This window comes from Solibacillus sp. GQ1 (assembly GCF_059758555.1).
The window spans coordinates 1725461-1783003 of the sequence record NZ_JCAXEX010000001.1; the positions used below are offsets into that span (position 1 = coordinate 1725461).

Annotated in this window: 67 protein-coding genes and 1 pseudogene (1 of these 68 running past the window's edge); 13 read left to right on the top strand and 55 right to left on the bottom strand. The window is 35.3% G+C overall.

Annotation, left to right across the window (positions count from 1 at the left end):
* From AC6CH1_RS08730 to AC6CH1_RS08765, 8 genes are all read right to left on the bottom strand, one after another.
* On the bottom strand, positions 1-124 hold the start of the coding sequence (locus tag AC6CH1_RS08730) for an ABC transporter substrate-binding protein (RefSeq protein WP_498317144.1). It extends 1499 nt beyond the left edge of the window; 124 of the gene's 1623 nt are visible here — the first part of the coding sequence; it begins with the start codon at positions 122-124; the stop codon falls past the left edge of the window.
* Between the two features lie 37 nt (positions 125-161).
* Positions 162-1001 carry an ABC transporter permease gene (locus tag AC6CH1_RS08735; protein WP_082990822.1) on the bottom strand — a complete coding sequence of 280 codons (840 nt, stop codon included), beginning with the start codon at positions 999-1001 and terminating at the stop codon, positions 162-164.
* 110 nt (positions 1002-1111) lie between these two features.
* Positions 1112-2059, bottom strand: coding sequence for an ABC transporter permease (locus AC6CH1_RS08740; RefSeq protein ID WP_340718564.1), 948 nt, complete (start codon positions 2057-2059; stop codon positions 1112-1114).
* Positions 2056-4095: an ABC transporter ATP-binding protein gene (locus AC6CH1_RS08745; RefSeq protein ID WP_340718565.1), complete on the bottom strand. Its 2040-nt coding sequence runs from the start codon at positions 4093-4095 to the stop codon at positions 2056-2058. Before AC6CH1_RS08745 ends, AC6CH1_RS08740 begins: the two co-directional genes overlap by 4 nt.
* A 32-nt stretch (positions 4096-4127) precedes the next feature.
* Complete coding sequence (locus AC6CH1_RS08750; RefSeq protein ID WP_340718566.1) at positions 4128-5675, bottom strand: class I adenylate-forming enzyme family protein; 1548 nt, start codon at positions 5673-5675, stop codon at positions 4128-4130.
* Between the two features lie 81 nt (positions 5676-5756).
* Positions 5757-6971 (bottom strand): MFS transporter, encoded by a 1215-nt coding sequence (locus tag AC6CH1_RS08755; RefSeq protein WP_340718567.1) that lies wholly within the window; start codon positions 6969-6971, stop codon positions 5757-5759.
* A 321-nt stretch (positions 6972-7292) separates the two neighbouring features.
* Positions 7293-8459, bottom strand: a complete 1167-nt coding sequence (locus tag AC6CH1_RS08760) for an acyl-CoA dehydrogenase family protein (protein WP_008404007.1) — start codon at positions 8457-8459, stop codon at positions 7293-7295.
* A 266-nt stretch (positions 8460-8725) separates the two neighbouring features.
* On the bottom strand, positions 8726-9496 hold the full coding sequence (locus AC6CH1_RS08765; protein WP_340718568.1) for a hypothetical protein: 771 nt from the start codon (positions 9494-9496) through the stop codon (positions 8726-8728).
* A gap of 324 nt (positions 9497-9820) precedes the next feature.
* On the opposite strand from AC6CH1_RS08765, the gene AC6CH1_RS08770 reads away from it, so the two are divergent.
* Genes AC6CH1_RS08770 through AC6CH1_RS08785 form a run of 4 tightly spaced genes read left to right on the top strand, consistent with a single transcriptional unit; the run spans position 9821 to position 16224 of the window.
* Positions 9821-11143 (top strand): nucleotide sugar dehydrogenase, encoded by a 1323-nt coding sequence (locus tag AC6CH1_RS08770; RefSeq protein WP_498317147.1) that lies wholly within the window; start codon positions 9821-9823, stop codon positions 11141-11143.
* A gap of 19 nt (positions 11144-11162) precedes the next feature.
* Positions 11163-12590, top strand: coding sequence for a polysaccharide deacetylase family protein (locus AC6CH1_RS08775; protein WP_340718570.1), 1428 nt, complete (start codon positions 11163-11165; stop codon positions 12588-12590).
* Between the two features lie 38 nt (positions 12591-12628).
* A complete protein-coding gene (locus AC6CH1_RS08780) occupies positions 12629-14434 on the top strand; it encodes a glycosyltransferase (protein ID WP_498317762.1) in 1806 nt (601 codons plus the stop codon).
* A gap of 32 nt (positions 14435-14466) precedes the next feature.
* Positions 14467-16224: a polysaccharide deacetylase family protein gene (locus AC6CH1_RS08785; protein ID WP_498317148.1), complete on the top strand. Its 1758-nt coding sequence runs from the start codon at positions 14467-14469 to the stop codon at positions 16222-16224.
* Positions 16225-16373: 149 nt separating this feature from the next.
* Here AC6CH1_RS08785 and AC6CH1_RS08790 read toward each other — a convergent pair whose 3' ends face one another.
* The 6 genes from AC6CH1_RS08790 to AC6CH1_RS08815 form a co-directional block, all read right to left on the bottom strand.
* Complete coding sequence (locus AC6CH1_RS08790; RefSeq protein WP_340718572.1) at positions 16374-16763, bottom strand: DUF2500 domain-containing protein; 390 nt, start codon at positions 16761-16763, stop codon at positions 16374-16376.
* Between the two features lie 176 nt (positions 16764-16939).
* Positions 16940-17506 (bottom strand): RNA 2',3'-cyclic phosphodiesterase, encoded by a 567-nt coding sequence (gene thpR / locus AC6CH1_RS08795; protein WP_498317150.1) that lies wholly within the window; start codon positions 17504-17506, stop codon positions 16940-16942.
* Positions 17507-17679: 173 nt separating this feature from the next.
* A complete protein-coding gene (locus AC6CH1_RS08800; RefSeq protein WP_498317152.1) occupies positions 17680-18075 on the bottom strand; it encodes a hypothetical protein in 396 nt (131 codons plus the stop codon).
* Positions 18076-18182: 107 nt separating this feature from the next.
* Entirely contained in the window at positions 18183-18554 is a 372-nt protein-coding gene (locus tag AC6CH1_RS08805; RefSeq protein ID WP_340718575.1) for a hypothetical protein, read from the bottom strand.
* Complete coding sequence (locus AC6CH1_RS08810) at positions 18551-18772, bottom strand: helix-turn-helix transcriptional regulator (protein ID WP_498317764.1); 222 nt, start codon at positions 18770-18772, stop codon at positions 18551-18553. The genes AC6CH1_RS08805 and AC6CH1_RS08810 overlap by 4 nt, the downstream gene beginning before the upstream one ends.
* A 165-nt stretch (positions 18773-18937) precedes the next feature.
* A complete protein-coding gene (locus AC6CH1_RS08815; protein ID WP_498317153.1) occupies positions 18938-19420 on the bottom strand; it encodes a nucleoside deaminase in 483 nt (160 codons plus the stop codon).
* Between the two features lie 190 nt (positions 19421-19610).
* Between AC6CH1_RS08815 and pdxS the strand changes: the two genes are divergently transcribed.
* The gene (gene pdxS / locus AC6CH1_RS08820; RefSeq protein ID WP_498317155.1) at positions 19611-20495 is read left to right on the top strand and encodes a pyridoxal 5'-phosphate synthase lyase subunit PdxS; all 885 of its coding nucleotides are present in this window, start codon (positions 19611-19613) and stop codon (positions 20493-20495) included.
* Position 20496: 1 nt separating this feature from the next.
* Positions 20497-21084 carry a pyridoxal 5'-phosphate synthase glutaminase subunit PdxT gene (pdxT, locus tag AC6CH1_RS08825; RefSeq protein ID WP_498317156.1) on the top strand — a complete coding sequence of 196 codons (588 nt, stop codon included), beginning with the start codon at positions 20497-20499 and terminating at the stop codon, positions 21082-21084.
* 42 nt (positions 21085-21126) lie between these two features.
* On the opposite strand, the gene AC6CH1_RS08830 is transcribed toward pdxT, so the two are convergent.
* Positions 21127-22380, bottom strand: coding sequence for an S-layer homology domain-containing protein (locus tag AC6CH1_RS08830; RefSeq protein ID WP_498317158.1), 1254 nt, complete (start codon positions 22378-22380; stop codon positions 21127-21129).
* 330 nt (positions 22381-22710) lie between these two features.
* Between AC6CH1_RS08830 and AC6CH1_RS08835 the strand changes: the two genes are divergently transcribed.
* Positions 22711-23238: a DUF2179 domain-containing protein gene (locus tag AC6CH1_RS08835; RefSeq protein ID WP_427709418.1), complete on the top strand. Its 528-nt coding sequence runs from the start codon at positions 22711-22713 to the stop codon at positions 23236-23238.
* 116 nt (positions 23239-23354) lie between these two features.
* On the opposite strand, the gene hydA is transcribed toward AC6CH1_RS08835, so the two are convergent.
* From hydA to AC6CH1_RS08870, 7 genes are all read right to left on the bottom strand, one after another.
* Positions 23355-24779 carry a dihydropyrimidinase gene (hydA, locus tag AC6CH1_RS08840; protein ID WP_498317160.1) on the bottom strand — a complete coding sequence of 475 codons (1425 nt, stop codon included), beginning with the start codon at positions 24777-24779 and terminating at the stop codon, positions 23355-23357.
* A 31-nt stretch (positions 24780-24810) separates the two neighbouring features.
* Positions 24811-25824: an NAD-dependent epimerase/dehydratase family protein gene (locus AC6CH1_RS08845; RefSeq protein ID WP_498317162.1), complete on the bottom strand. Its 1014-nt coding sequence runs from the start codon at positions 25822-25824 to the stop codon at positions 24811-24813.
* A gap of 28 nt (positions 25825-25852) precedes the next feature.
* Entirely contained in the window at positions 25853-27109 is a 1257-nt protein-coding gene (locus AC6CH1_RS08850) for a M20 family metallo-hydrolase (protein WP_498317164.1), read from the bottom strand.
* Positions 27110-27129: 20 nt separating this feature from the next.
* Entirely contained in the window at positions 27130-28185 is a 1056-nt protein-coding gene (locus AC6CH1_RS08855; protein ID WP_498317166.1) for an ABC transporter substrate-binding protein, read from the bottom strand.
* Positions 28186-28208: 23 nt separating this feature from the next.
* A complete protein-coding gene (locus AC6CH1_RS08860; RefSeq protein ID WP_498317168.1) occupies positions 28209-29060 on the bottom strand; it encodes an ABC transporter permease in 852 nt (283 codons plus the stop codon).
* Positions 29061-29071: 11 nt separating this feature from the next.
* Positions 29072-29824, bottom strand: a complete 753-nt coding sequence (locus AC6CH1_RS08865; protein WP_427709408.1) for an ABC transporter ATP-binding protein — start codon at positions 29822-29824, stop codon at positions 29072-29074.
* A gap of 129 nt (positions 29825-29953) precedes the next feature.
* Entirely contained in the window at positions 29954-30628 is a 675-nt protein-coding gene (locus tag AC6CH1_RS08870; RefSeq protein ID WP_498317169.1) for a FadR/GntR family transcriptional regulator, read from the bottom strand.
* Positions 30629-30832: 204 nt separating this feature from the next.
* On the opposite strand from AC6CH1_RS08870, the gene AC6CH1_RS08875 reads away from it, so the two are divergent.
* A complete protein-coding gene (locus tag AC6CH1_RS08875) occupies positions 30833-31147 on the top strand; it encodes a MerR family transcriptional regulator (RefSeq protein ID WP_079527314.1) in 315 nt (104 codons plus the stop codon).
* Between the two features lie 82 nt (positions 31148-31229).
* Here AC6CH1_RS08875 and AC6CH1_RS08880 read toward each other — a convergent pair whose 3' ends face one another.
* The 22 genes and pseudogenes from AC6CH1_RS08880 to AC6CH1_RS08985 all read right to left on the bottom strand — a co-directional run bounded on the left by AC6CH1_RS08880 (position 31230) and on the right by AC6CH1_RS08985 (position 46084).
* On the bottom strand, positions 31230-31688 hold the full coding sequence (locus AC6CH1_RS08880; RefSeq protein WP_498317171.1) for an NUDIX hydrolase: 459 nt from the start codon (positions 31686-31688) through the stop codon (positions 31230-31232).
* Positions 31689-31693: 5 nt separating this feature from the next.
* Positions 31694-32320, bottom strand: a complete 627-nt coding sequence (locus tag AC6CH1_RS08885) for a C39 family peptidase (protein WP_498317173.1) — start codon at positions 32318-32320, stop codon at positions 31694-31696.
* 220 nt (positions 32321-32540) lie between these two features.
* The gene (locus tag AC6CH1_RS08890) at positions 32541-33377 is read right to left on the bottom strand and encodes a hypothetical protein (RefSeq protein ID WP_498317174.1); all 837 of its coding nucleotides are present in this window, start codon (positions 33375-33377) and stop codon (positions 32541-32543) included.
* 33 nt (positions 33378-33410) lie between these two features.
* Positions 33411-33902 (bottom strand): fructose-bisphosphate aldolase, encoded by a 492-nt coding sequence (locus AC6CH1_RS08895; protein ID WP_498317175.1) that lies wholly within the window; start codon positions 33900-33902, stop codon positions 33411-33413.
* A gap of 11 nt (positions 33903-33913) precedes the next feature.
* Positions 33914-34366, bottom strand: coding sequence for a GNAT family N-acetyltransferase (locus AC6CH1_RS08900; RefSeq protein WP_014823579.1), 453 nt, complete (start codon positions 34364-34366; stop codon positions 33914-33916).
* A gap of 23 nt (positions 34367-34389) precedes the next feature.
* Entirely contained in the window at positions 34390-34566 is a 177-nt protein-coding gene (locus AC6CH1_RS08905) for a hypothetical protein (protein ID WP_498317177.1), read from the bottom strand.
* Positions 34567-34691: 125 nt separating this feature from the next.
* Positions 34692-35564: a pirin family protein gene (locus tag AC6CH1_RS08910; RefSeq protein WP_498317178.1), complete on the bottom strand. Its 873-nt coding sequence runs from the start codon at positions 35562-35564 to the stop codon at positions 34692-34694.
* A gap of 65 nt (positions 35565-35629) precedes the next feature.
* Positions 35630-36052: pseudogene (locus tag AC6CH1_RS08915) on the bottom strand (VOC family protein).
* 58 nt (positions 36053-36110) lie between these two features.
* Entirely contained in the window at positions 36111-36587 is a 477-nt protein-coding gene (locus AC6CH1_RS08920; RefSeq protein WP_498317179.1) for a helix-hairpin-helix domain-containing protein, read from the bottom strand.
* Positions 36588-36674: 87 nt separating this feature from the next.
* Positions 36675-37448, bottom strand: coding sequence for a class I SAM-dependent methyltransferase (locus AC6CH1_RS08925; RefSeq protein ID WP_498317180.1), 774 nt, complete (start codon positions 37446-37448; stop codon positions 36675-36677).
* Between the two features lie 113 nt (positions 37449-37561).
* Positions 37562-38059 (bottom strand): GNAT family N-acetyltransferase, encoded by a 498-nt coding sequence (locus AC6CH1_RS08930; RefSeq protein ID WP_427709385.1) that lies wholly within the window; start codon positions 38057-38059, stop codon positions 37562-37564.
* 710 nt (positions 38060-38769) lie between these two features.
* On the bottom strand, positions 38770-39222 hold the full coding sequence (locus AC6CH1_RS08935) for an SRPBCC family protein (protein ID WP_498317181.1): 453 nt from the start codon (positions 39220-39222) through the stop codon (positions 38770-38772).
* Between the two features lie 82 nt (positions 39223-39304).
* On the bottom strand, positions 39305-39499 hold the full coding sequence (locus tag AC6CH1_RS08940; protein ID WP_427709380.1) for a hypothetical protein: 195 nt from the start codon (positions 39497-39499) through the stop codon (positions 39305-39307).
* A gap of 272 nt (positions 39500-39771) precedes the next feature.
* On the bottom strand, positions 39772-40230 hold the full coding sequence (locus AC6CH1_RS08945) for a GNAT family N-acetyltransferase (protein WP_427709378.1): 459 nt from the start codon (positions 40228-40230) through the stop codon (positions 39772-39774).
* Between the two features lie 338 nt (positions 40231-40568).
* The gene (locus AC6CH1_RS08950) at positions 40569-40886 is read right to left on the bottom strand and encodes a hypothetical protein (protein ID WP_251687356.1); all 318 of its coding nucleotides are present in this window, start codon (positions 40884-40886) and stop codon (positions 40569-40571) included.
* Between the two features lie 234 nt (positions 40887-41120).
* Positions 41121-41783, bottom strand: a complete 663-nt coding sequence (locus tag AC6CH1_RS08955) for a hypothetical protein (RefSeq protein ID WP_498317183.1) — start codon at positions 41781-41783, stop codon at positions 41121-41123.
* Positions 41784-41886: 103 nt separating this feature from the next.
* Entirely contained in the window at positions 41887-42573 is a 687-nt protein-coding gene (locus tag AC6CH1_RS08960; protein WP_251687352.1) for a DUF3600 domain-containing protein, read from the bottom strand.
* Positions 42557-43090, bottom strand: a complete 534-nt coding sequence (locus AC6CH1_RS08965) for a sigma-70 family RNA polymerase sigma factor (RefSeq protein WP_251687350.1) — start codon at positions 43088-43090, stop codon at positions 42557-42559. Before AC6CH1_RS08965 ends, AC6CH1_RS08960 begins: the two co-directional genes overlap by 17 nt.
* A 170-nt stretch (positions 43091-43260) precedes the next feature.
* Positions 43261-43695 (bottom strand): DMT family transporter, encoded by a 435-nt coding sequence (locus tag AC6CH1_RS08970; RefSeq protein WP_498317766.1) that lies wholly within the window; start codon positions 43693-43695, stop codon positions 43261-43263.
* A gap of 66 nt (positions 43696-43761) precedes the next feature.
* Positions 43762-44229, bottom strand: a complete 468-nt coding sequence (locus tag AC6CH1_RS08975) for a DinB family protein (RefSeq protein ID WP_498317184.1) — start codon at positions 44227-44229, stop codon at positions 43762-43764.
* Between the two features lie 90 nt (positions 44230-44319).
* Entirely contained in the window at positions 44320-45513 is a 1194-nt protein-coding gene (gene dpaL, locus AC6CH1_RS08980; protein ID WP_498317185.1) for a diaminopropionate ammonia-lyase, read from the bottom strand.
* A gap of 37 nt (positions 45514-45550) precedes the next feature.
* On the bottom strand, positions 45551-46084 hold the full coding sequence (locus AC6CH1_RS08985; protein WP_498317186.1) for a helicase: 534 nt from the start codon (positions 46082-46084) through the stop codon (positions 45551-45553).
* 189 nt (positions 46085-46273) lie between these two features.
* On the opposite strand from AC6CH1_RS08985, the gene AC6CH1_RS08990 reads away from it, so the two are divergent.
* On the top strand, positions 46274-46921 hold the full coding sequence (locus AC6CH1_RS08990) for a DUF421 domain-containing protein (protein WP_498317187.1): 648 nt from the start codon (positions 46274-46276) through the stop codon (positions 46919-46921).
* 95 nt (positions 46922-47016) lie between these two features.
* On the opposite strand, the gene AC6CH1_RS08995 is transcribed toward AC6CH1_RS08990, so the two are convergent.
* The 9 genes from AC6CH1_RS08995 to AC6CH1_RS09035 all read right to left on the bottom strand — a co-directional run bounded on the left by AC6CH1_RS08995 (position 47017) and on the right by AC6CH1_RS09035 (position 53242).
* Positions 47017-47547: a D-glycero-alpha-D-manno-heptose-1,7-bisphosphate 7-phosphatase gene (locus tag AC6CH1_RS08995; protein ID WP_498317189.1), complete on the bottom strand. Its 531-nt coding sequence runs from the start codon at positions 47545-47547 to the stop codon at positions 47017-47019.
* 167 nt (positions 47548-47714) lie between these two features.
* Positions 47715-48191 (bottom strand): CarD family transcriptional regulator, encoded by a 477-nt coding sequence (locus tag AC6CH1_RS09000; RefSeq protein ID WP_251687338.1) that lies wholly within the window; start codon positions 48189-48191, stop codon positions 47715-47717.
* Between the two features lie 203 nt (positions 48192-48394).
* Positions 48395-49315 (bottom strand): aminoglycoside phosphotransferase family protein, encoded by a 921-nt coding sequence (locus tag AC6CH1_RS09005; RefSeq protein WP_498317191.1) that lies wholly within the window; start codon positions 49313-49315, stop codon positions 48395-48397.
* A gap of 89 nt (positions 49316-49404) precedes the next feature.
* Positions 49405-49890 carry an HIT family protein gene (locus AC6CH1_RS09010; protein WP_427711574.1) on the bottom strand — a complete coding sequence of 162 codons (486 nt, stop codon included), beginning with the start codon at positions 49888-49890 and terminating at the stop codon, positions 49405-49407.
* 44 nt (positions 49891-49934) lie between these two features.
* Positions 49935-50402, bottom strand: coding sequence for a GNAT family N-acetyltransferase (locus tag AC6CH1_RS09015; protein WP_498317193.1), 468 nt, complete (start codon positions 50400-50402; stop codon positions 49935-49937).
* Between the two features lie 152 nt (positions 50403-50554).
* Positions 50555-51103, bottom strand: coding sequence for a hypothetical protein (locus AC6CH1_RS09020; protein ID WP_498317194.1), 549 nt, complete (start codon positions 51101-51103; stop codon positions 50555-50557).
* Positions 51104-51143: 40 nt separating this feature from the next.
* The gene (locus AC6CH1_RS09025; protein WP_498317196.1) at positions 51144-51368 is read right to left on the bottom strand and encodes a hypothetical protein; all 225 of its coding nucleotides are present in this window, start codon (positions 51366-51368) and stop codon (positions 51144-51146) included.
* 126 nt (positions 51369-51494) lie between these two features.
* Positions 51495-52748, bottom strand: a complete 1254-nt coding sequence (locus tag AC6CH1_RS09030; RefSeq protein ID WP_498317197.1) for a DUF4179 domain-containing protein — start codon at positions 52746-52748, stop codon at positions 51495-51497.
* On the bottom strand, positions 52745-53242 hold the full coding sequence (locus AC6CH1_RS09035; protein ID WP_498317198.1) for a sigma-70 family RNA polymerase sigma factor: 498 nt from the start codon (positions 53240-53242) through the stop codon (positions 52745-52747). Before AC6CH1_RS09035 ends, AC6CH1_RS09030 begins: the two co-directional genes overlap by 4 nt.
* A 217-nt stretch (positions 53243-53459) precedes the next feature.
* Between AC6CH1_RS09035 and AC6CH1_RS09040 the strand changes: the two genes are divergently transcribed.
* Positions 53460-53690, top strand: coding sequence for a hypothetical protein (locus AC6CH1_RS09040; RefSeq protein ID WP_251687326.1), 231 nt, complete (start codon positions 53460-53462; stop codon positions 53688-53690).
* Between the two features lie 54 nt (positions 53691-53744).
* Here the strand turns inward: AC6CH1_RS09040 and AC6CH1_RS09045 are convergent, their stop codons facing one another.
* Positions 53745-54413, bottom strand: coding sequence for a uridine kinase family protein (locus AC6CH1_RS09045; protein ID WP_498317199.1), 669 nt, complete (start codon positions 54411-54413; stop codon positions 53745-53747).
* Between the two features lie 189 nt (positions 54414-54602).
* Between AC6CH1_RS09045 and AC6CH1_RS09050 the strand changes: the two genes are divergently transcribed.
* A complete protein-coding gene (locus AC6CH1_RS09050) occupies positions 54603-54770 on the top strand; it encodes an aspartyl-phosphate phosphatase Spo0E family protein (RefSeq protein ID WP_251687323.1) in 168 nt (55 codons plus the stop codon).
* Positions 54771-54973: 203 nt separating this feature from the next.
* Here the strand turns inward: AC6CH1_RS09050 and AC6CH1_RS09055 are convergent, their stop codons facing one another.
* Positions 54974-56173 carry an MFS transporter gene (locus tag AC6CH1_RS09055; protein WP_498317201.1) on the bottom strand — a complete coding sequence of 400 codons (1200 nt, stop codon included), beginning with the start codon at positions 56171-56173 and terminating at the stop codon, positions 54974-54976.
* 700 nt (positions 56174-56873) lie between these two features.
* On the opposite strand from AC6CH1_RS09055, the gene AC6CH1_RS09060 reads away from it, so the two are divergent.
* Positions 56874-57026 carry a YrzI family small protein gene (locus AC6CH1_RS09060; RefSeq protein WP_498317202.1) on the top strand — a complete coding sequence of 51 codons (153 nt, stop codon included), beginning with the start codon at positions 56874-56876 and terminating at the stop codon, positions 57024-57026.
* 246 nt (positions 57027-57272) lie between these two features.
* Positions 57273-57467 (top strand): DUF4017 family protein, encoded by a 195-nt coding sequence (locus tag AC6CH1_RS09065; RefSeq protein WP_427711572.1) that lies wholly within the window; start codon positions 57273-57275, stop codon positions 57465-57467.
* The last annotated feature ends 76 nt before the right edge of the window (positions 57468-57543 follow it).

Below are 57543 nucleotides of genomic sequence, written 5' to 3' on the forward strand. Positions count from 1 at the left end.
ACCCACCTCCATCATTGTCATCTGGCTTTTCATCTGATGATTCGTTAGCGGAGCAAGCACTAATTACTAGTACTAATAATCCTAAAACGAACACATAGATTATGGATTTCAGTTTTTTATCCATAAGTATTTCCTCCTAAGGGAAAATTGTTATTAACTGCCTAAGACATTTTAGGATCAAGGAAATCCCGAAGTGCATCTCCAAATAAGTTAAATGCCAAAACTAGTATACATAAGGCTAAACCAGGGAAAAGCACGAGCCATGGTGCACTTTCCATGTATCTACTCGCATCACTCAACATTAACCCCCAGGATGGATTCGGTGGTGGAGTTCCTATTCCAAGAAAACTAAGTGATGCTTCAGCAATAATTGTTTGACCAAAAGCAAGACTTGCCATGACAATGATTGGTGCCATCATATTCGGCAATCCATGTCTCATAATGATTCGAAATGAACCTGCACCGACCGAACGAGACGCTTCTACATAATTAGATTCACGGATTCTCATCATTTCCCCTCGAACAATCCTAGCAAAACGAGGTATCTCGATAATCACCAAAGCTATAATTACATTCTGGATGGCAGGTCCCAATAAAGCCGCAATAAACAAAGCAAGAATTAAAGCTGGAATTGACATAATTGCATCCATTATTCTTTGAATTACTAAATCGATTACCCCACCAAAATATCCAGAAATCATTCCAATTAATGTTCCTAATACAATTGAAATAACAACTGTTACAATTCCAACAAGTAACGATATTTGTGAACCAAAAATTAGACGACTAAACACATCACGTCCTAAATCATCAGTGCCCATCACATGTTGTGAGTTTGGTGCTGCCAAAAATGCTGTACGATCTTGACTAATTGGGTCAAACGGTGCAATGAAAGGTGCAAATACAGCGACGGCGAAAACTAAAAGAATAATTAAAAGAGATATAAAGCCAATTTTTTGTGTTTGAATAAAGCGTTTACAATCCTCTTTAAATTTTTTCAAGTGTATGTTCCTGCTCGCCTTTATACTCTCTTTTGGCAACTCAGAGTCTATTTGTATTTGAGACAAATGAATCACTTCCTTTTCTTGAAACAAGAATATTGAGGCATTTTTTATTTAGTTCTAATTCGTGGATCTACCCAACCGTACATCACATCCACTATTAAATTTACTAATAAAAACATCGCTCCAAAGACCAGTACGGTTGACTGAACAACTGGATAATCTCTCACTAATACAGTTTCAAAAATCAAACTGCCTAGACCTGGGAGTGCAAAAATTGATTCCAGTACTACAGTTCCTCCAAGCAGATATCCAATTTGTAAACCAATTAAAGTAATAACCGAAATCAACGAGTTTCTAAGGGCATGTTTGAATATTACAACCGCTTCTTTCGCACCTTTTGCCCGCACCGTTCTGATAAACTCCGAATGCAGTACTTCAAGGACAGCCGATCTTGTCATACGAACAATACTGGCACTCAGTGTAATTGCTAGACAAATTGCGGGTAAGAACATTTGCTGTAGATTAACAATAGGATTTTCTGCGAATGATTGATAACCAAGTGGTGGAATCCAATTGAAAGACAGTGATAATACAGTTAATAAGATAAGTCCCAGCCAGAAGCTTGGAATAGATAATCCTCCAATTGAAATTACTTTTAAAAAATGATCTATAAATGTATTTTGTTTAACAGCGGAAATAACTCCAATCGGAATACCGATAATGATGGCTAAAACAATTGCCATTAGCGCTAGTTGTATAGTTACGGGAAGTCTGTCTAATATAATCTGGGATACTTCCTTACCTGACCAAAGAGAACTACCCAAATCTCCTTGAAGCGCATTTTTACCCCAATCTATTAGTTGACCGAAAACACTTTTATCTAGACCCATTTCAGCTTTCAATGCAGCCATTTGTTCAGTTGTTGCACCAGAGTTAGCCAACTGAAGGGTCACAACGTCACCAGGTACCGCTCTCATAATGATAAAAATGAAGGTTGTCATAATTAATAGTACGAATATCCCAAAAATTAAGCGCCTAACAATATAGTCAATCATATGTGTGACACCTCCTTATAGAAATGACAGGCAACAGTATGACCTTCTGTAATGTCCATTAGTTCAGGTTTTTCTATTTTACAAAGATCCATTGCAAAAGGACATCTCGTATGAAATTTACAGCCACTTGGAGGATTTGATGGACTTGGTACTTCACCACTTAGGATAATTCGATCTGGTTTAATATTCGGATTAGGATTTGGCACAGCGGAAATAAGTGCCTTTGAATATGGATGGAGCGGTTCTGTAAATAAAGTTTGTGAATCGGTCACTTCTACAATTTCTCCTAAATACATGACAGCTATTCTATCTGAAATATATTTGACTACCGTTAAATCATGAGAGATAAATAAATAAGATAACCCTAGTTTCAACTGAAGATCTTTTAATAAATTTAAAATTTGGGCTTGAACAGAAACATCTAATGCGGACACTGCCTCATCACAAATCAGAAGTTCTGGTTCAGTTGCCAAAGCTCTTGCTATACCAATTCTTTGCCTTTGACCTCCTGAAAATTGATGAGGAAATTTATTCATATCATTTTTAGATAGTCCTACGATTTCAAGCAGCTCTCCTACCCGTTGACGCTTTGAACTTCCTTTTGCTAGATTGTGCACTTCTAATGGTTCCCCAATAATATCGAGAATGGTCATCCTCGGATTTAGAGAACTATAAGGATCTTGAAAAACAAATTGAACCCGCTTCCTCAGAACTTTTTTCTCTTTTCTATTAATATTTGATAATTGTTTTCCATCAAAACTTACTTCCCCATCCGTTGAGTCAATAAGACCTGTTATTAATCTTCCAACAGTTGATTTACCACAGCCGGATTCACCTACAAGACCAAGAACTTCACCTTTGTGAATATTCAGTGTTACACCATCCACTGCCTTAACGTGTCCGATTGTTCTTGACAGTATTCCTTTTGTGATAGGAAAGTATTTTTTTAAGTCTGTTACTTCCAATAAATTCTTTTTACTGATTAAATGTTGATTGAGCTCAAAGACTGGCTCATTTTCTTCCGTTAAAATTGGCCCCTCCCAATTTCCTGTCAGGTTAGGATCTGCAATCCAACACTTGCTTTCTCGACCATTTGCTAATTTAAAAAATGGTGGTTCCTCACTTTTGCACTTATCAGTAGCAAAAGGACATCTTGGATGAAATCGGCAACCAGCTGGAATTTCTGTTAAACTTGGAACATTTCCTTTTATCGTGAGCAGTTTACGTTCTTTACTTGTATCAATTTTTGGAATACTTTTCATTAATGCTTCTGTATACGGGTGTTGAGGTTTATTAAACAAATCCTTCACATTCGACTGTTCTACAACCTGCCCCGCATAGACAACAACTACTTTATCCGCCATTTCCGCTACAACACCTAAATCATGTGTAACAAGGATAATCGCTGTTCCAAACTGGGTTTGCAAATCTTTCAGTAATTGCAGAATCTGTGCCTGGACAGTCACATCAAGAGCTGTTGTAGGTTCATCTGCAATAATTAAACTAGGTCTGCATGCAAGAGCTATGGCAATCATTACTCTTTGTCTTTGACCACCCGATAATTGATGTGGGTAGGCATTAATACGGCTCTCAGGGTCCGGAAGTCCAACTAACCTTAATAGTTCTAGTGCTCGTTCCTGCAATTCATTTTTACTAAGTGTTTCATGAATTTTAATCGTTTCGGTAATCTGATCACCGATTGTGTATACAGGGTCTAAGCATGTCATCGGATCCTGAAAAATCATGGCAATTTCATTTCCTCGAATTTTTCGAATTTCATCATTACTTATATCTTTTAAATTTAAATTATTAAACAGGATTTTCCCGGAAGTAACTTCTCCATTACTATCCAACAAACGTAAAATTGAAAGTGCCGATACGCTTTTACCAGAACCTGATTCACCTACGATTGCAACTGTTTCACCTTTAGCAATATTAAATGAAATACCATCAACAGCTTCTAGGTTACCTTTTCTTGTCTTAAAAACCGTCTGCATTTCCTCTACTTGGAGTAGTGTGTCATTTTTTCCTGTCATTCGAATGCCTCCTTTCAATTAAACTACTTATATTAATCTAATATCAGGTTAGCAAATTGTTCTCTCAGCTTAATTTTCATGATTTTCCCAACACCATTTTTCGGAAGTTCCTGAATGAATTCAATATGACGAGGTGTCTTATATTTAGCTAAATTTTGTTGGCAGTATCCGATTAATTCACTAGCACTTACTTCTGCATCGGGCTTTTTCACAATACAAGCAACAATTTCTTCACTCATTTTTTCGGAAGGAACACCAATCACCGCAGCTTCCAAAACAGCTTCATGTTTAACTAGCAATTCCTCTAAATCCCTCGGATAAATATTAAATCCGCCTCGAATAATTAAATCCTTTTTACGATCTACAATGTACAGATAGCCTTCATCATCCACTTTTGCCATATCCCCTGTATGAAGCCATCCATTTTGTAGTGCCTTTTTTGTTTCTTCTTCATTTTTAAAATAACCAGGCGTTACATTATCGCCTTGTACTAATAATTCGCCGACATCCCCAACTGGTACTTCATCCCCATCTTCATCCACGATTTTAATGTTTACACCTGGCATTGGTACTCCTACAGAACCTTCTTTAATCGGCATATCATTACGTTGTGTAGCAACTCCTGGCGATGCTTCAGAAAGTCCATACGCATCTCTTACCTCAGCCCCAAATTTTTCTTTAAACTTATGACGTAAGCTAACTGCTAGTGCAGCAGCCCCCGATCCAACTGTTTCTAAACTAGATAAGTCATATTTATAGGCATTCGGATGATAATACATCGCATGCACCATAGCCGGGACAGCAGCAAAGGATTTCACTTTAAATTTTTCAATAACCTTAAATACCTCTTCGGCATCGAATTTATCAAAAATAACAACTGAGCTACCTAGCAAAAACATACTGTTCATAATGCCAAAACCATAAATATGGGCTAGAGGAAGTACACCTAGAGTAGTACTTCTTATTTCGTCCTCCGCTCTAAGTTTTAATCCTGACATTGAATTTGAGTAGAGATTTCTATGCGTTAACATAACTCCCTTCGGTATACCTGTAGTGCCGGATGTATAAAGGATGACGGCAACATCTGATTCTTTTAACTCTAAAGGAGTATTTTCATAAACTGATATATTAGAAAGGGCTTTTTTCCATTCAATGATTTGAAACTCTTCCTGTATATCTTCCTCTCTTGGTTGATCAATGCAAATAATCTTCGGTTTAACAGATAAATCACTGGATGCATTTTTTAATTTTTGCAATAGAACAGATGATGTAATAATAACTTTTGCTTCAGAATTCTTTAAAATAAAGTTGATTTCATTTTCATGTAAAAGATACATAGCTGGTACAATGATGCCACCAACTCCTAATACTCCTTGGTAAGAGAAAATAACTTCGGGACAATTTGGCATACAAATTAACACCCGATCTCCTTTTTCCACTCCGAGAGAATGGACAAGACTAGAAACTTTCTTACAAATAATTTCCGTTTCAGTATTTGTATAAGTTTTATCATAGAAATACAGAAGGTTATACTCACCAAAATTCTCAATATTTCCACCCAATAATTCAGTTAGTAACATGTTACCCTCCTAACTTTTATTTACTATTTTCATAGTATTTTTCGCATTAAAGCGCTTACATTTTAAGACCAATAGTTCCGATTATGAGTTACTAGTATCTTTGTGTAGAGATATTTCAATTTTTTGTTGGTAAGTTATCAAAAATGCAATACCTAATAGAATTACTGTTATGACAGCAGAAGTTATAAATGGAGCCGATACGAGATATATGAATACCCAGCCCCCCCAAAGAGGTCCAAGTATTCTCCCTAAACTATCCATTGATTCTTGGAGGCCTAATGTAATACCTCGCCCCATCTCAGTACGTTTTGATAACATCGCTATAGTAGTCGGCCGAACCAATGATTGCCCAAAACCAGTAAAAACACATCCTAAAATTGCTACCCATATTAATGGCGCAAAACTAATTAAACAATAGCCAATTGCCGTAAAGGATAAGCCAATTTTTGTAATCGTATCTTCATCCCATAATTCATAACATTTTTTTAGTAAAAAGAATTGTACCAAGACAGAAGTTCCAGCTTGTGCGCTAAAGGCCATACTTACAAAGATTGGGGTAGCTTCAAATTTTGCTATTAGATAATATCCAAGTAGACCGAAAAAACTCGAAGCTGCAATGGACAATCCAAGTATGATCATATAATGATTCCAATATCCGTTTTTCGTAACCATTGTAATAGATTTCCAAAAGGAAACTGTTTCATTATTGCCTGCAAAAGTATTCTGAGTTTCTTTATTATCATTATTTATCGAATCTCGGATGTAAAAATGGGCAAAAGGTAGAGTTATTAAAGCTAGTGATCCTGCAATAATAAAAGGTACTACGACTCCAAAGGGAGAAAATAACCCTCCAATAGCTGGACCACACAAAAAGCCAAGTCCATTCACTGCTCCCATTTTCGCGATGGTTTGATTTCTAAACTCTTTTCTAGTGTGATCAGCTACCATCGAAAAAGCTGCAGTTTGAGTACCAGACGATATTGCTGCACCAATTAATCGAACTAAAAGCAATTGCCAATAATTTTGAGCCAAAATTAGTAAAAGGAAAGCTACACCAAAGCCAAATACGCCAATCATTAGAACGGGTTTTCTCCCTATTTTGTCAGCTAAACGACCCCATATCGGTGCAGTAATTAACTGGGAAACTGCCCAAATTATGATTAACGATGACATTTGAACTGATGAAAGCCCCAAATCATCTGCTAAGAATGGTAATGTAGGAAGTACTATTCCATAACCTGTCATCGTTAAAAACATTATGAATCCTAGTAGAAAGAACGCCTTCCTTTCCATCATCTATATTCATCTTCTTTCAATTTAATTGAAAAGCGGGGAACGCTCGCTTAGCCCTGACACAAGTTGGAGACTCTGACATGGAGGCGGTTTTGCCTCCATCGGAAGAGCCGAAGCGCAAGGCGGTGCTGGCATTTACTTTAATCTGAAAATATAGTAATGATAATTGTTATTCTACCCACACTATTTCGGATTAAATTTTTGATTTGGCAAACTAACTATTCATCTAGAACCACACTTATTAACTAACCGGTTAGTATTACTACCGCATAATAACTGACTAGTTAGTATGTTAAAGAAATATATGAGTAGAAGCTGCCTTAATTAAAGTAACTCTCCAACTTTTGCATGACCTTTCAATAAATTTCTTGCAATCGTTCTGCGCTGAATCTCATCTGTTCCCTCGAAAATTCGGTATAATCTTAATTCTCTATACCAGCGTTCAATCGGTAATTCCTTTGTATATCCCATTCCACCATGGATCTGAAGAACACGATCGACCACTTGATTTGCCATAATTGCGCCATTTAGTTTTGCCATAGATGATTGATGACGTGGATCCATACCATTTTCAGCCATCCACGCAGCTCTAAATACGATCCATTTTGCTGCTTCAATTTCAACTGCTGAATCTGCAATCATCCATTGGATTGCTTGACGTTCTGCTATAGGTTTACCAAAAGTAACTCGTGTTTTTGAATAGTCGATGGCCATTTGCAATAAGCGTTCTGCAGCACCGATTGCACCCGCAGGAATCATATATCTCCCTTGGCCTATCCACTGCATACCTAAATTAAAACCTTGACCCAGTTCTCCTAAAATATTTTCTTCAGGAACACGAACGTTATCAAATACTAATGTTGCTGGTCCCCATTCGCCCATTGTGTAAATATATTCCGACTTCCAACCCATTTCTTTATCTACAAGGAAACAAGTTACTCCGCCATTCGCACCTTTTTCTTTATCTGTCACTGCAAATACCATGGCAAAGTCTGCTTCATTTCCATTTGTAATAAATACTTTCTCACCATTTAACACCCAATGGTCACCATCTTTAACCGCTCTCATTTGAATACCTCTTGCATCTGATCCCGCATCAGGTTCGGTTAAAGCAAAGCAAGAACGTCTTTCTCCATTAATAGTAGGGATTAAATATTTCTGTTTCTGTTCCTCGTTACCTAAATAAAGGATATTATCAGCAGAACCACCAAAGTTAAACGGTACAAAAGTTCTTCCTAATTCCATTGCAATTAACACTGACATAATTGGCCCTAAATTTGCCCCACCGTATTCCTCAGGCGTATTAATACCCCAAAATCCAATTGCCTTTGCCTTTTCTCTTAATTCTTTTATTTTTTCATTAGAGATACCAGGTCTGCCTTCCCTTTCATTTTTTAATACTTCTTGCTCCAAAGGCTTCAGTTCTTTATTCACAAAATCTCTTACTGTTTTTTGAATCATTTTTTGTTCATCATTTAGCGTAAAATCCATTAATAACATCTCCTTGTAAATGAAATTATTTGAGTACGAAATTGTTAAATAATATTCACAATTTTATAGAATACTCAGTTACAACACGTTATGAATCTAACGGTTTATATATGCGAGAAATTTTAAAGCGCTTTCATTTTAAAAACTGGACTTTTAATAAAAAAAAGAAACCCAAAAGAATGAAAACTTCCGGGTTTCTTAAAGATTTCGTATCAAATTATTTTTGTTCGAAGCGTAGAAAATTTGCTCTTTAAATGCGTAAATATTTATTTAAACTTCACAATCCAAGGTAATGTATCTTCACCAAAATCCGTCATTGTGTATAAATAATTTTCCTTTTGCCATTTCGCCATTGTGCCTGTTTGTTCGGCATCTACATGTAAATAACCATAATCTTTTGGTACCGGAAGCATATTCGTTTCTAAAAATTCGACTGTTTCCTTTGCTGTGAGCAAGCTTTCCTCAGCTTTTTCCGTCAATGACCGTGCAATAATTGCCCAGCGCCCTTCATTCCAACTAGTAAATTGAGAGCCAGCTCCCGCATCCTGGTAACCTGTAATTCCATATCCTAAATCGACAGCTTGTCCACTATCGAAAACGGTTTGATCAATCTCATCACTCGCCAAATCCTTTGAATCGTAATTGGTAATTGTTAATTGACCGATGTAAGTCCCATCTTGTTTAATCGCCTTATCGTTTATCGCCATTTTAGAGGGCGTTTCATAGAAATTTAATGTTATGGTATCACTATCAGTCGTTGTTATCGCTGTTAAATAGCTGCCCTTTGAAACAGGAAAATCAGTTGGTATATCGACATCCCAATTGCTCGGAATAATACTTTGAAAATCTTCAGTTGTTGAAGAAACTTCTGTCGGTTGACTCGAACCCGACTCATCCTTACTCGGAGAATTTGTTGTATCTACTTCACTAGACTTTGTATCTGTTGCAGAATCCTGATCGGCTGTTGTGCTATTATTCGTTTCTTCACATGCTGCAAGAAGAAAAATGCTTAATATAAATGGTACATATTTTTTCAAGATCTCACTCCTCAAGTTTGGCTTGTATAAATTATCATACATATTTTAAAATACATGTTCAAATGATGGATAGCACTTCACCCGTACTGAGTTGTGTGTGTAATGATACACTTATTCGTTTAACTTTTACGTTGAACGGAACTGTTAATTACAATGCTAAATTAAATAGTTTAAATAATCTGCAATTATTTTCCTGAACTTAATATACTAGTACTAGTTCCTATTACTCAAAAGGATGTGATTTATTATTTGATTCATAAATTAAGAAAAAAGTTTATACATTATCTATAATTTTACTAAATTCTAAAAAAAGAAGGGTTATAGATGCATTCCTTAACTGAAGCATATGAATTATTGCTTAAAAAAATAAAATGGAATACGGCAACCATCGGAGTTATTGGCCTAGGCTATGTCGGGTTACCCCTAGCAATGCAAATTGCAAATAACAAATTTAAAGTAATAGGATTTGAAAAGGATTTAAATAAACTTAAAGCGATCGAAAATAAAGTCTGTTACATACAGGATGTTAATGCAGAACAATTTCTAACGAGTATTCATAATAAGTATTTTGTTGCAACGGATGATTTTCATCTATTACAAGTAGCTGACATTATTATCATTTGTGTACCAACTCCGACAGACAAAAGTGGAAATCCAGATTTAATTTATGTTTTGCAGGCGATCACTGCTATTGCAGAGCATGCTTCAGAAAATTGTTTAGTAATATTAGAGAGTACGACCTATCCAGGAACTACTCAAGAAGTGCTGCTACCCATTTTAGATAAAGCAAACTTTAAAATTGGAGTGTCATGCTTCATCGCTTTTTCTCCTGAGCGAATTGACCCTGGTAATCCACAGTATAAAACCTTTAACACACCGAGGATTGTCGGAGGCGTCACACAAAATTGTACAGAATTAGCCAAATCTTTTTATAAACAAGTATTAGAAAGTGAAGTATATAGTGTTTCTAGCCCAGCAGTTGCAGAAATGGAAAAACTTTTAGAAAACACATTCCGGAATGTAAACATAGCCCTAGTAAATGAACTAACAATGCTTTGCCATAAATTAAACATTAATGTATGGGAAGTTATTGATGCAGCAGCAACAAAACCGTATGGATATATGGCTTTTTATCCCGGACCCGGTGTTGGAGGACACTGCATACCAATTGATCCTAAATATTTAGTATGGAAAGCAAAACAAGTTTCCATAGATATGCCATTAATTCAATGTGCCGATGAAATAAATAATCGAATGCCGAAATATATTGTAGACCGCTTGAATCACTATCTAGAAGACGGTCAGCAACGAATTAAACCGCCGCATATTACGGTTATTGGATTAGCTTACAAAAAAAATATTGATGATTACCGTGAATCACCTACTTTATCTATTCTTACTGACATTAATAAATTACATTATCATTGGAGCGTCGTTGATCCTAATATATGTACGTTCAGCTTTTCACATCAAACTTATAATACCGTTCCGCTTACTGAACTATTAATATCCTCATCCGATTGTGTATTAATCTTAACCAACCATGACAATATTGATTATCAAATGATTGATAAGCATGCAAAATGCATTTTTGATACGAGAAACACGGACTATCCTTTTACAAATTCACGTTATTATCGACTGTAATAATTAAAAGGAGTTCGATATGACTTATAAATTATTTTCTCTTAGTATTTTGTTGATTTTTCTAGTACTATTAAGCGCTTGTACAACCAAACAAGCGATTGATAGTTATACAATAAATTCCCCATACAAACTAGAAATAAAAGAACATAACAGTCAAATGAGCCCTATTCTAAAACAAGTAGCAACTACTCAACCTGTTGTGGCGCTTTCTTTTAATGGTTTAGCGGATAAAGAGTCTACTCTTCGTTTATTGGATGAATTAGATCGTTTAAAAATAAATGCTACCTTCTTCCTTCCAGGCATGAGAGTGGCAGAAGAACCTGAACTCGCTTTAGAAATAAAACAACGCGGTCATGAAATTCAAAATAATACACTGAATTATGAGTTAATGTCAGATAAAAACTATGAACAAACATATGTTGAAATTGAATTATCAAATCAAATTTTAGAGAAGGAGTTAGGAATAAAACCTACTCTTGTTAGAAGTCGTTCAGGTGATTACACAGATAAGATGCGTCTTGTAACTTCACAACTTGGGATGAGTGCAGTCGTAAGCTACTCTATTAACCTTACAAACAATAACGAACAGGTTAATACGACGGATTTAGATAAGCTAATATCACGCGGAGCGATTATTCATTTAAACTCATATTTAAATGAAGAAATAATTAATTCATTGGAAGAAATCAATAAAATCGCAAAAGAAAATAGATTGACTCTTACAACTATATCCGAAGTATTGAACAACAGTTATACTAAACTTCCGCTAGAGAAAATTGAAATTCTTCATCCAATTCAGTTCAACTCTAATTTCGTAAATGCTAAACCAGATATTTTTTTAAGCAATACTGATTCAAAGAAAGAAGTGGCTCTTACCTTTGATGATTGGGCTAGCGATATTCAAATTACTAAAGTGCTGGATGTTTTAGATAACTATAATATTAAATCAACGTTCTTCTTAATTGGAAAAGGCGTCGAGAAAAATCCCAATTTAGCGAAATTAATTATTGAACGAGGTCATGAAATCGCAAACCATTCCTATAACCACTTAGAAGTTACAGCATTGTCACCGAATGATTTACAACAAGATATTTTAAGGGCCCATAAAGTAATAACCGAAGCTATACAGCAAGAACCATTACCGTATTTCAGACCTCCAAAGGGTGTCATAGATGAGGAATCTGCAAAAGTAATCACTTCGATGGGAATTCAAACAATTGTACTTTATGATGTGGCTTCTTATGACTGGGATCTTTCCTTTAATGAATTTGATATCTATAGACGTGTTACCGAAAGAACAAATCCTGGTAGTGTCATTAATATGCATATTCTAGACAATACAAAAACCGTAGAGGCTTTACCCTTAATTATTGAAAAATTACAATCAGAAGGTTATACATTCATCAAACTGTCTGAATGGATTGAGCTGAATGGTATAGATCAGTAAAGGAGAAGACCTACGTGAAGAAAGTAAAAGAAAAATTAATGGAACCTGTAGAAGACCGTCATATACTATCTAATTTACAAATTCCAAATGGTTTACATACTAACATTGAACAAAGAGGCCTACCCCACCTTCCAAACAACTTCAATCCATTAGATTCTAACCACAAACAGAAATACCAACTACTCCGAAAACGTTACAGAAGTGAATTTGATGTACTCCTGATTAAGGATAATCATGAGAAACCTTCTAAGGAAATATTTCGCAGTGAAAATATTTCAATTACCGGTATATTGATTAAATCAAATGAATCTCAAAACTTGCATATTGGTGAGGAAGTAACGATAAGATTTAAAATTCCGGAAGGTGCAATGCCTGAGGGATTTGAATCGAAAATCAATATAAAAGCAAAAATTATACGTGTTCATTCCGAAGAAAATTATCAAGGCATTTCCTATTATTTTGCTCTTCAATTCCTTAAACCATTAGATTCTTATTTGAAGATAAGGCGGTGGAGATTAGCAGCAATAATTGCAAGTATTCTATTATTATTTATTTTCTTTGTAGTTTTGTTGATGCGTGCTGAAAGTATTATTTATTTCCAATTTAATAAAACCCTTTACCTTTACAGCATTATTGCAGCATCACTTTTATTGAGTCGGTATTTTTTCAGTATATTCTATCGAAACGTTAAAATAAATCCTCTTTTTGAACCTGGAGTTTCTATAATAATCCCTGTATTCAATGAAGAAGAATGGATTCATCGTACAATCTTAACTGCTATTAATCAGGACTATCCGATAGATAAACTGGAAGTCATCGTTATTGACGATCACTCTACCGATAAAACTGTAGAAAATATAAAAAAAATGGTACATAAAATCTATTCAGAAGGCGAACAGTTTCATACAAAGAATAGACTGAAGTATCATGTACTATCTAAAAATTGCGGTAAACGTATAGCTTTGATCACCGGTGTAAAAATGGCCAAATTTGAATTAGTAGTTTTTGTGGATTCTGATAGTTTTTTAGAACCAACCGCAATTCGCAACATTGTGCAACCTTTCCAAGATCCAAAAATAGGTGGAATTTCCGGGCGAACAGAAGTTGAAAACAAATTTACTAATACATTAACCAAATTACAGGCTGTACGTTACTATATTGCATTTCGAATTATGAAAGCAGCGGAGTCTATCTTTGATAGTGTGACTTGTTTATCAGGTCCCTTATCTTGCTACCGAAAAGATCTCGTTCTAGAAAATTCACAAGCTTGGATTACTCAGAAATTTTTAGGCCAACCAGCTACATTTGGTGACGATCGAAGTATGACCAATTTCATTTTAAAAACACATCGAACTGGTTATCAAGATAATGCTATTTGCTCAACAATTGTTCCTTCAAAAACAAGAATATTTTTAAAACAGCAAATGCGTTGGAAACGCTCATGGCTCCGTGAATCATTGCGCGCTACAGGATTTATATGGAAGAAGGAACCCTTAATGTCCCTCTTTTTCTTGGCAGGATTAATAGTACCTATTGCTGCGCCTATTGTGGTTTTTTATAATCTTCTATATGTCCCCATCTTTCTTCATATTTTTCCTGCAACATTTTTAATGGGTCTACTTCTAATGGCTATGTTATTGAGTTTTACTCATTTATTATTCCGCGGTAGTAATCTTTGGACCTATGGATTTATATTTGTTCTTTTCTATGAATGTATTTTATTGTGGCAAATGCCAATTGCCTGGTTTACTTTCTGGAAATCTGAATGGGGTACTCGTGATACTCCTCAGGATATTAAGGCACATGAAAGGAAAAAGAAAAGACAATCTAAAAAATCTTCATAAGTTAATTTAATAAAATAATGAGGTTAGAGAAAATGAGTAAAAATATATTCCGTACTCTGCTCGATGATCAAAAAAAAGAAACAAGAAAAATTATTCGTTCAGTTATACAGGTAATTCTCCTCATATTCTTATTTATAATTGTTGTAAAGGAATTGTTTCTCTTTAAGAAATACGAAGAAATAAATTGGAGTTCAAGTGAAGATAATGGTTTTATCGCTCTCTCGTATTTTGGAATTGATCGAACCGGTTCATCAAAATACATTTCAAAAGGAAATCTGGAAAAACAACTTACTACCTTGCATAAACAAGGTTTTATTACATTAAGTCAACAAGATATTATTAACTATTATAATAATGGAAAGCAATTACCTGAAAAATCCTTATATCTTTCTTTCGAAGATGGACGTACAGATTCAGCTATCTTTTCTCAAAATATATTGGAAAAATTGAATTACAAAGCAACGATGTTTACGTACTCGAATAAAATGGGTGTGAACGATAAAAAGTTTTTACAGCCAAAAGATTTATCTAAATTAGAATCCAGTGGTTATTGGGAAATAGGTTCAAATGGGCATCGATTAACTTATATTAATGTATTTGATTCGAATGGAAACCCATTAGGGATTATCGATGAAAACGAAATACCTGAGAAAACCAAACTAGAATACTATAATCACTATTTAATGGATTTTATACGGGATGAATTTATGATCCCATATGAAAATCGAAATAAGATGGAAAAAAGGATTAGGAATGAATATTCAACCATGAATGAAATCTACCAATCCACATTAGGTTTCACTCCGAGAGCATATGCAATTATGCACGCGAATTCTTTATATCAAGATATGAATAATTTAGTTGAAGAAGTAAATGACCGGGAAATTCGCGCTACTTTTCAAATGCATTTTAATTTAGAGGGCAATGCTTACAATGGAAAAGAAACCGATCATTATAACTTATCTAGATTGCAAGTATCTCCCTATTGGTCGATGAATCATTTATTAATGAAAATTCAAAAAGATACTCAACAACCAATAGAATTTGAGATTGGTGAAAAAGAAAAAGCAAAGGATTGGAAACTCGCTCGCGGGGCGGTAGAATTTTCCGGAAATCAAATTATTTTAACTTCACTACCATCTGAAGAAGGATTAATCTTAATAAAAAAAGATCTACCTAGAAATTATGATTTAAGTGTTACGCTTAAAGGTAATGTAATAGGTGAACAGAATATTTATATGCGTTACGACAAAACAAATAACACTTATTTGAAACTTTCGTTACACAACAACAAACTGGTCCTCATTGAAAAGTTAAATAATCAGGAGGAAAAACAGCTTGCTCAATATAATCTTGATGATGTAATTTGGGATGGAGAAGATTATGCCTTTAACAAAGCAACCATATATTCCTATATGGACACTCAGACAGGAACACAAAAGATTGAAAGTGAATATCCCCGAATGATACCTGGAAATCGACAATTAAATATAACTCTGGAAAAAAATCAACTTCATATTCTTGTTGATAACAGTGTCATTAATAAAACAATCAATTTTGATTCAACTCATACTTCAAATAATATTGCACTAGGTTCCTTATACGTTGAAAAAAAGCCTACTTACGAACAATACGCAGATGGAATTTATGATGCAGTTTTTGAAGATTTAATTATTACATCAGACAGTTCCACTATTTACAACATTGCTTATAATAGGGGTGAAAAAATCCTAAATAAAATAGTTAAGGCTTTTGATACGGTTGTGGATTTCTTTATTAAAAATTTTTAAAGTATATTGAAAGCTATTCGAAATATAGTAATTTATTTATATTAACTTTGGTGTATTCGATTAAATAAATTAAAGTCTCAAAAAAAGCGCTGATTCCAATACAGAATCGCGCTGTCTTTATATTGTTAGGCCTAGTGAAATTACGGGTGCTATACTCGAGTAAAATCAAGATATCTTGTTCCTTGGAAAGTTAACTTGCCAATATCCCCTTCTGCAAGCATACCGTACTCCTTCCCTGAAACATGAAACTCTGATCGGTCACCACTCTCGAACTCAAATGTAATAAAGTACTTTGTAGATGTACTGTGCGAGTGGTGATTATTATCATGATGGTGATGGGTATTTCTCGTTACATTTGTTCGTTTACCTTTTACGATGGCTGGAATTGTTAGGCGGGGTGAGTTCTCATTTTTCTTCCATTGCTTGAATCCACTGAATAGACCCCCAATTATTGAGATAAATATGATAATAAAAATAAGTGCGATAAATATTGGTCCGAAGTTGAATAACCAATCCCCACTTCCTGGCATGTCATACATGAAATCCCCCCTTACTATGATATTTAAATTATACGGATAAAATGGAAGAAAGTTTCAGATTGATGATTGAATCCCCGGCAACTTTACTTCACCATAAATTCAATAATTAAAAACGGGCGCTGATTCTTATTAAAGAATCGCACCCGCGCACCTATACACTATGGAATTGAAGAACATCATACTAATGAAAACGACACAACTGGTTCATATTTCGGTGTATTTTCCACATTTGATTTATATAGGACGATTTCATTTACTTCAAAAGATAAAGGCTTTTCTTTAAATGGGTTTTGTGTGGCTAAGTTGTCCACTATGAAATCTTCATTAGCTCCCCATTTTCGGGCCAATGTAATATGCGGATGATAAGGGCGTGTTTCTAACTTAAAACCTTCATCTAGACAAGTTTGATGAACAATTTCCTGAATTTTATATAAAGCATCTGATTCACTCACTGCCCCCCAAAATATACGAGGTGATTTTTGAGCTCCAAACACACCCAATCCTTTGATATCTAATTTAAAAGTTTTTTGATTCTCTATGGCATCCCCAACCGATTCAATAACGGATGTTAGTTGCTTTGGTTTTACAGTACCAAGGAATGCAAGCGTTATATGATAATCATTTAAATCCACCCATCGCTTAAACTGGAATTTTGGTTTAATTCGTGTCAGTTCCTCATAAATGGATTGTTTTACCTCATCCGGAATCCGAACCGCCCAAAAGTAGTGCGCCACTCTCTCCATATTCTTCACCTCTTCTATAACAGAATTGACATTATTAAAAAAACTAATACAAATACAATGATGATATGTAATTATATATCCAAAAGATATCCAAAATCATTTATAAACTTGTCCGAAGAAAAGTAGAAATTAACAAAAATAAGCGCAGACCCTTGTACAGAATTGCGCTCATACTAGCAGATACTGGCTTCGATCACCTCAATTTCACCATTTTGATTTACGCTGTCTACCCCACGTTCACAGTTGCCTTTTATTTCCCACTCAATGTAGTATTTATTATTTTTTAATTTAACAGATATTATTTCAGTTTTACCATTTTGATTTACGCTGTCTACCCCACGTTCACAGTTGCCTTTTATTTCCCACTCAATGTAGTATTTATTATTTTTTAATTTAACAGATATTATTTCAGTTTTACCATTATGGTTATAGTGATTATCTAAGACCAATAGTTCTGCTTCATCTTCTGTTATGACATTTTGAATAGATGAACAGCCTGCCAATACTAAGACTGCAATTAATAGATGACGTTCAAAATATATTTTCACCGCTTTATGATTTTGTTTCATTCCTTACCCCTTTTTTATATTTCACATAGATTTATGTAGGTCCTAAAAAAATAAAGCGTTCTTTTTATTAAACTACGTCTGCTAATTTTTACATATGTAAAGATTCATTAAATCCGTTTCGAATAAAAAATCATCGTTAGAGGAATTGAGGTAACCATAATACAAAATAAAATTGTTAAAACTTCTGATGCAGTTAGAGTTTTAGCTAATGTAATAAATAGCAGTGTGATAGTTGCAAACAGCGTAAAATAGTTTGCTGTCATACTTTTACCTATAATTTCTTTTGTACGCTCATCTTTCGGAAACAAATGTGGCGATAAATAAGCCATCATTAATGAACTAGTTCCCAAGAAAAAGGTCATCATGCCTACTGGAAAATCGCCATTTGCAATATATGGGTAATTAATATATATACTTAATGGAATTATAATAATAGCTAAAAATAAATACCCCAGTTGATTTTTCCGAGCTTCTTTCATTCAATTTCCCCCTCATAAATAAATATATCTTCAATCTTACAATTAAAAATTTCTGCCAATTTAAATGCTAAAATTATCGACGGATTATATTTTTCTTTTTCCAGCGAAATAATAGTTTGTCTAGAGACAGAAAGTTTTTCTGCCAACTGGTCTTGTGTCATACTGCGCTGAGCCCGTAAAACCTTAATTTTGTTTTTAATAATAAATCCTCCTAATATGTAAAGTAAGTTTTACTTAAAGTAAAGTTTACTTTACACATTATCAAATTGCAAGTCACCAAAAAGTTATTTCTTCCAATTTCAACTTCAAAATAAAAACAAGCGCCGATTCTTAAAACAGAATCGCGCTCGCTTGGCTTCATATCAACCATCTACATATTTTATTCATGATTTTATTTCGTGAAACTGACGATGAAGTTGATGGACTTCCTCCGCTAACTCAGGAACAGGACCATCTATAATTGCATCATTAATAACTTCTTGAATAGACAAATTGCGTACACGGGAAGGAGCTTGGCCGAATTCTGCTAGCCACTTTGCTAACTGTTTAGATGAACTTGCATATACAATCCGCCCTAAACCTACCCAACCATGAGCAGCGGCGCACATTGGACAATGTTCCCCGGAAGTATATACTGTCGCATTGCTTCTTTCTTCAGGTTCCATATTATTTGCTGCCCATCGCGCTATCGCAAACTCGGGATGCTGTGTATGGTCACCGCCTGCCACATGATTATGATCCTCAAAAAGCACTTCTCCCCCAGCGGAAACAAGTACTGATCCAAATGGCTCGTCACCTTTCTCTAAGGCAGTTTTTGCCAATTCTACACAACGTTGTAAGTGCTTTAAATCTAAATTATTTATCATATTAGTATCCTCCTTATCCTGTAAGTAGAAACCTTTTCACCCATCATTATAACAGAACTATTAGATTATTTTAGGTATAAGTTTTGATGTATCATTGTAATTGACCTTATAATTTTATTTAAAATTGACTATTTTAACATGGTCAATTTTCATTATACTAAGAGTTATTACAGGAATGGAGGTTATTTACATGGTACAAGTTGGAACAGATCGAGTAAAACGAGGAATGGCAGAAATGCAAAAGGGCGGCGTTATTATGGATGTCATTAACGCGGAACAAGCAAAAATTGCGGAAGCTGCAGGTGCAGTAGCAGTGATGGCGCTGGAACGTGTGCCTTCCGATATTCGGAAAGCTGGCGGTGTTGCCCGTATGGCTGATCCGCGGATTGTGGAGGAAGTGATGAATGCCGTAACGATTCCTGTTATGGCAAAAGCACGAATTGGTCACATTGTAGAAGCACGTGTATTAGAGTCAATGGGTGTGGATTATATCGATGAAAGTGAAGTTTTAACACCGGCTGATGAAGAATTCCATTTACTTAAGAGTGATTATACAGTGCCCTTTGTTTGTGGCTGCCGTGACTTAGGAGAAGCAGCTCGACGTATTGGTGAAGGTGCTTCTATGCTCCGTACGAAAGGTGAACCAGGTACAGGCAACATTGTAGAAGCAGTTCGTCATCTTCGAAAAGTTAACGCTCAAGTACGCCGTGTTGTTGGAATGAATGTGGATGAATTAATGACAGAGGCTAAAAACTTAGGTGCGCCATTTGAATTACTATTGGAAATTAAGCGTTTAGGTCGTTTACCTGTTGTGAATTTTGCCGCGGGTGGTGTGGCAACTCCTGCAGATGCCGCGTTAATGATGGAGCTTGGTGCAGATGGTGTGTTTGTTGGTTCCGGTATATTTAAATCAGAGAATCCCGAAAAATTTGCGCGTGCCATTGTGGAAGCAACAACGCATTATACAGACTACAAACTGATTGCTGAAATCTCAAAGGAACTTGGAACGCCGATGAAAGGAATTGAAATAGCTACCCTGAATGTTAATGAACGTATGCAGGAGCGTGGCTGGTAGTATGGCAAAAATAGGAGTGCTTGCATTACAAGGTGCGGTAAAAGAGCATATTCAACAAATTGAAACTCTTGGTCATGATGCTGTTGCAGTAAAAACATGCGATGACTTACGTGATGTTGACGGTCTAATTTTACCTGGTGGAGAAAGTACGACAATCGGTAAAATGTTAGAACGAAATGACATGGTAGAACCAATAAAAACATTGGCACAACAAGGTGTTCCAATGTTCGGGACATGTGCAGGTCTTATACTATTGGCCAAAAATATTAAGAATTCCAATCCCCCTCACCTCGGTTTAATGGAATTGGAAGTAGAAAGAAATTCTTTCGGTCGACAAATAGACAGCTTTGAAGTTCCATTATCTATTCCATCAATTGGTGATGAAATAACAGCAGTTTTTATTAGAGCCCCACATATTGTATCGGTCGGTGAACATGTTGAAATACTTGCTACATATGAAGAACGGATTGTACTAGCTAGAGATGGGCAATTTTTAGGGTGCTCTTTTCACCCCGAACTGACCGATGATGTACGGATACTAGAATATTTTATCGGTATGGTAAATGAATTTATTAAGGTCTCTAGATAAAACAAAAAGAAGCACAATACTGTGCTTCTTTTACTTGCTGGATTATTTGTTCAAGCCTTTTTCATGTATCCGATAAATCATAGCTGCCATATGTGCCCTTGTTGTCGGATTATTTGGACCAAAACGGCTAGCGGTATAGCCAGCCATAATTCCTTCTTGTTTCATCGTTTCAATCGCAAGAGATGCCCAAAAATTTTGGTCCACATCTTTAAATGAATTTACACCTTTGTTCGCAGATTGGCTATAAAATTCTGCATTATAGAAAATTTGAGCCATTTGCGCCCTTGTTAAAGACGTATTAGGTGAAAAACGTCCATCACCGATGCCGTTGATTATTTTATGTTGCGCTACTAAACGAATTGAGTCTGATGCCCAAAAGCTCTTTTCCACATCACTGAATGAAATATCTTTATTTGTTGTAGTCAGCGCTAAAAAATTACTTATAATAGCTGCTGCTTGAGCTCTTGTTATCGATTGATTCGGTTTATATGTACCATCTGGATAGCCGGAGTTCCAGCCTTTTTCAGTTAAGAATAGAATCTGTTGTTCGGCCCAATGCCCACCTATGTCTTTTAAATTTCTATCATCAAATTGATATAAATCACGTTCGTCCATGATGGCGCCTACTTTATTTCGATAGTATGCCCCACCCAAATGGATATAGCCGGCGTTGGCAATGTCGAACAAATATTCTTTAGATGCTCGCTCATAACTCCATCCTTTTTTCAATCTTTCTTCGTAATTGTTTTTTGCGAACCGATATCTATCGTTTAACAGTAAGTTTCCTGCCAAATAATCGACCGCTTCTTTATAGGTACTAAAAGCCCGATACCAGTTATCCCTTCTTTTGCTTTCATCGTATATTTTACGGTCTTGTCCGTAATCAGTAAGTACAGGAACCGGTTCATAATCTTCATCAGGTTGTCCCTTCAACTGCCAGGCATTCTTCGGATTATATCCCCAAACCTTTATTCCGAAAAGGTTATTTGCATTCATTGCTATTCTTGTTGTTCCAAAGCCGCTTTCCAAAGCAGCCATTCCAATAATGGCACTAGCAGGGATTCCCCACTTTTCAGTTGCTTTCATCGCATATGTAGATATTTCATCAATAAAGTCTTCCTTCATTTTAGTTGAAGGAAATTCGTATGTAGATAAGTAAGCGTTACTGTTTCTTCCAGACTTTTCATCTTCAAAAGGGAGAAGATTAACGCCTTTAGCACTCGTGGTCAATGAGCTGCAATTTAAAACTAGTATAAAAATTGATAGTGATAGTAATGCTCGGATTGATTTCGCCAAATTCATAACTCCTTAAATATTCAAATAATAATCTCAGATACTTCCATCATAGCAGTTTTTTATTAGAATTATTGTATAATATATCATTTTATCATTACTAATTGATGGGTATATTTCCGAACTTTACCTATGTCAACCCCCCTTTCCGAAACAAAAAACCATCATTCATCTTGATGGATAAATGATGGTTAGAAAGAATCAATTTAATAACAGCAATTGATTCTCATTTCTTTTTATAGCATTAACTCAAATAATTAATAAGAATATAAATTTCATATTAGGGTAGAAGTAGAAAAGTAAAGTAAATTTTTAAATGAAAGAGGGGATTTTATGCAGGAAATAATCCTAATTCTGGTCATACAGCTCGTTTACGTGCCGTTAATGACATTGCGAACAATTTTTTTAGTTAAAGATATGAGGCTTCTTGCTTCCATTTTCGGGTTTTTAGAAATTCTTATTAATGTTTTTGCACTTTCAATTATTTTTAATGGGGATCAGAACATCATACCGATGCTTGTATATGCACTTGGTTTCAGTTTAGGGATACCAATAGGAACAATGATTGAAAACAAGCTGGCTATTGGTTTTGTATCTGTTACAATCAATACGCAGCAAAAAAATCAGGAATTGATCGAAACATTAAGAAACAGCGGCTTTGCCATCACGACATCTGTCAGTGAAGGTCGTGACAGTGAACGTTATAAATATGAAATTCTCGCTAAACGAAACCGAGAAAAAGAATTATTCGCCCTTGTCGAATCAATTGAACCAAAGGCATTTATCATTTCATATGAGCCAAAATCATTCAAAGGCGGTTTCTTAGTCGATCGTATGCGTAAATTTAAGCTTCGTCGTTAAAATAAAAATGAGCTAGATTCAATATTTCTAGCTCATTTTTTATGTTTTTTTAATTTTGTAGTTTCTTTAAATGTTCTATAATGGTCATAAATTGGGAGAACACACGCTTTAACCTTTTATAGTACGCTTTCTAACTCCCCTTTCTTTTTAAAACCTTCATAGCATAAGCCGTATGGTTTCCCAGGGATAAACGTCCCTTGACCTAAGCATCCAACATATTTGCCATCTTCAACGGCTAATTGACCACGCAAGAATACTTTGTCCACCTTCCCTTCTTGTTTAAGCCCTTCGTAAATATTGAAATCTACTCCTTGTAAGCTTGTTTCATTCGAGATAATTGAAACAGGCGTAGGGTCGTAAACTACAATATCAGCATCAAACCCAACTCCAATATGACCTTTACGGTGGGCAATACCATTTATTTTCGCTGGGGTTGTTGCATATAAGTCTACTAAACGTTGACGAGAAATCTTGCCGGTATTTACACCATATGTCCATAATATTCCGAGACGGTTTTCAACACCTGGCGAACCATTTGGGATGTTTGTGAAATCATCAATCCCCATTGTCTTTTGCTTCTCCCAGTTAAATCCGCAATGATCAGAGCTAACAGCATTTAACCAGCCTTTATTAATGGCATTCCATAATGCTTCACGGTCTTCTTCTTCACGTAGTGCTGGTGAGCAGACATATTTTGCACCTTCAAAATTTGGACGGGCTAAATCTTCTTTGTCTAACATTAAATAATGGGTACACGTTTCACCATATACCGGTGTTCCTTTGATGTACGCATCCCGAATGACTTCCATGACTTCTTTTGCCGTTACGTGAACAATATATACAGGTGCACCAGCTAAATTCGCTAAATGAATGACACGCTGCGTAGCCTCTACTTCAACAAGTGTCGGTCTTGAAAGTGCATGATAATAAGGATCCGTTAAACCTTTTGCTATATATTCCTGTTGAAGAATATCGATAACATCTGCATTTTCTGCGTGAATCATTACTGTTACACCGACATCTTTAGCCGCTTTTAATGCTTTAAAGATGGCTTCATCATCACTATGAAATGGTAAGCCTTTATACGCCATAAATAGTTTTAATGTTGGTAGCCCTTTGTCTACTAAGCTTGGAATTTCTTTAAAGAGTTCGTCGGAAGGTTCGCAAACAATTCCATGGAACGAATAATCGACCATTGCGACATCTTTTACCTCACCTTCTTCATATTCAAAAATAGTTTCGGCAATGCCCTTGCCTGGTGCTTGGTTCACGAATTCGATAACTGTAGTAGTACCTCCTACAATTGCTGCGTTACTAGTATCGAAGCCTTGTACGCGTGCACCTTTATAATCAAAAGAATAGTGGACGTGCTGATCGACTCCTCCCGGTAAGACATACTTTCCTGAAACATCTATAACCTGGTCTGCTTCAAGTGAAAGATTTTGACCAATTGCCGCAATTTTTTCATCTTCAATTAAAATATCTCCTACATATTCATCTGTACTTGTTACAATAATCCCGTTCTTTAATAAAATACTCATACATTACGCCTCCTAGTGTTCTTTAATTTTATTATTTGTTCACTATTTGTTGATCTGCAGGTATCGACCAGAATAATGACGTTTGTGCCAACCAATCCATATAGTTTTCAAATGCTTCATTTAAACTGTACTGCGGTGTGTAACCTTCTGCTTTCAAACGATCAACTGCTAATTGCTGAATGTCTCGTTCACCGAAATAATCTACATTCCATAACTTTGAATCTTCCTGTAATTGATAGTTAAAGTCCGGAAATTTCCGTTTCAAAAGCTCACACCAATCTACGATGCTCCATACTTGGCCAGAGCCAATATTATATATATCTTCTTTTAGCTCCTTAACTTGTATTAAGTGATAAATAGCTGCAGCAACGTCCTTACTATAAATCCAGTCTCGTACGCCTGGTCTTGGTAGATGAATCGTTGTTTTTTCATAAGCTGCTTTAGTCACTTGAAATGGTACGGATAACGTTTGACGTAATCCCGTATAATGCTCCCAAGCCCCGTATACGTAGCCTAACCGGCAAACGGTCAATGGTAAATCGTATAGGGTTTTATAGCGAAGGGCTAAACGCTCCCCCGCATATTTTGTAATTTCATATAAATTGACTGGTAATGGAATTGATTTCTTCTCATCTAGTAACGGATCGATATAGCCCGTCTCCCCATAAACGGTACAGGAACTGATATAGAAAAACTTTTCAATCCCTACTTTTTTAGCTGCTTCTAATACTGATAGCGTACCGTTGTAATTAATAGAAGAAATTTTTGAAAATGATTTCATTTCATGTTCAATATCCGGAGTGATAGCAGCTGCATGAATCAAGCTTTTAATGTTGTATTGATTCAGCGTTTTTATGAGTGTATCTCCATTTAAAATATCTCCTTCAATATAGAAATAATGGCCTGCTTTACTTTGAAATAATGTTTCCGCTTCTGCTGGAACAGGTGTAAGTGAATAATTCACTACATCCATTCCGGCATCCAAAATCTTTTCTATAATATTTATTCCTACAAAACCTGAACCACCTGTAATTAAAACTGTCATCTGCCACCCCTCCTGCCACTTAAACCTATTATTGTGAAACTAATTCAGCAATTTTAGATGAAATATTTAAAGCCGCTTGATATAGCAATTCTGTGCCCAATGCTAAATCTTCATAGCTTGCATATTCAGCAGGGTTATGGCTGATGCCATCTTTACAACGGACAAAAATCATTCCTACATCACAAATACTTGCCATGACAGTTGCATCATGGAATGGACCACTCATCATAATTGGACAGTCCAGACCAAGTTGCTCACTTTCTTCTTTAATAGCAGCTTGAATCCAGTCTGCGATGGTTACCGGCGATTGATTTGTATCTTCTACTATCGAAGAAGATACATTATATTCGGCTGCTACTTCATTAATCATCATACGTATCTGTTCTTCATAAGCATTACGACGTTCTAAATCGATATCCCGTAAGTCGATTGTAAATTCCACTTTTTCAGGAATAATATTTGGTGAATCCGGGAATACGCGGATACTGCCTACTGTTGCTACGGTTGGTACGTCCTCTTGAGCCCTTACAATTCTATTAATTTCTGTAACCATATTAGAAGCTGCCAATAAAGCGTCCTGGCGCATATTCATCGGTACAGAACCTGCATGTCCAGCAAAACCTTCTACTTCAACAGTTAACCAAAGTGGACCTGCGATTCCTTTTACAATTCCAATCGGCTTATTATTTACATCTAAATATGGGCCTTGTTCAATATGAAGCTCTAAAAATGCACCTACTGCCCCTTTTGGATAAACAGATGCTTCTAATTTATTCGGATCACAACCGAAGTCGATTAATGCTTGACGTCTTGTAATTCCTTGTTTATCTGTTCGTTCGAGCTCACCTTCTTCAAAAAGACCTGCGATTCCTCGCGATCCAAATAGCCCCTTCTTAAAACGCCAGCTTTCTTCATCTGCAAATGAGACCACTTCAATCGGAACTTCCGGCTGAATTCCTTTATCAACCATAGTCAGTAATACTTCAACTCCAGCTAACACACCAGATGTGCCGTCAAAACGACCTCCATAAGGTTGTGAATCTAAGTGTGATCCCATCACTAACGCCGGTGCATGAGGGTTTTTCCCTTCCAATCGACCAATTAAATTACCAAAGTTATCAACATGTACACTAATGCCTGCTTTTTCCAACCAATCCGTAACTGTCTCAAACGTCTGCTTTTCTTCTGGGCTTAATGTAGCTCGGCAAAGCCCTGTTTGGCCAATTTTCCCAAACTCTGAAACTACTTCAAACATATTTTCTAAACGTTTTTTATTAATCTCCATTTAATATCCCACCTTCAGTTTTATTTTAAAGCGTCTGCTGTAATTAACTCAGGGAACACTTCTTTTAATAAAGTAAAGTCATGATATGATTCGACATCAGGTTTCTTAGGAATGTTGCCAACACTTAAGAAGTAATCCATGATCCCTTCACTGTTACTGTCATTCCAGTACGTATTGTCTACTTCCATTGAATAGAAGTTACGGTTCATGATTTCTGATAACTCTTCTTCTGTTAGACGTAATTCAGGTGATAAGATTTTTACAGCCTCTTCACGATTGTCATTAATGAAGTCTGTCCCTTTTTTCAGTGCACGAATTAAAGCCTTAATTGTGTTTGGATTTTTTTCTAAGAAATCATCCGTTGCAATTAATGTTGAGTGAACACTTAACCAGTTCACTTCACCTTGTTTTTCAGGTAAATTACTTTGACGACCACTTAAAATAAATTCTCCACCGGCTTGAGTACCTTTAGTAATAAATGGTTCCCACGCAGCTAATGCATCAATATCACCTCGTTGTAATGCAACTAAACCGTCACTTGGTGCTAAGTTGATGTAATCGATTTTACTGACATCTACACCTAATTCTTCACCCATACTTTTTATTGCGTAATAAACTTCAGCACCATTAGGCATCCCTACTTTTAATCCTTCTAAGTCTTTTGCACTTTCTAATTTCAAACCAGGTCGGCTTACCATCGCTTGTGTACCAGCCATTTGGTCTAATACCGCAACTACTTTTACATTTACATCTGAAGCTGTGATTGTTAATGGTAAAAAGTTAGACATTAAACTAATCGGTGCACTTCCACCAGCAATCATTGACCCCATTTCAGGACCATTTTCGATTAAATGGTTTTTAACTTTTACACCCTCTGCTTCAAAATAACCTTGTTTTTCGGCAATAATTTGAGCTGCTGAAATTTGAGCGTCACGTACCCCCATCAACGTCAACTCTTTTTTTTCAACCTCTGCGCCTTTAGCTGAGCTACTTGAAATTTCCTCTTTTTCATTTCCACAAGCTACTAGCAACATTGTTAAGATTAATAAAGTAAAGATATGTTTAAATTTCTTCATCAATACCCCTCCTAGGTCAATTCTTATTTTTCAATGGCAGCATGTGCTCCACCTTTACGCCAGAATAAAATTCTATTTTTAAATTTGCGCAATAAGTAGGCAAATAAACTGTACTCTAAACCGATTAATACAATAGCGACAAACATATTCGAAATTTTGAAATAATTTCGAGCGTCCACAATTATATAACCTAAACCACTCTCAGCTCCCATCATTTCAGAAACTACCAACGCGGAAAACGATAAGCCTAAACTTACTTCAACCCCTACAAGAATACTTGGAATCGCTGATGGGATTATTACCCGAGTAAATATTTGTTTCTGACTAGCACCTAAACTTAAAGCTGATCGTACTAGCGTAGAGTTCACTGACTTTAATCCGTCTAGCGTATATACTAAAACTGGAACAAATGTTGACCAAGCAATTAATAGCACTTTAGGAAACTCGCCAATACCAAACCAGATAATGAATAGTGGCAATAAAGCTAATGCAGGAATCGGCCCTACTAAATTGATAATAGGTGCAATCCACGTTTCAACGAACTTGAAGCGTACCATTACAACACCCATTGCAATAGCAGCCATAACACCGATTGAAAAACCAACGATGATACGAAGCGTACTCGAAATAATACTGCTCGTAAGCATTCCTGTTTGTGCAAGTGCGTAACCATCAGCAACTACTAAAGTTGGAGGTGGTAAAAATACGGGGTTAAACCAAGCAAAATTCTGATTTAAGCGTCCAAATAATTCCCAAACAATAAAGAACGCTACGATTGGTAAAAATGCTTTTAAGGCAACCTTTGCATTAAAACTCTTTAACTTCACACTCTTTTTTTCGCGTGGTAAACTTTCAGTTAATGCTGCATCTTTCATATGCTTCCCTCCTAATCTCGTATTACTTGACTTACATCCACTTCATCCATCAGCAGTCCTTCAATTTCTGTCATCAATTCCGAAAAACGAGGATGATTGTAAGTACGAGGATGCTCAATACCCACATCGTAAACTTTAGCAATTTGACCTTTTTTCATAACAACAACTCTGTCCCCTAAATGAATTGCTTCGCTAATGCTATGAGTAACGAAAATCACCATCGGCTTAAGCTCTTGGCAAATTTTCAATAATTCTTTACGCATCGTATCCCTCGTTAAAATGTCCAATGCTCCAAAAGGCTCGTCCATCAATAATATTTCTGGTCCGCTTGCGAGAGCACGAGCAATTCCTACTCGTTGTTTCATCCCACCCGAAAGCTCATCTGGATAATGGTTGGCATAATCTTTTAAACCAATCATATTGAGATACTGCTCCGCTAATACTTCTGCTTCTTTTTCAGGCATCCCTTGTACCGTTAAACCAAAGGCAATATTCGTTAACACGTCATACCAGGGAAATAAAGCATGATCTTGGAAAACAACTCCTCTTGATTTATTAGGACCTGTTATGTCTACTCCATCAACTTGTAACACCCCGGAATCAGCTTTCAAAAAACCTGCAATTAAATTTAAAAGTGTCGATTTCCCACATCCACTATGTCCTAGTACACATATAATTTCACTAGGCTTAACTGTAAGATTGATATCATTCAAAACCTTTTTAGCTCCGAATGATTTATTAATGCTTTCTACAACCAACTGCATAACATCATCCACCCTTCTCACTTACTAGTCTGTTACATCATATTGTCTGACTTATTCACGGTAATGGATAAGCTATAAGAGTTATCAGCAATAAATCTTATAATCCGACTTATTGATTCTAGAAAACACTTATAACTTTTCCAGTAAACCTTTGACCTTTCGAAGATGTCTTTTCATATATATTTTGGCCAATTCAGGATTTTTCGAATTAATACTTTCGATAATCTTTCGATGTTCAACTAATACGTGTTCTAATCTACCAGGTAAATAAATCGTTCTTTCCTGCAAGCGATCCATTGTCCCTTTCAGTGATTTCACAATATTGAACATTACTTCATTACGACTCATCCGCGCTAAAGCTAAATGAAATGCAACGTCCGCTTCAGCTGCTTCTTCCGGATTGTTCTCCATCCATCCGAGTAAATTCTCAAGCTCTTGAACATCTTTAGGGCTTGCTCTTTCTGAAACTAGTTCTACAATCGCAACTTCTAAAATTTCACGTGTTTCCATCAAATCCAAGAGACTTTCTTCGTCAGATCGTGGCAAGTAGATATTAGCCATTTCTAAAATTGAAAGTTTTCGGATAACCGTACCACTTCGCTTTTTCCGATCAACAATTCCTTGAATCTCAAGAATTTGTAAAGCTTCTCTAAGGGAACTCCGACTCACCCCAAAGATCTTCGATAAATTTTCTTCAGACGGTAAAACTTCACCTGGTTGCAGGCTACCATTGATTAGTTTTTTTCGAATTTGTTCTACGATATTTTGGGAGATTTTTTCTACCGCTACACCTTCAAACTTCAACTTTATCACCTACTTCACTTTTCTAAAAAAGTATTAAGCTATGTATTGAATTTAAACGATTCACAATTCGAAAACATTAAATATGTCAGATTTTCTTACACAATTTTTCTAATTTTTCTAAATATTATTTATTTTTGATTTTTTGTGTTATATTAAGTGACATATAATACTTTGCTTTTCTCTTATAAAAAGGAGGGATGTTATATGAAAGTAGACGATTCATTTAAGTATAAGAAAGTGATTAATATTGGTGTAGTTAGTGAATTGACGGGGCTTACCGAAAGAAAGATTAGGTATTACGAGGAAAGAAAACTTATATTTCCTGAGCGTAATGCTAGTGGAACACGGAAGTATTCCTTTCAAGATGTGGAAGTTCTAGTTGCTATCAGCAATGAAGTAGAGGACGGTGTCAGTACATTTGAAATCCGTCAAAATATTATTAAAAAAGAAAAAAGAGCCAAAAAAATTATGACTCAAGGGCAGGTGAATGCACATTTTAAGTTATATAAAAATAATTAAAAACAGTTGCGTGTGCAATGAATAGCAACACAATAAAGTAACTGGCAAAGTAACTAAGAAAACAAGCAGTATAATCCCTGTCTTATTTAGCTAGCTCATCTTTACTTGTTTTCTGTTTTAGTCCTTCTTTAACTGCCCAATTCTGGTGGGCATGTATTAAGAGATCCCGGGCTTTATCTGTCTCAATCCATTTTATAAAATGGTCGTCATCAATGGGATCTTGAATTTTATTTAATAATTGTGCGAAGTAGAAATAGCCATCATTTAGAATAGGCTTTTTTTTGGTTGAGAGAAAAAAGCACTTTGCGTTCCCTATAAAAGGGCCGATCACTACGTTATATCCTGTTTCTTCAAGTATTTCTCTTTCGAGGCATTGCAAATGGTTTTCATGATTTTCAATCCCGCCACCCGGCAAAAAGTAATCACCCCTTGAAGTTTGGACTGTCAAGACTTGATTCATTTTTGAATTAAATATAACGGCATAAACCCCTTTTCTTAATTCATAATTAAGGCCATTTAATTTCTCTCCAAATACTTTCACAATTTTCACCTACCGCTAAAAGTTTTGTTAGCATCTACTGCTATATATGTATTGCTATAGGGAAGCATATGAATTCTCTTTACATTCCATAGCATTTTAAATTCTTCAATCGGCACCTTTCGATTATAGTTCTGCTGTTTTTCTTCACAATTCACTAAATGACTTAATGACTCTGAAAGGTAAATATGCTCTTTGTCATACCCTACTACCGGAACAAAATGCAGATTTTTGAGTTCCTTCTGTACTTTAATAAAAACAATTACTGGCGTTCCTTTACTGACTTCGGACTTTAATGTATTTATACTACCTTTATAATAATTAGTCTTAAATCCATAATTTCTTAACACAGTACGTATCCCTTTTGGATATACATTGCCTGCTCTTGTTTTGTTGGGAAAATGCTTATATAACGCTTCACCTTCAGCATCCATACCAAAGTGACGCAGCAAGTACGCTGTTGAAAACGCCGCGCATTCCGTACCTTTTTGGAAATCAATTCGATTCTCGTGCTGAATCATGTAGGTAGTCGGAAAATCCTTTTTTCGTATAACCGGTATCGGTAAAGTCATTAAATAAGTATTAATGGACATTGAGATAATTACCCATAAAACAACTGAATTAATTATAATCATGTTACTCCCCCAATATATGACTGCAATGTGTAACTACTTTTCTCTTTTTATCTTCTCAGAGTGTGCCAATAGCACAATTACCTAGAAATTAAATCTTCTCGAACTAGAAATTGAGAAGCAGTTAAATACATTGAAAAAAAACATGAGGATTCTAATTAACACATTTCTCCATCTCATATTTAACAGCATCCATTAAAGATAGTGAGTTACTATATTTGATTTAAATCGTGTATAATAACGTTTTCATTCTCTCTTCAAAATCTGAATGTCCCCAATAAAGCATTGCATTTTCAATACCTTTTTCACCTGCTAAACGTTTTACTAAAAGATAAGCAATATAATAACCAATCCGACTGTAGCCAAAAGTTTGCCCCCCATTAATCGAGAACCATTCTTTAAATATTTCTGCTGATGTACTTTGAATTAAATCTTTTTGAAAAGCATTGATAATGGTTGCTATATTTTTTTCACAGAATGAAAGCCACTCCGGATCACGTTTATATGCAAAATAAATATCTTGGTCTACATTTACTACTAAAGTTGATAAAAAAGTCGCTACCCCCTCTTGCAATAGCCATGTCAACGGGTTATACCATTGTATATCTTTTGCATCTATCCCATTATGTGTTGTGTAAAGATGATGGGCTGCATGGCCAAACTCATGTGCAATTATTACATTTAGTCCCTCTTCATACGGTTCAAACTTTTCAACACAAAAAGCAATATGAGGATCCATGGAACGATAAGTATAAGCATTGGAACCACCTAGACCGACAAAAATATAAACATCTTTTGAAAATATTATCTGAAACCGCTTTTCGTATTCCTTTGTAATATGAGGTGTTAGCGCTTTTAATTTGTCTGTAATCCAATTCATTTGTTCAATCTTATTAGGATGGGCTTTTAACGCATTTTCAAGTTTCAGTTCTTTATTGTGACAATGGTTATCAAAGTAATAACTATAAATTTCAGGATGTTTGTTAAAATAATTTTCGTAGTACTCTTTTGAAGATTCATACTGATTTAGAAATGTACTTGCCAGATCGTATATTTTCATGAAGATTTCTCCAATCATTTTTAAATATTACTATCAATTAAATTCAACTAAATCCCCGACTTTATATTCTTCTGTCGTGATTTCTCCATCGTTGTCTATGTTTACTTCAAAAATAATCGTGTTTAATGCCTCCTTCATTGACTCTTCATTTAATCCTTTAGAATAAAAGACAAATTCCTGAGCATACTTTGCGACATTCTCACCCACATTATTTTGTTCACTACCGCCTCCAAACCAATAACGGTCAGTAGTATCAAATGAATCGATCGCATCTTTCCAACTATCGCTAAATGAAAATTCAACTTTCTGTCCAGCTACATTGTCTACTTCCACGTTGAATGTAAATTTCCTGAAATCATCTATTAGAGGATTTTTTAACTCATGAGTCCCGACACTTTCAAATTCACCCTCTGTCAACTGTGAAATTGCGGCTTCAATTGTTGTAATAGGTTCATCTTGGTTACTGCAAGCAGTCGTGATGTGCAAAATGGAAAACAAACAGAATAAAAACAATAATTTTTTCATCCTTATCCCCCTTATAAATCTTGCGATAACCTAATCATATCGATACACTGAATGCCATTCTCGTAAATTTCGTCTGAATAGTGCTTAATAAAATAGTTATGATCAACTGAAACGATTCGAAAACCGCATTTTTGATATAACACCAATTGCCCAATACTTGAATTTCCCGTACCAATTTCAATCGTTTTATACCCCTGTGTTTTGGCTATACGAATCGCATGACTTACTAATAATTTTCCGATTCCTTTTCCCTGATGATTTTCAGCTACTGCTACATTGACAATTTCCACAGTTTTCGGTCTTGTCGGCAACAGGACATAGACGCCAATAATTTTCTCTTTACTTACAGCTATAAAGCAATCGCCCTTTGCTATATAATATTCCACGATACTTCTTGAAGGGTCCGCCAGTAATAATAATTCCATTGGCACTTTTTCATGTTTTTCCAGCCTTTTAATCTCCACACTTATCCCCCTTTATTTCTCGGTTAGTTTTGTTTATCGCTATCCTTTTCTTCATTACTTAAGTTAGATTTTTCTTCCTCAATCATATACTTCTTTTTAATTAAAACTCCAAGTTCCGAATAATTAATGCCATGCTTTACCGCCAGAAATACAACGATGTAAAGTAAAAACCCTAAAAAGGCAAATGATAATAAATCCATGTAATCCTCTCCTTATATTATAAATTTTACCATAATTGTAGAGTCGAACTTGATAAAATCAAAAAACCAGATGGCTAAATTCCATCCGGTTCATTATACTATTTGCTATTAATTGCCAATTAGTTTTACTTTTTCACAGCTGGCGGACCAAATTTACCTAGCTGTAAATCACGGAATGCTTCTCTAATTTCTTCTTTTGTATTCATCACGAACGGTCCACCTAGAGCGATTTCTTCTCTAATTGGAACACCTGAATAAATTAAAACTTTAGAACGTGTAGATGCTTTAATTTTCAGTTCGCTTGATTTAACTTCAGAACCAGCTTCGTTAAATGAGATCGTAGCCGCTCCAGTTTTCGCGATTTTTGTCTTGCTTTCCCCAAACTCCATCTCTCCAGCCAACATAAACAGGAAAGAGTTATGGTTTTCGGGTAAAACATGTGTGTATTCAGCACCTTCACGAAGAGTAATTTCGGTCATCGTAATCGGAACTAGACTTTGCATTGGTCCTGTTACACCTGCAATATCCCCTGAATAAACTCGAACGAATCCGCCATCGATATTGACTACAGGTGCATCTTCGACAAAAATATTTTGATAAGACGTTTCTGTATTTTTTAAACTTTTCGGCAGGTTCAGCCATAGCTGTAATGTATGAATCAAGTCGTCCTCGAACGCTTCTTCCGCATGTCTAGCTGCCCAGCCGGCATTCATATATTGAACATCCCCGGCATTTAAAATGCTGTAACCTCCAGCGTTATCAATATGTTCAAGTCTGCCATCTACCACATATGTTACAGTTTGAAAGCCACGGTGTGGGTGATCAGAGAAAACACCGCGCTTATACCAATCTTCAGCCATTAAAATAAAAGGATCGAATTCAGCGTTACGATTAGGGTGAAGAATAAATCCTTGTTGGACATGAGGATATCCATTGTTGTTGTACTCCGGATACCAAAAACTTTTAATATCTCTTTGAAAAGCTGCATTAGTTGCCAATTGTATTCCTCCCACCAAGGTTGCTATGGAAATTTACTGTTAAGTTGAAATCTTCCAATTAAAGTTTATCGCATTTTTTCAGCTAACTCTAAAATTATGCCTTCCGGTCCCTGAACAAAACATAATTTATATAGATTATTGTAGTTTTGATTTCACTAATAATTTCTGCGCCTTTCTTATTCAATTTAGCAACGATCGATTCAATATCATCAACTGCAAAGGCGATATGGTTTTTTGAAGATGGCTGAATACTTTCTATCTCTGAGTCTGTATGAAAACTTGACCAGCTCTAAATTTGCCTGGCCATCCTGCATCCCTAAGAGGACAATGGTTGCTTTCACATCAGTAAACCCGATAATTCGCTCTGCCCATTTCCCATCCACTTCCCCTTCACCAAGCACTTCCAGCCCAAATTCGATGAAAAACTCTTTAACTGCAGTAAGATCGTTTACTATGATACCTACATGATCTATTCTATGAATTGCCAAACTTAGCCCTCCCATGGTCCTGTAACTTTCTATCTTTATAATTCTGCTTAATCTTACTCTATTTGCTTTTATCTTTCTTATCATGCCAAGATGTCGCTGGTCTTGAAACAGGGTATCCATTTTTCTCCCGATATTGTTTCCGTTCATCCGTAAAATGCCACCAACTTTTTTCGCTGCCTGAATGGTTAGCATGATGTACGATACATCTTAACGAATCCTCTACACACGGGTCTTCCCAATAACCGAAGTGTTCCTCCAATCGATTAGTTAATTCAGCACCATTTTCGTTTTTCAAGTCCTCTAAAGAATAAAAACCTAATTCAGTAACCCATTGAGCCAACTTTGGTCCAATCGAAGGGATAGTTTGGAATTGAGCTAGTGCGCGAAGGTATTTAGCACGTTCGGAAGTTGATTGTAAACATGCAGTTAATTGTGGTATGTCCATAAGTGCGATCTCATTCAATTTCACTTTGCACTTTCTTAAAATTATTCTTTCTTCAGATGTTAAAGGAAGCTTTGGAGAGGACTTTTTCATCTATATTCACCTAACTTATACTTAATTTATATTTCAATTAGTTATTTACTTACTTCTTCAATATAAAACAAAGGCAAGGCGAACTACTTATTTAATTCCGACTAGACGAATCCTTTTATAATCTGCCACCCAAATGCCTTCACGATACAAAACATCCTTTAAGTTCATTTCTACATTAGCGATTATGTGATCTTGTATTTGTTCGGGAATTCCATAAAATAACATACTGCCAAACATTTCAATCCAATTTTTTAAACCATTTTCACCATCTAAAGGCTTTGGTCGATCATATAGTTGAGCAAAAGTCACGTGGAATCCTGCCTCTTCCATCAGCTTTGAGTACTCTGCAATACTCGGATAATACCAGGGAAATTGTGCTTCTTTAAATTCGTAGCCTGCATTTTTTATTTGTTGAATAATTTCATCTGTAATTGTTTGTACATTGCCTTTCCCTCCAAATTCAGCAACCATTCTGCCGCCTTGTTTTAAGCTTTCATAAATACATTGCACAGCTTCTTTCGGCGGGTGCACCCAATGGAGTGTTGCGTTTGAAAATACCGCATTAAATTCATTTTGATAGGTTAATTTGGTAGCATCTTGAACTGTAAATGGAATCTGCGGGTATTTACTTGTCGCTAGTTTCACCATATTTTCAGATTTGTCGACACCTACCACTTCCACGCCACCCTCAAATAAAGTATTTGCTAAATCTCCTGTTCCACAACCAAGATCCAGTATTCGCTCTCCTTCCTTTGGAGCTAACAATTCCACCAAACTATTGCCATATTTTGAAACAAACGAGTGCTTACCATCGTATAAACTAGCATTCCATTGATGTTCTGTAACTTTTGAAGTACCCATATTATTCACTCAATTCTGTATAAATTTGTTAGTTCCATTATAATGGAAAACGCTGATATTGAATAACCGAAAATAAAAAGAGGATTTCACATTACATTGAAATCCCCCCATAATTAGTCCATATTCTCTTGCAGTTTGACCATGTTATACCAGCTAACACCGCCATGCTGTGATTCAGAAATGCCGTGGTTTACAAAGCCGAGTTTTTCATAAAAAGAAACCAATTCCTGTTTACATGTTAACGTAATTCCTTGTCGTTCATTTTCTTTTACCAACTGCTCCATTTTATTGATTAAGATTCGAGCAATTCCTTGATTTCTCGCCTCTTTAGAAACTGCTACTCCTAATATACTTTGGTAGCCGCCTTTTTTTGGATTTTCATTAATTTCTTCAAAAAGGTCATCCGTTATGTATAGTTGAGGGATTACAGGACCGTTAATATAACCTACGATCTTTTCATCCTTTTCAGCGACTATAAATGTATCGGCAATCAGCTGAATTCTTTCCACAAATGCTTCCCTTGTAGCAGCCTCTTCTTTTGTAAAGCCTTCATTTTCAATGACAACCAGCTCTTCTAAATCTGTTTTTTGCACATTTCTTAATGTAATCATGTTATTCCTAACTCCTTTATATAGCCAATTACTTGTTTTCTAATTTACTTTCAAGTGCCTCAACTCGTTTTTCTAATGAATACAACTCGATTTTTAATGCTGTATCACTTTTGTTTGTTGATTTTAATGACTTAAATAATCTGTTAAAACTCCAATAAGCGATTAAAAAGCTTCCTATGATTATGAATAACGCAATTAAAGTCCCGATTCAAGATCGATAGCCCATTGTTGGAAATCGCTATCGCTATATTTCCTTTTATCCTTTTCCGATAACGTGTTCAAGTCAGAGGTATCGCTAAAGTGAAACGTTCCAACTAATAGAATTTCCATATAAATCCTCCCTCTATTCAACGTTTATTACTATTTATTCACTTCTTTAATAGAAGACTTTTTCTTGTTAACCTCTTGCTTAATAAAAATAAAATCAGATTATAAATGCTGAAACAAACCATTGCAAAGATAGCCTCTCTCGTCAAACTAATTGGTTCATAACCGCTATGGTAATTAATATGTACTTCATTCCCTTTATAGATGAACCAAATAGCAATAGATATGAGACAATATAAAACAATTAAGAAAATATAGTGACCGTAAAATATGATTTTGTTATGTGAAGAACCGAATCTTGCGGTATATAAAAAAAGACCCCCATAAACTAACATTATGATCATAATTTGAGAGACTGCCATTTATACCCTCCTAATAATTCATTAATTATTTTCTGCAAGCTTCTTCAATTCTGCTGATCGTTTTTTAATGAAACTTTCCATATATCTGTACAAAAACAATTTGTCAGCAATTCTCCCTAATGGACCAAATGGCGACTTATATTCAAATATATCGATCATTAAAGTGCCGTCTTTTTCTTCTACAAATTTATGAGTATGGGTAAATGATTTAAATGCGCCTTTCACCATTATGTCCACAAATATAGTTGGTTGCTGCATATGTGTTATCTTTGCCGTCAGTTTTTGTTTAATACCGAAGTGAGTAGCTTCCCAAGTAACGGAGTCACCTGCATTTAATAAGCCATGTGTTACCCCACCAACAGCCTTTTCGTTCGTTTTCGCAGTCGTCTTTATATGAATGTCGACGTTTCTGGCAAGGTCAAAACATACTTGTATAGGTGCATTTACAAACTGCTTGTAGATAATAATCGGCATCGAAAACTCCCCTTAAAAACTTATCAATTTTTGCTCTGATATTCCTTTACCATGAATTCCTGTGGGGCATCGTACAATTAATTTACTGAACAACTATATTCCCAACAAATTGAGCATTACCTTTGTCTGTTTCAATGTCGACAACGAGTATATACTTTCCTTTTTCTGTAGGTAAATTAAAGGTTTGATTCACTATAAAATATTCTAATTCTATTTTGTTTTCATTTTGCAAAACAGAAACCTTTATTTTATTCGGATCAAAAGTTCCGTTTTCCATATTTAACGCGACCAATTCCCTAGGTTCAAAGTAAATAATATTTTGCTTTTCCGCTTATTTTCTACTATACTTTTCCACAGTAATTTGAATGATATAAAGAATCAACAGGCCGATTGTCATCCAGAACGAAAAGAATAAGGCATCGCGCCACTTAGTTTCCTGGAATGCTTCGTAATTATATAATCGAATAAAAAATGACAATATAAAAATGATGAGCAGTAAAAAAAGCATCCTTTTGTGTTTAATTATTTTCACTCCTCTTATTGCAAACTTCAATCTGATAAAAATTTTTTCTCAAAATAGGTTAAGGATAAATGTTCATTTACTTGGACTTCCTTCGTAACCTGAAAACCATTTTTCTTATATAGAGTAATCGCCGGGGTATTTTTAGACCCAGTTGCGACTATGATTGTCTTTATATCGAACTGACCTTCAATAAAAGTTAACAGTTTCTGTGCGATTCCTTTTCGGAAATGGTCCGGATGAACGATTAATCTATGTATATCAACTTCATGATCACTAACTTTCACCGATATGGCCGCACAAAGTTCTTCTTTTATATAGTAGCCAAAGAAAGTTTCTCCGCATTGTTGTAGAGTATTTACTGTATCTTTCAATGGCGGGATATCCTCATAATCGATGACTTCGGCTTCTACTTTATAAGATGGTATTTGTATCTTTAAGAGTTTTTCCGCATTTTTTGTATTTCGAATGTCAAATTTCTTTATCATGAAACCGCCTCCCTCAATCATCTGAAACTTTCCACTATTTTTCCAACCGTAATGTTTCCAGTTACCTGCCTACCAAAGAAACAAGCGATTGTTAACTCTTCAGTAAAATCACGCTCAGTAAATGATTAGAAGTTTGATAAACCCTATTCTTTGTATATTTTCCCCACTTGTCTCTGAAACTTTACCTCGCTCTTTCCCTACGATTAAGCTGCCATTAATGAAATTAATCCTACTTAGAATTAACGGTAAAACAGCTACTGAAAGCTGTACTCATATCCCCCTTGTCAACCTAAAATTAAACATGACAGAACTAACTATGGGAAGTTAACTACAGGTTGTCATTTGCCCCATGGCTGTTCACCATATTTTTTAAGCATAACGATCTCTCCATTTTTATTATTTAATCTGTTATAAGCATACTTAATTTTGTATTCATTAGTTTTATCTAACTCTATCTTCATATAGAAATCCCTCGATAACGATAATTCATAACCGTCAAGTAACAAATAATGTTCACCATTTTTTTCAATAATATTTTGTTCTTCGAGTTGATAGTTACCATCGACAATTACATTAAGAACAGATGTAAAACCAAATATATATAATGCACCAAAAGTAATTAAGATAAAGCTTATGAATAATTTACCTTTACTCATGCATCCGCCTCCAGTCTTATTAATTTATACGAGTTTACAAACGCTAAAGTTTCAAAATTTTCCCTTTCCATTTGAATCTCTAAGGGCTACTCCTCATTCATAGTTATTAATATTTTTTCGCTACTAACCTACCAAAGTTTTAAGATAAAATTCACAGTTACTTTTACACTAATAAAATAGCGCTGATCCTAATTTAGGATCGCGCACGTATAGTAGTTATTAATGAACTTTTTCTTATAAATCTAATTCATTAACAATAGAAGTTACGAATGTTTTTAAAGGATTCGGGATAGATCTGCCTGTCTTTGTTTCAACTAGCTGTGCTGCATCCGCCATTGATAATTGAGCAACGGAAATTATTTTATCATCAGCAACAAGTTTTTCTAACATCCTTGCTACTTCCTGATTGTATTCTTTTTTACGTCCTTTCATGATTAAATCAAACGTATTGTTTAATACAATAACCTCGATGTTTATCGATTTTTTTTTAGTAGCTGCATAGAGTTTAAGTCGTTCAATTGTCCCTTCAACAGTTGCCGGATTTGTAAAAAGTACAGTCTGGGGTTGCTGAATATTACAGATGAAATCAAAGAATGATTCATCCAATTTAATAATTGGCACTGATATGGAAAGTTGATCTTCCTGTAAAATGGCAATATAGTTTGTACAAGTAATTAAAATTGCATCAATATTCGATTGGGCAATCCATTCTATCTGTTCTTTTACTTTTAGCTGCGCATCTGCTTCATGGAAATTCTGATCTGAAGTTAATCGATCCATTAATCCTGGATCAACAAAATGGACTAATTCGATGTTATATGGAGCAAGTGCATTTTCTATGTATTCAATATTTGTATAATGGGCGTGTAGACAACCTAGTCTTTTTCTCATATTCATTCCACCTGTAATTTATTTCTAATTATTCTATCAGTTTGTGAATACAGATGTCTATTTAAATAAAAAACGAAATCAGCTTGAATATCCCAAGCTGATTTCGCCATTAATTCCCCATTTGTTTTTCATTCACATAATCCAAAACGGCACGGGCCTTTAGAAATTCTTCTTGTGCACCTTCAGGAACCATCTCAATTGCGGGCGGTGATGAGACACCTAATTTTGCCATTACAGTTTCAAAGGTTAATAATGCCTGAATATATTGCTCATATTCTTCCGCTGTTAAAATCTCTTTACTGGATGGTTGATTGTTTAATTTATCAAAGTAAGGTTGGATTTCATAAATGGCCGCTTTAATTTCCGCCAGTTTTTCTTCAGACACATTAGAATAATCGATATTTCCGTTTTTATCGCCAAATTCAAGTTTTGCATCTGTAATGACATAGAGGATTTCTTTAAACTGTTCGAATTGTTCTTTTCCCAGGTCACCTTTTGCTTGAGACAATTTTGCATCAAACAATAAATAGCTTTTAATTGTAATATTTGCTATATGTTTTTTTACATTATCAAACGATCCGTATAAATCATCTGCAAGTAACGACTGATAAGCAAATGCTCCTGTTGGAACCATTAAACAGGCAGCCATGATTGTAATCGCTATACGCTTTTTTACAAAACGTTTCACTTTTCCGCCCATTTCTGATTTAGCTTCCTGAATCCCTTTCTTACTTCTTTCATGAAGCTGAAACGGGATTTCGATATTCTCTATATCCTGTTTAAAATGATTCCCCATAGTTCTCTACCTCCTTTAAATTTTGACGAAGTTTATTCAGAGCACGATATAAGGTGGATTTTGCTGTTCCAAGCGGGATTTCAAGAATTTCTGATATTTCCTTTAACGTACGGTCATTATAATACTTTAGTAAAATCACGCTTTTCTCATCTTCCTGCAAAATATCCATTAGTTCCCGTAAGGATAAAGACATTGCAATATCTTCAACTCCTTCTCCTGTATGTACTTCAAACTGAGGTATTAGTTGAACTACTTTTTTATTTTTATTTATTACGTTCAAGGCACAATTGATCGTAATTTTCATAAGCCATGTCTTGAAATATTCCGGTTTATTTAAAGTGCTAATATTTTTGAATGACTGATACGCTACTTCTTGTACGACATCCAAAGCATCATTTTTATTTTTTACATACACATAGGCCATTCGATAAATATCAGCTTCATATTGTTGGAAAAGCTCTAAATACGCTTTGTCATTTCCTTTTTGAGCTTTTTTTACTAAGCGTTTAATATTCATCGCAATTCCTCCCTTCATTTTCGTTTTACATTTATTAGACATACGAGAAGGACATTTGGCTTTGAAATTTTAAAATTATTTTTTCTACCTTTCAACTTTAATTCTTTTCATGAAAAAAGACGGTTTCTTATTAGGAAAGCGTCTTTTGGGTTAAAAACTATTTATCTCAACTATGCTTTATTAAACAAATAAATCCCGGCAAACATTAACGCAAGGGCAATGAATTTAGTCAAATTCATTGGATAGGTAACCCCACCAAAAAGGCCAAAATGGTCAATAATCGCTCCGACAAAAATCTGACCAATGATAACCGCCATAAAGGTTGCAGCTACTCCGATTAAATTTACAGAATAGATATTTATGACAATAAAGAATGCGCCTAATAATCCTCCAATTAATTGCCATTTGGGAACAGTAAATACATTTAAAAAATTACCCTTTCCGAAAAAGAATGCTAAAAAGAACAATGCAAGCGCGCCTACCATAAAAGAAACGGTGGCGCTTTCCAGTACGCCTACTTTCTTACTAAATAAGGCATTGATTTGACTTTGTATCGCAACGGCCGAACCGCCGATCAACGCTAAAAAAGCAATTATCAATTTCATCATCAAAATTCCCTCCAATATGTATACCCCGAAAAAATGTAATATTAATTTATTTAGCTAGTTGTTTTAAATAGTAGATTTCATTTGATTTATATGATGTAGATCATGTTCCATTAAGCCTTTTAAGTACTCGTAAAACGTTAACGTAGAGTGGTTAATCTGTATTGGAATCAACCAGTCATCTTCAGGAATTTGCTTTATCTGACTTAATAATTCTTGCCGAATGTGAATACATTTTTCCAATGTATTTTCTACACCTTCTGTTCTGGATTGTAAAGAAGATCGGTTATTTAGCTCATCGATACCCGGAGCTTTCGGAAAGTGTTCGTCTGAAAATAGATATGGAATTCTTTGCTGTAACACAAATTCATCCCAAGGGTAAAAGTGTCCAACTATTTCTATAATGGACCATTTCCCTTCCCCAATCGGTTTTCTTAATAAATTTCCATCTATAGATTTCAAACTATGTATAAAAGTTATGAAGCTTTGATGATGTGCTACTATTTCTGATTTTTCCTTCAGCAGATGAACCACCTCGATTTAGTTATTCGTTACTAAACACGAAAACACCTACATAAAAGGTTCACATTCCAGAATAAAAATACGAAACGCAAACCATTTCCTTTAAATTGAGTATGCACCATCCCAGACTACTTTCTTAAAATGCGCCGCGTCCGTATCTCCTTCTGTACTGAAGAACAAAATTTTCGAATCCGGATTAATCCTTAACTGTTTCTTTAAATCCACGTATTCGCTGCTTTTTAGTATTTCATTAACTGCACCTATCCCAACAGCACCCGACTCACCTGAAATAACTTGAGGGTCGCCTTTTAATGGGGCTGCTAATATTCTTATACCCTGCGCCGCAATCTTATCTGGACATGAAAGGAACGCATCGGCATAGTCATTTAAAATTTGCCATCCTAATGTGCTTGGTTCGCCGCATGCTAGACCGGCCATAATCGTGTCCAAATCACCTTTGACGTAATGCAGCTTCCCGTCATTTGCTTTGGCCGTTTGGAAAATACAGTCCGCTTTATCCGGTTCCACAATAACGGTAATCGGGCGGTCCTCCCCGTAAACATTGGCAAAGAAACCTTGAACGGTAGCTGCCATTGAACCAACACCAGCCTGAATGAATACATGCGTCGGCTTTTCGTCCAACTCTTTCAGCTGTTCATAAGCTTCCGACACCATCGTAATATACCCCTGCATTATTTTCTTAGGGATTTCTTCATAGTGTTCCCATGCCGTATCTTGCACGAGCACCCAATGATTTCCCTCTGCATCTTCAGCCGCTAAGCGAACGGTATCGTCATAATTCAGCTCCGTAATGGAAGCATCCGCACCTTCAGATTTTATATGGTTTAATCTTTCCACTGATGAACCTTTGGGCATATAGACAACCGATTTTTGCTTCAGCTGATTTGCCGTCCATGCGACTCCCCTACCGTGATTGCCGTCTGTAGCTGTGATAAACGTAATTTCTCCTAATGCTTCTCTTACTTCTGAGGAAACAAGCATGTCATATGTAAGCTCAGCCGGATGAATATTTAATCTTTCCGCAAGATACTGTCCGATTGCATACGAACCTCCTAAAGCTTTAAATGCATTTAAACCGAAACGGTAAGATTCATCTTTCACGAAAATCTTACTGACATTCCATTCCTTTGACAAATTATCCAATACAGCTAAAGGTGTAGGTTTATATTGCGGGAAGCTTCTATGAAAAGCGGAAACTTTTTTGGCAACTTCCGCATTCAGAAAATCAATATCAAACTTCTTTTCCTTTTTCCGATCAAATTTTACTAATTTCAATTTCACTGACCTCGTTTCCTATTTTACCTGCTTCGATTTAATTATCTTTGTTGGATTTAAAGATAAACCGGTTATCAGGATTCCACACATGCAAGTTGTCAGCTACATATCCGCGCAGCCATAATACGCCATCAACTTTTCTAACATAAAATCCTTTTGGAAAACTCTCTTCATCACTTATTAATTCTGATGCGATTGTGACTGATCCAGAAGGTGCCTCATTTTTTTGTGAAAGATTACCTGAATCCCCTTCAACTTGATCTACATATTCCAGTCTTAAATAAGGTCCTAGCTCAGGTGGACATAACTGTAAGCCATGTTCGTTCGCTTGTTTAAAGATTTCAGGTAATGTTGCGCCATTCGGAAAACCAAGGTCCCTAACAGATAGTTCAATTATTTCCACGCTATATATTGTTTCGGTAGTAGTAAACCGATCATCAAATAATAATTTCTCACCATATTGGTTCAGTGAAATAGACGATTGTTGCAGTTTTTGAATAAGGTCGTCTTTCGACAGCCCTCCTACCTCAATTGTTTTTGTAATAACAGGACAATCAGGGTATATTCGCATTTTTTCCCTCCTCAATGCTTCGAGTGAATATTTTTGTTACAAATCTTGCTATTAAACCTCTACTAATCATTTCTATTAAACTCATTAATACTCCTTCATCCCTTTTAAAACAGTGAATCCTAGTGATTTATGACCAGCTTAAATTGGTAGGCTTCAGGGTATTCAAAGGTTAATAGGAGAGTGAAATAAATGATTACAGCTATTACTATTAAAATTATTGCAGGGTTTATCGCACTTATGGTTGTTATCCGCTTTATCGGAAAAAAAGAACTTAGTGAAGTCACCCCATTCGATTTTGTGTTTATCGTTATTCTCGGTGGAACACTGGAAGAAGGAGTATACGATGAAAAAGTGAATATATGGCATGTCCTTTATACGATTGGATTATGGACTGCTCTCTATCTTTTAACCGATTTTCTGGTCAGGAAATTTGAAAGGCTGCGTCCGATTATTAAAGGAGAACCATCTTTTCTCGTAAATAATGGGAGATTGGATATTAAAGAATTAGCGAAAAATAAAATGGAATCCGAACAACTACGTTCCTTGCTGCGGATGCAAGGAGTTTTTTCAATTAGTGAAGTAAAATATGCTCTTCTGGAGCCTGGTGGACAAATTAGCGTATTGAAAAAGGAGTCACCCGAGGAAGAAACAGGTGATGTGTTAACTCACTTGATTATCGATGAAGGGCAGATTGAAGAAAGAATTTTGGCACAAATTGGGAAAGATAAGAAATGGATCATTCATCAATTAAAAGAAGAAGGCTATGAGGATATTAAGAAAATATATTATGCGGAATGGTCTGAGGAAAATGGACTTTATGTTCAGACTTATGATTAATTGTTAGCGGTTGAAAAATGGCTACTTCAACTGCTACAAAGAGAAACGACATTAAAATATAACCCACAAAGATACTCCTTTGTGGGTTAATATTTCTAATCATTATTTATATCGCGAATAATCCATTGTGCTGCTTCTTTTAAATTGGGTAACACTGCATCTGCTAAAGGATCACTATCACCAATATAAACGGTTTTTGTCCCTGCTTTTTTACCTGCCTGAATATCTGTATCCGTATCACCAACCATATAGGATTGCTCAAGATCTATTTTGTATTTTTCACCTAAATCTAAAATCATCTTGCTATTTGGCTTTCTGCATTCACACCCAGACTTTGGTTTATGCGGACAATAGGCAACTTCATGAATCGTTGCTCCCTTTTTCTTCAGTTGAGCAACCATATAATCATGAACTTTCTGTAACTGCTTTTCTTTCATATAACCTAAACCGATTCCGCCTTGATTCGTTACGACAAACACATAATCAAAATAGTCATTTAAACTTTTGATGGCTTCTTCTGCTCCAGGTAAGAAATAAAATTGTTTCAGTTCATTTACAAATTTTACCCGCTTAGTCAGCACTTCATTAATTACGCCATCTCGATCTAAAAACACTGCTCTTTTCAATCCATCAACACCTTTAATTTTTAATCTTACTTTTAGTATGTTAAAAATTATCGGCTTTAAGCAATCTTATTTCGAGTATTCAATAATTCTCTTAATGAAATCCATCAACTATAAAAGGCACAATTCTTTATAAGAATCGCACCCTTTTTAGAAGTCTTAAATTATCTTTAGCCGAAACTTTTAATTTGATTTTCAGTAATCCCTTTAATTAATCCCAGCTCACTAATCAAAAATTGATGCGCGCTATTTAACATTTCTTTTTCACTTGTATTTAGTGCTTTTTCTTCTTTCATACGCATTAAATCACGTACTACTTCAGCACATTCTAGTATTTTACCCGTTTTTACTTTATCCGTGTTCACTTTATACCTTTGTCTCCACGGCAATAATTCATCAGATTCCCCATGCTGAAAAATGTGAATGATGTGTTTCAAATCAATTATATCAGTAACAGGACGTATACTTGAACTCAATATTTTATCCTTCGGGATTGTGATTTGCACATTACCGATCGACATTTTTATGACATAACACTGTTGTTTTTCACCTGATATTTCCTTTTCTTCTACGGCTTTAATTATACCTGTTCCGTGCATTGGATATATAATGTTTTCACCAATTTGAAACAAATAACCCACCTCCATGTATGGCGACCATAAGGTAACCTATTTAACCTTAACACGTTTATGGATTTTTAACAAATTTTTAATAATATCATAAATATTATTAAACTGTCAAATGATTTTAATTTGTTATTTTAAAAAACAAAAACGATAGGAATCGTGTCGGATTATCAATAAAGTGGAGGTTCGTTTTGCCTGCGTATTATAAGTTAAATGCAGACAATTTATGCTAGTTGATAGTCAGCATTATTTAGCACAATTTGAATTAAGCTATTAAATAATTTCTGTTGAGACGGATTTTGCCAATCCTCCTCATACTCAGCCATTAACCACATGACTTCATCTAGAAAGACGTGCTGTTTGGCCTTATCCCAATATCTTTTTTCTTCATCAGTAATGTCCATAAACTCTTTGTAACCGGATAAAAATAAATCCCATTCATCTATAGTAAAAACCCGATCCGGTGCTTCTTGATGTTCGTTATGAAAAAGAAGTAATGCGAGTGCTAGATCAAATATTTTTGGTATCCAGGCCGCATTATCTGGATCAATTAAATATGGATCGGGGGTTAATATTAAATTATTCGCTTTAAAATCATGAGGCGTTGCAACATGTGGTAAATTAGCACGGTAAAGCTCCTGTTGATTTGCAACACTTTCCAGCAACTTTATTTTTAGGGCTGGATCAATCTTTAATCCGGCTTTCTTTGCATGTTGAATAATTGCCTCCATACTCTCTTCAACTTCTTCTTCATTAAAATCATAGACATCGTAGTCAAGAAGGTTATAATCATTTGAACCAGGTGAATAGCTGTGAATCTGTCCTAACAATTTACCAGCTTCATAAATTTCATTGTCTTTGCCTGAATATTTCTGACCTTCTATAAATGGATAAACTACAAAATTTGTATCTTCGTATTTTTGCGGATTATCAATTTTCAACTTTACTGGCGTTACAACATTTATCCCTTTACCCTTTAGCATATTAGTATAAGACATTACACTTGCTGCTCTTTTTTGCGTACGTTTTACAACAACATCCTGTTCACCGTATTTCACTCGGTATACTGGCGAATATGGGTAAATGCTTGCAGGCTCTTCTTCCACTCCAAATCCAAACATATTTAAGATTTCGGTTCCTTTCATTACTTTAACCACCTTGTATTTATAAGTTTAACTAATTCTGAATCGCGTCAGATTTTTATGTATCCAAGAAAGCAATTGATTATCAAAGATCAATTATTTAAATCTTTTTTTAATAAGTCGATTGCTGTCATTACTTCCTCTATATTTTTAGAATCATTCATATGGTTGCGGGCGTGAAGCAGCGTCGGTCTAACGGACTCGACTGAGCGGCCAAACTTATACATCCACTCATATCTTGGAACCATCCAAGTATGGAAATGGTGAGTAGTATCTTCATTATAAAAGTAATAAACGTTCTCGATATTTAATACTTCTCTTTGAGCTTGTCTTATTCTTGTTAAAGCCTGAATATAATCTAATTTTTCCTCTTCAGTTAATTCATCAAAAGACTTGATATGTCTTTTAGAAGCTAATATGATTAACCCCTTGATTGGATAAGCTACATCTTGATGAGCGTGGAAATATTTCGTTTCAAACACAACCCCGCCATCCGGTTCTATCAAACCACTTGTTAATGCACAGCTTAAACATTCAACTTCAACAATTTTTCCATTTGATAATGTTATTTTCTTTATACAATAACCCCCTTTATTGATACCAAAGTTTAAAATTAAATGTATTAAGACTTTTCATAGAAAACTATTGTTATCTTCTCATTTATTATTTTGGATTTACCCGTTTTTTTATAACCTAACTTTTCATAGAGGTAACAAAGCCCTTCTTCTTGCATAATGGTGTCCAACTCCCATAATCTTGCGTCATGATATATTTCCTCTATTATTGGAAAGACTTTTTGAGCAATTCCTTTTCCTTGATGCTCTGGCAAAATAAATATAGGGCTGACACGATAAGATTTATTACTCATTTTTACAACTCTAATACCACCAATAGTATCCTCTAGATATTCAATTAAATAATAATCTGTGAATGGTTGCTTGAATCGAGTAATAACTTTCTCTAAAGATTCATTAGCTGGGTTAGTATCGTAGTCCTGATATTTTTCAAGTAAAGGCATAAATGCTTTCACTTGAATCTCATGAAGCTTAGCCGCATCATCTAAAGTTGCTTTAATCAATGAAATCCCCATAAAATATAGACCCTCCTTTATAAAACCTCAATTCATATTAACATATTTATCCATATCTAAATCAACCCTATACAGCCTATTTGTTTAGATCCTGATAATATCTCTAGGCCTTCACATTAGTTCCCTATATAAAAATAAGCGCTGATTCTAGTTTAGAATCGCGCCTCATTCATTTCCTTCTTATTCGAAAATCCTGTAAAGATAAAACACAAAATAAACGCAACTGTTGTTACCGCAATACCCATAACCATTCCAATTGCTCTCATAAAAGGATCATCACCTGGAAAGGCAGGCTCTAGTGTGACTAACATATAAATCAACATAAGAGATAGGATCATAAAAAAACTGCTCCCGACTGCTGCCATCTTCAAACGATTTTTTCTCGTACCTTCCCAAGTTTTATTAATTATTATCCATAAAAAGATACTTCCAAGTACAGCAAGTATCATCACAAGCAAATGTACATACGGAATTAAGAAATAACTTAACACATAAAGAAGAAGAGCAGTTGAAAAAAATAGTATGGCATTTGTTATAAATAGAAATATTCCAGCTAACCAATAATTTTGAAACCATACAGCATTTTTCAAATTAAATATTAGAATATTATCTTTTCCAAGTAAGTTGATTAATGGTGTTTTAAGGAATGTGACAAAGAATACGCCAATAAGGCCCATAAATAAGAGTAAAGTTAAGGACATAGCATACCCCCTAAATTAAAAGTCTATTGCTTGTATATTATTAAGTACAACATAATACAGCTTTATCAAAATCCTTTTCATTTATTAAAACACTACCATTATCATCAATTATAAAATCTATTTCTGCATTAGTTAGCCTTTCTTTTGCTGTATCAGTAAGTACTGGGCCTTGGGATGATTCAATCCAAACGCTATAACTTTTTTCTTGAGAACAGCCAACTATCAAAGAACTAATTACAGTAAATAAAATTAGTGTTTTTTTCAAAATACCACCTCTTTTAAGATAGTTAACGCCATTAATGGAATAAAGTTCCTAAACCAGACAGTAAAAGAAGCATCGTTTCCTGAAGAAATCGATGCTTCTTTTAACTAAATAAACTGTGATATTTTGTTATTCAGTCAAATCTATTTTAACCTCAACGTCCGTTGCTATCGGGTTATCAATGTAGTTGATCCATAGTTTTGCTCTGCCATTGTATGGCTCGTAGTACTCTCTATAATTAAAGCCTTCGTGGGCAGACGTAGAGAAACTGCTTCCTTCAGATTCAAGTGACGTACCATCCTCTTTTTCAGCAGGATACAAGTGCTGGCGGCCGTGGTCGTCTTTGACTGGTGCGTTTAGGTATACATCGTTGCCGACAACTTTAATATCCCAGTCAATGAAATCTGTTTTGAAAAGTACTTCCTTTGTAGTGAAATCAACTTCGATATAATCTTCGCCTTTTGGAACAGCTTGTATTTCGCCGATGCGGACGATGAGTTCATCTGAATCATAGAAGTAGTTGCTTTGTAAGTAAAACGTGTACTTACCTTCTCTGAAAGAACCACTACCAACTAAACCGTTGCGTATAAGTTCACGTTTACTACCATTTTTAAGCTCAAGCGAGATGTTATCGAGCGCGACGATTTGCATCGAATTCGATGGATCTGGCTTTACTTCGATATGGATGCGTAGTGGTGTCCGAATAATTTTATTGATTACTAGGCTTTGACCTTGTGCTGTAATGCTCGTATTCGGTTCTACTATTTTTGCTTTTGCAATCGGTTTTTCTAGTGAGAATGGAATCGAGATCGTTTGTTTGTCCCCATCCTGCATTTCAAATTCGACACGGAAATTAGGGTTTGTCGTATCAATCGGTTGGTCGAGCGTCATTTCAAGCAAATGATTACTGTGCGCAACCGGCTCATTTAGTTCATCCATCGTCCCATAAGATAAGCTATTTTCAAGCAGTCGATCGCCTTGGAAAATGTTCACGGAATAGTTATGATGATCGCTTTTTTCCATTGGATAATCAAAATCATACATGAGCATAATACCGTATTCATCGATAATTGCGCCTTGAAGTGTAATCGTAACATCCTTGTCTTGCACAAATATGCCTAGCTCCTCGTAGTATTCATTCGCGATGGCATCTTTTATCCCCTCATTTTCCTGCACGAGCTCGACGATAACACTTAGGCCAGGGATTTTAGCCGCATAGCTGGCAATCGTCGGTGAAACACGGACCGTTAGCAAAAAACTTAGGAAGATGATTGCCACTGCAGCGATTCCCTGCCACTGCTTCTTTCGACGCCGTTCTTTTTTTAGTTTCGTCAATGCATCAATACGTCCTTGGCGTAGCTTATCTTTTGGAATGTCAATCATAGCCAATCCCCCTTTTGTCCAGCGGCTTTACGCAGTTTTTTTAAAATGGCGTGCAGTCGTGATTTAACGGTGCCTTCTGGAATATTTTGCAGTTCGGCAATTTCATTGTTTTTCAGCTGTTGGAAATATTTTGCGTAAACAAGCTGTTGTTCTGTAAGCGTAAGTAAATTAAGAAGACGACTGATGTCCGAATAAACCGGGGTTTCACTAAGGCTGGTCTCTTCAATTCCCACGGTTTGGATCCGTTTTTTCAGCATATCGTTACAACAGTTGATGAGGACACGTACGAGCCAAGTACGCGCAAATTCAGGCTGTTTAATGGTGTGCATTTTTTTCAATGCTTTATAGGTCATTTCTTGCATTGCATCAAGTGCGTCCTGCTCATTTTTCAAGTATGTATAGGCAATCGGGTAAAACACTTCCTCGTCTTGTTCAATCAGTTCCATGATTGCTTGTTGGTCCCCAGCGGCAGCTTTTTCGAGTATGTCTTCCAACGTGTGCCACCTCCTTATTTATTAGACTGTAAAAAATCTGATTTCGTTCGAACGGAGTAAAAATAATTTTGGGGAAGTTAAAATGTGTTGAATAGGTTAGATTTTATCTTTAACTATAAACAAGTACTTGTAAAAATAAAGAAAGATCAGCGGAGTTTATATTTATGAAGTAGGCACACCCACTTTTTCAAAAGCATAAAATACATAGAAAGGGTTGATGACAATGCCACCATGGCAACATAAGGTTAGTTACTTAATAGGACAACCAATTGGTATATCTTTCGTAAATGGTCAAGGGACATCTGGGGTACTTTGTGGTGTATCAAACGGAAAGTTACTTGTTGTTGAATACCTGTATCAAACACAGTTCGCAATGAAACAGTATGAATTTTCAATGATTGCGGATATTTCTGGTTTTCCCCCTTGTAATCAACAACGCTTATTTTAACAATCAATGGGTACAAAATTACAGCTCAATTTGGGCTGTTTTTTCTTCAATATCTTAATTTTCTAAAGAACCATTTAAATTAAAATCAAACGTATTTACTTCAACAATACTAGTTTCCTTAGTACTTTTAATAATAATGTCGAAATTTTTACTGTATGGATGCATAAACACTTCGTACTGTATTCGTCGTTCATTGTGAGATTGCATTAAATAATTGGTATCCATTCCTCTTTCCTCTATATCTCGACCTAATCTTCTCTCAAGCTCCAAATCATCATTTGTATAAAAATAAATTAAGAGATCAAATAGTTCGGGCTTTGCAAAAGCAACACTCATACCTTCTACAATGGTTAATTTGTTTTGTGAAGAGAGGATTTCACTTTTTAAATAATGTGTATCAATGGTGAGTAAATCTATACCTGCTTTTAACATCAGTACATCTCTTTCTAGAGAGGGTATATGATGTCCTGATGGATGGCATGCCGTCATTTTAAAACGATGTAATTTTCCCTCATGTGTATAGTCAATCATTGTGTATTTCCGCACTGATGAACTTATTATGTATGGATCCGTATTTAGATAGTTTACATCATACTTTAAATTTCCCATTAACATTTGTGCAAAAGTCGTCTTTCCGGCAGCTCCATGTCCAGAAATCCCAATAATCAGCTTCTTATCAGAATTATGAATCCAACTTATAATTTCTTGAATTAATGTTTTCATTGTTCACCCTCATTCCTAATAACCTCTTGTTAACCACGGTTCCCCTAACATCTACATTCTAATTTTTATTTGGAAAAATTTTTCATACTTAAGGTTTAATTTTTCGCTTAATTGTGTATTTACATAATATATGTTTTTTGTAAATTAATGTATCTAATAAATAATATTAAAAATGAGGAGAGATTTCTAATGCCAAATGTTTTAAATAAAATAAAAACTCAACAAAATGTTGAAGCACTTAGATCTGCAATGATAAAGTCCGGTACTGAAAATGGTCTAAATCATCCTACCACTATAAAATTAAGTCAGAACTTGGATAAGTTGCTAAATGAATATACTTTAACTTTCAGCAATTAACTACCGAATTATGTTTTAGGAGATAAAAAAATTAGCCAAAAAGACACGAATGCTGTAATAACTACAATGTTCGTATCTTTTTGGCGGGATCTATAATTTATTAATTCTTCCTTCTTTTTTAAACCTCAGTAGTTCTTTATCTTATACCACTTAAGAGTCCTTAAACGAATAAAGACACATTTCTTATAAAGAAATGTGCCCTATCATTCCCTCTCATTTCCGAATTCGTAACGTTTATATTTAAACATTGTTATAGTTCCGAGAATAGGTCCTATCGCTAGTATTATAAATGCCCATTCCCAACCAATCATTCTCTGAATAACAGGGATCAGATTTATCGAAAATATAGTAACTAAGAAACCGATACACATTTGAAAAGTAAGCGCTGTACCTACATACTCCTCTTCGGCTATTTCTGATACAGCTGCAGAAAATTGAGCGGAATCAGAAATAACGGATATCCCCCAAACAATCGAAATTAATAACGTTAACAATATAAAATGACCAAATGTAAAACCGATTATGATCGAACAACTAGCACTGATTAACATTGAAATCATTGTTAAATTTGCTCTTCCGATTTTATCTGAGATTAGTCCACCAATCACACAACCAATACCACCTGCAATCCCAATTGAAATAAAAGATGACAGTCCAATGACCCAATGTGGAATTTCTGGTGAATAGGTTGAAAAACTAGCAGTCATAAATACAGGAAGCCATGTCCACATCGCATACAATTCCCACATATGGCCGAAGTAACCGTAGTTCGCAAGCATTACTGGTTTATTCTTCATCACCTTTTTTAATACTTTTAAAGAGAAGGGCAATTTTTTGGTTTTCACTGGGGCATCTTCTAAAATAAACAAAACAACCAAGGCTGATAATAAAGCCAATACTGAGCTACAAATAAGTACGAATTTCCAACTTAATGAAGAAAAGAATATTACAATAAAATGGGGTAACGATGATCCTAAAGTTAATGCGGCAATTAAGATTCCGATCGCCAATCCGCGTTTTCTTGGAAACCATTCTGATAACATTTTGACAGCGATTGGGTATATACCAGCGAGTGTTATTCCAGTTAATATCCTTAGTAGAATTCCGATAAAACTAGAATCGGTAAAAATTATTAAGGCATTTAATATTGCACCTAGAAATGCAGAAATCGCAAAAACCTTTCGAGCATTGAAACGGTCAGCAATCCCAAAGTAAGCACTAAATAATGCTCCTATTACAAAACCAATAGGCACAGAAGCCGAAAGCCAAGCCTCTGAATTGGGGCTGAGATTCCAAATGTCCATTAGATCTGGTGCAATAACTGACGCACTATACCATAAGCTTAAAGCACACAATTCTGATAATCCAATCCACATTAATGCTCTCCAAGAACCTTGAATCATCATATCCCTCCAAGTGAAATAGAAAAACGCGCTCCTATCCCCTCTTTTAGCCTTCAACTCATCCTAATCGTCATCATTTTACAATACTTCACTTTTCTTCAAATCCCCCTTTTTAAATCAGGGATATTCCTTAAAAATAATCTTGATTGCGTGATATATAAATATATGATCCTTTTCTCAGAAAAAGCTTTTATATATGAGAAAAAGTACAATTCGTTGCCGCAGAATTGCCCCCGATTGTTGTTGAAGATCTTTTCAACTAATGCCCTTAAATTTCATACATTAATGATAATCATAATTATGCTTTAAGTCGTCTATTTCTCTTGCGAAAATTAGGTCACTCACAAGGAAATAAAGCTGAAGTACATTCAATATATTTACAATTTTTTAAAAATTTGCCAAAAAGTTGTTTACAATTTAAATGGATGTGGGTATACTAACTCAGTAATCAAAAAATTCTAAGGAGGTCGAAGAAAATGATCGTTATCAATAAATTAATGTCACTAGTAGTTACAGCTAAAACGAAAATCACACATTCGACCAGATTGGAATGGATTGCTTAAATTTTTTTATTAATTAAGTATGCCCATACCGCAGGGAGAAGTGTGCTCTTGCGGTATTTTTGTGCCTTTTTTACCGCAGGGGGAGTCTCTCTGCGGTTTTTTCCATTTTCAGGGTCATTTTAAGGAGGTGATAATCCATGATATTAAACTTTTTTACCCTTTCAATAGCTATTACAAAACGTGAGCGTGAAACCTCTCGTGAGAAAGCAATTCATGAAGAAAAAGTAAAAAAAATCTTTGAAGAGAACCGAAGGAAAGTAGAAGATTACGTTCGTCAACGTCATTATTAATTTTGTGAAATTTAAAACAATGAAAGGTGGGAAATGAAATGATTTTTATGAGTAAAAGAAGGTATGCAGTTTTATGGTTGGAGAATGGCTCCACTTAGCTAACAAATAAAGTAGTGGATTTTAAAATCTTCATAAGCGAGGGGCTGTGCGAAAAGTACTTTTCATACAGTCCTGTATGAGGGGGTTATCTAGCCGCGTTTGTTTAGGTTATAATAATTGTATTGAAAGGAGGTAATTAAATTAATGATGAAAACAATTATTCCATTATTAGCTTATTCAATAGTTTGTATAATTGCAGTTATGCTACCTGCTTCAGATGGATATAATGCGATAGGATGGAAATTGCTAATTGGGCAAATTTACGCAATACCTGTCTTAATCGTTGCAATTTTAATCACTTTATTTTTTAATAAAAGACATTCCCATAAAACTAACTTTTAATTTTTAGAGTAAATAAAGTTAGGCTACTTAACGCCAATAAAAGTTGGTCGCTAAGTAGCCTAACAATGATGTTATA

Excerpts from the sequence above, each read along its gene's own strand:
- AC6CH1_RS08740 (WP_340718564.1), bottom strand. The coding sequence starts at position 2,059 with ATGATTGACTATATTGTTAGGCGCTTAATTTTTGGGATATTCGTACTA.
- AC6CH1_RS08745 (WP_340718565.1), bottom strand. The coding sequence starts at position 4,095 with ATGACAGGAAAAAATGACACACTACTCCAAGTAGAGGAAATGCAGACG.
- AC6CH1_RS08750 (WP_340718566.1), bottom strand. The coding sequence starts at position 5,675 with ATGTTACTAACTGAATTATTGGGTGGAAATATTGAGAATTTTGGTGAG.
- AC6CH1_RS08755 (WP_340718567.1), bottom strand. The coding sequence starts at position 6,971 with ATGATGGAAAGGAAGGCGTTCTTTCTACTAGGATTCATAATGTTTTTA.
- AC6CH1_RS08760 (WP_008404007.1), bottom strand. The coding sequence starts at position 8,459 with ATGGATTTTACGCTAAATGATGAACAAAAAATGATTCAAAAAACAGTA.
- AC6CH1_RS08770 (WP_498317147.1), top strand. The coding sequence starts at position 9,821 with ATGCATTCCTTAACTGAAGCATATGAATTATTGCTTAAAAAAATAAAA.
- AC6CH1_RS08775 (WP_340718570.1), top strand. The coding sequence starts at position 11,163 with ATGACTTATAAATTATTTTCTCTTAGTATTTTGTTGATTTTTCTAGTA.
- AC6CH1_RS08780 (WP_498317762.1), top strand. The coding sequence starts at position 12,629 with ATGGAACCTGTAGAAGACCGTCATATACTATCTAATTTACAAATTCCA.
- AC6CH1_RS08785 (WP_498317148.1), top strand. The coding sequence starts at position 14,467 with ATGAGTAAAAATATATTCCGTACTCTGCTCGATGATCAAAAAAAAGAA.
- AC6CH1_RS08790 (WP_340718572.1), bottom strand. The coding sequence starts at position 16,763 with ATGTATGACATGCCAGGAAGTGGGGATTGGTTATTCAACTTCGGACCA.
- thpR (WP_498317150.1), bottom strand. The coding sequence starts at position 17,506 with ATGGAGAGAGTGGCGCACTACTTTTGGGCGGTTCGGATTCCGGATGAG.
- AC6CH1_RS08800 (WP_498317152.1), bottom strand. The coding sequence starts at position 18,075 with ATGAAACAAAATCATAAAGCGGTGAAAATATATTTTGAACGTCATCTA.
- AC6CH1_RS08805 (WP_340718575.1), bottom strand. The coding sequence starts at position 18,554 with ATGAAAGAAGCTCGGAAAAATCAACTGGGGTATTTATTTTTAGCTATT.
- AC6CH1_RS08815 (WP_498317153.1), bottom strand. The coding sequence starts at position 19,420 with ATGATAAATAATTTAGATTTAAAGCACTTACAACGTTGTGTAGAATTG.
- pdxS (WP_498317155.1), top strand. The coding sequence starts at position 19,611 with ATGGTACAAGTTGGAACAGATCGAGTAAAACGAGGAATGGCAGAAATG.
- pdxT (WP_498317156.1), top strand. The coding sequence starts at position 20,497 with ATGGCAAAAATAGGAGTGCTTGCATTACAAGGTGCGGTAAAAGAGCAT.
- AC6CH1_RS08835 (WP_427709418.1), top strand. The coding sequence starts at position 22,711 with ATGCAGGAAATAATCCTAATTCTGGTCATACAGCTCGTTTACGTGCCG.
- hydA (WP_498317160.1), bottom strand. The coding sequence starts at position 24,779 with ATGAGTATTTTATTAAAGAACGGGATTATTGTAACAAGTACAGATGAA.
- AC6CH1_RS08845 (WP_498317162.1), bottom strand. The coding sequence starts at position 25,824 with ATGACAGTTTTAATTACAGGTGGTTCAGGTTTTGTAGGAATAAATATT.
- AC6CH1_RS08850 (WP_498317164.1), bottom strand. The coding sequence starts at position 27,109 with ATGGAGATTAATAAAAAACGTTTAGAAAATATGTTTGAAGTAGTTTCA.
- AC6CH1_RS08855 (WP_498317166.1), bottom strand. The coding sequence starts at position 28,185 with ATGAAGAAATTTAAACATATCTTTACTTTATTAATCTTAACAATGTTG.
- AC6CH1_RS08860 (WP_498317168.1), bottom strand. The coding sequence starts at position 29,060 with ATGAAAGATGCAGCATTAACTGAAAGTTTACCACGCGAAAAAAAGAGT.
- AC6CH1_RS08865 (WP_427709408.1), bottom strand. The coding sequence starts at position 29,824 with ATGCAGTTGGTTGTAGAAAGCATTAATAAATCATTCGGAGCTAAAAAG.
- AC6CH1_RS08875 (WP_079527314.1), top strand. The coding sequence starts at position 30,833 with ATGAAAGTAGACGATTCATTTAAGTATAAGAAAGTGATTAATATTGGT.
- AC6CH1_RS08885 (WP_498317173.1), bottom strand. The coding sequence starts at position 32,320 with ATGATTATAATTAATTCAGTTGTTTTATGGGTAATTATCTCAATGTCC.
- AC6CH1_RS08890 (WP_498317174.1), bottom strand. The coding sequence starts at position 33,377 with ATGAAAATATACGATCTGGCAAGTACATTTCTAAATCAGTATGAATCT.
- AC6CH1_RS08895 (WP_498317175.1), bottom strand. The coding sequence starts at position 33,902 with ATGAAAAAATTATTGTTTTTATTCTGTTTGTTTTCCATTTTGCACATC.
- AC6CH1_RS08905 (WP_498317177.1), bottom strand. The coding sequence starts at position 34,566 with ATGGATTTATTATCATTTGCCTTTTTAGGGTTTTTACTTTACATCGTT.
- AC6CH1_RS08920 (WP_498317179.1), bottom strand. The coding sequence starts at position 36,587 with ATGAAAAAGTCCTCTCCAAAGCTTCCTTTAACATCTGAAGAAAGAATA.
- AC6CH1_RS08925 (WP_498317180.1), bottom strand. The coding sequence starts at position 37,448 with ATGGGTACTTCAAAAGTTACAGAACATCAATGGAATGCTAGTTTATAC.
- AC6CH1_RS08930 (WP_427709385.1), bottom strand. The coding sequence starts at position 38,059 with ATGATTACATTAAGAAATGTGCAAAAAACAGATTTAGAAGAGCTGGTT.
- AC6CH1_RS08935 (WP_498317181.1), bottom strand. The coding sequence starts at position 39,222 with ATGCCGATTATTATCTACAAGCAGTTTGTAAATGCACCTATACAAGTA.
- AC6CH1_RS08940 (WP_427709380.1), bottom strand. The coding sequence starts at position 39,499 with ATGGAAAACGGAACTTTTGATCCGAATAAAATAAAGGTTTCTGTTTTG.
- AC6CH1_RS08945 (WP_427709378.1), bottom strand. The coding sequence starts at position 40,230 with ATGATAAAGAAATTTGACATTCGAAATACAAAAAATGCGGAAAAACTC.
- AC6CH1_RS08950 (WP_251687356.1), bottom strand. The coding sequence starts at position 40,886 with ATGAGTAAAGGTAAATTATTCATAAGCTTTATCTTAATTACTTTTGGT.
- AC6CH1_RS08955 (WP_498317183.1), bottom strand. The coding sequence starts at position 41,783 with ATGAATATGAGAAAAAGACTAGGTTGTCTACACGCCCATTATACAAAT.
- AC6CH1_RS08960 (WP_251687352.1), bottom strand. The coding sequence starts at position 42,573 with ATGGGGAATCATTTTAAACAGGATATAGAGAATATCGAAATCCCGTTT.
- AC6CH1_RS08965 (WP_251687350.1), bottom strand. The coding sequence starts at position 43,090 with ATGAATATTAAACGCTTAGTAAAAAAAGCTCAAAAAGGAAATGACAAA.
- AC6CH1_RS08970 (WP_498317766.1), bottom strand. The coding sequence starts at position 43,695 with ATGAAATTGATAATTGCTTTTTTAGCGTTGATCGGCGGTTCGGCCGTT.
- AC6CH1_RS08985 (WP_498317186.1), bottom strand. The coding sequence starts at position 46,084 with ATGCGAATATACCCTGATTGTCCTGTTATTACAAAAACAATTGAGGTA.
- AC6CH1_RS08990 (WP_498317187.1), top strand. The coding sequence starts at position 46,274 with ATGATTACAGCTATTACTATTAAAATTATTGCAGGGTTTATCGCACTT.
- AC6CH1_RS09000 (WP_251687338.1), bottom strand. The coding sequence starts at position 48,191 with ATGGAGGTGGGTTATTTGTTTCAAATTGGTGAAAACATTATATATCCA.
- AC6CH1_RS09005 (WP_498317191.1), bottom strand. The coding sequence starts at position 49,315 with ATGAAAGGAACCGAAATCTTAAATATGTTTGGATTTGGAGTGGAAGAA.
- AC6CH1_RS09015 (WP_498317193.1), bottom strand. The coding sequence starts at position 50,402 with ATGGGGATTTCATTGATTAAAGCAACTTTAGATGATGCGGCTAAGCTT.
- AC6CH1_RS09020 (WP_498317194.1), bottom strand. The coding sequence starts at position 51,103 with ATGTCCTTAACTTTACTCTTATTTATGGGCCTTATTGGCGTATTCTTT.
- AC6CH1_RS09030 (WP_498317197.1), bottom strand. The coding sequence starts at position 52,748 with ATGATTGACATTCCAAAAGATAAGCTACGCCAAGGACGTATTGATGCA.
- AC6CH1_RS09040 (WP_251687326.1), top strand. The coding sequence starts at position 53,460 with ATGACAATGCCACCATGGCAACATAAGGTTAGTTACTTAATAGGACAA.
- AC6CH1_RS09045 (WP_498317199.1), bottom strand. The coding sequence starts at position 54,413 with ATGAAAACATTAATTCAAGAAATTATAAGTTGGATTCATAATTCTGAT.
- AC6CH1_RS09050 (WP_251687323.1), top strand. The coding sequence starts at position 54,603 with ATGCCAAATGTTTTAAATAAAATAAAAACTCAACAAAATGTTGAAGCA.
- AC6CH1_RS09055 (WP_498317201.1), bottom strand. The coding sequence starts at position 56,173 with ATGATTCAAGGTTCTTGGAGAGCATTAATGTGGATTGGATTATCAGAA.
- AC6CH1_RS09060 (WP_498317202.1), top strand. The coding sequence starts at position 56,874 with ATGATATTAAACTTTTTTACCCTTTCAATAGCTATTACAAAACGTGAG.
- AC6CH1_RS09065 (WP_427711572.1), top strand. The coding sequence starts at position 57,273 with ATGAAAACAATTATTCCATTATTAGCTTATTCAATAGTTTGTATAATT.